The 56136-nt window shown below is 72.4% G+C and carries 49 protein-coding genes (1 of these 49 cut by a window edge); 31 read left to right on the top strand and 18 right to left on the bottom strand.

The window, feature by feature from the left end; translation table 11 throughout:
• Positions 1–10: 10 nt before the first annotated feature.
• From AB0C96_RS05680 to AB0C96_RS05655, 6 genes are all read left to right on the top strand, one after another.
• Positions 11–580, top strand: coding sequence for a hypothetical protein (locus AB0C96_RS05680; protein ID WP_362914015.1), 570 nt, complete (start codon positions 11–13; stop codon positions 578–580).
• 207 nt (positions 581–787) lie between these two features.
• Complete coding sequence (locus AB0C96_RS05675; protein WP_362914013.1) at positions 788–1279, top strand: hypothetical protein; 492 nt, start codon at positions 788–790, stop codon at positions 1277–1279.
• Positions 1276–2007: a hypothetical protein gene (locus AB0C96_RS05670; protein WP_362914011.1), complete on the top strand. Its 732-nt coding sequence runs from the start codon at positions 1276–1278 to the stop codon at positions 2005–2007. The genes AB0C96_RS05675 and AB0C96_RS05670 overlap by 4 nt, the downstream gene beginning before the upstream one ends.
• 229 nt (positions 2008–2236) lie before the next feature.
• The gene (locus AB0C96_RS05665; RefSeq protein ID WP_362914009.1) at positions 2237–3118 is read left to right on the top strand and encodes a transporter substrate-binding domain-containing protein; all 882 of its coding nucleotides are present in this window, start codon (positions 2237–2239) and stop codon (positions 3116–3118) included.
• A 147-nt stretch (positions 3119–3265) separates the two neighbouring features.
• On the top strand, positions 3266–4840 hold the full coding sequence (locus AB0C96_RS05660; RefSeq protein WP_362914007.1) for a S53 family peptidase: 1575 nt from the start codon (positions 3266–3268) through the stop codon (positions 4838–4840).
• A 63-nt stretch (positions 4841–4903) separates the two neighbouring features.
• Entirely contained in the window at positions 4904–5155 is a 252-nt protein-coding gene (locus AB0C96_RS05655; RefSeq protein ID WP_362914005.1) for a hypothetical protein, read from the top strand.
• A gap of 57 nt (positions 5156–5212) precedes the next feature.
• Here the strand turns inward: AB0C96_RS05655 and AB0C96_RS05650 are convergent, their stop codons facing one another.
• From AB0C96_RS05650 to AB0C96_RS05640, 3 genes are all read right to left on the bottom strand, one after another.
• The gene (locus AB0C96_RS05650; protein WP_362914131.1) at positions 5213–6226 is read right to left on the bottom strand and encodes a peptidase; all 1014 of its coding nucleotides are present in this window, start codon (positions 6224–6226) and stop codon (positions 5213–5215) included.
• 189 nt (positions 6227–6415) lie between these two features.
• A complete protein-coding gene (locus AB0C96_RS05645) occupies positions 6416–7351 on the bottom strand; it encodes an SDR family oxidoreductase (protein ID WP_362914003.1) in 936 nt (311 codons plus the stop codon).
• Positions 7352–7442: 91 nt separating this feature from the next.
• Positions 7443–8357: a DUF4429 domain-containing protein gene (locus AB0C96_RS05640; protein WP_362914001.1), complete on the bottom strand. Its 915-nt coding sequence runs from the start codon at positions 8355–8357 to the stop codon at positions 7443–7445.
• A gap of 174 nt (positions 8358–8531) precedes the next feature.
• On the opposite strand from AB0C96_RS05640, the gene AB0C96_RS05635 reads away from it, so the two are divergent.
• The 6 genes from AB0C96_RS05635 (at position 8532) to AB0C96_RS05610 (ending at position 15402) form a co-directional block, all read left to right on the top strand.
• Complete coding sequence (locus AB0C96_RS05635; RefSeq protein ID WP_362913999.1) at positions 8532–10211, top strand: alkaline phosphatase D family protein; 1680 nt, start codon at positions 8532–8534, stop codon at positions 10209–10211.
• Between the two features lie 124 nt (positions 10212–10335).
• A complete protein-coding gene (locus tag AB0C96_RS05630) occupies positions 10336–11667 on the top strand; it encodes a multidrug effflux MFS transporter (RefSeq protein WP_362913997.1) in 1332 nt (443 codons plus the stop codon).
• 56 nt (positions 11668–11723) lie between these two features.
• Positions 11724–12800, top strand: coding sequence for a serine hydrolase domain-containing protein (locus AB0C96_RS05625; protein WP_362913995.1), 1077 nt, complete (start codon positions 11724–11726; stop codon positions 12798–12800).
• A gap of 31 nt (positions 12801–12831) precedes the next feature.
• Positions 12832–13791, top strand: a complete 960-nt coding sequence (locus AB0C96_RS05620) for a small ribosomal subunit Rsm22 family protein (RefSeq protein ID WP_362913993.1) — start codon at positions 12832–12834, stop codon at positions 13789–13791.
• A gap of 96 nt (positions 13792–13887) precedes the next feature.
• Positions 13888–14487, top strand: coding sequence for a TetR/AcrR family transcriptional regulator (locus AB0C96_RS05615; protein WP_362913992.1), 600 nt, complete (start codon positions 13888–13890; stop codon positions 14485–14487).
• A 162-nt stretch (positions 14488–14649) separates the two neighbouring features.
• Positions 14650–15402 carry a bifunctional DNA primase/polymerase gene (locus AB0C96_RS05610; protein ID WP_362913990.1) on the top strand — a complete coding sequence of 251 codons (753 nt, stop codon included), beginning with the start codon at positions 14650–14652 and terminating at the stop codon, positions 15400–15402.
• Positions 15403–15554: 152 nt separating this feature from the next.
• On the opposite strand, the gene AB0C96_RS05605 is transcribed toward AB0C96_RS05610, so the two are convergent.
• From AB0C96_RS05605 to efeO, 4 genes are all read right to left on the bottom strand, one after another.
• On the bottom strand, positions 15555–16430 hold the full coding sequence (locus AB0C96_RS05605; protein WP_362913988.1) for a hypothetical protein: 876 nt from the start codon (positions 16428–16430) through the stop codon (positions 15555–15557).
• Positions 16417–17409, bottom strand: coding sequence for an iron uptake transporter permease EfeU (gene efeU / locus AB0C96_RS05600; RefSeq protein ID WP_362913986.1), 993 nt, complete (start codon positions 17407–17409; stop codon positions 16417–16419). The genes AB0C96_RS05605 and efeU overlap by 14 nt, the downstream gene beginning before the upstream one ends.
• Before the next feature lie 88 nt (positions 17410–17497).
• Positions 17498–18835: an iron uptake transporter deferrochelatase/peroxidase subunit gene (gene efeB / locus AB0C96_RS05595; RefSeq protein WP_362914129.1), complete on the bottom strand. Its 1338-nt coding sequence runs from the start codon at positions 18833–18835 to the stop codon at positions 17498–17500.
• A 24-nt stretch (positions 18836–18859) separates the two neighbouring features.
• The gene (efeO, locus tag AB0C96_RS05590; protein ID WP_362913984.1) at positions 18860–20011 is read right to left on the bottom strand and encodes an iron uptake system protein EfeO; all 1152 of its coding nucleotides are present in this window, start codon (positions 20009–20011) and stop codon (positions 18860–18862) included.
• A gap of 499 nt (positions 20012–20510) precedes the next feature.
• Between efeO and AB0C96_RS05585 the strand changes: the two genes are divergently transcribed.
• Positions 20511–21176, top strand: coding sequence for a PhzF family phenazine biosynthesis protein (locus AB0C96_RS05585; RefSeq protein ID WP_362913982.1), 666 nt, complete (start codon positions 20511–20513; stop codon positions 21174–21176).
• An 18-nt stretch (positions 21177–21194) separates the two neighbouring features.
• Here the strand turns inward: AB0C96_RS05585 and AB0C96_RS05580 are convergent, their stop codons facing one another.
• Positions 21195–21911, bottom strand: coding sequence for a biliverdin-producing heme oxygenase (locus tag AB0C96_RS05580; RefSeq protein WP_362913981.1), 717 nt, complete (start codon positions 21909–21911; stop codon positions 21195–21197).
• 199 nt (positions 21912–22110) lie between these two features.
• Entirely contained in the window at positions 22111–22968 is an 858-nt protein-coding gene (gene map, locus AB0C96_RS05575) for a type I methionyl aminopeptidase (RefSeq protein WP_362913980.1), read from the bottom strand.
• Positions 22969–23033: 65 nt separating this feature from the next.
• On the opposite strand from map, the gene AB0C96_RS05570 reads away from it, so the two are divergent.
• Entirely contained in the window at positions 23034–23264 is a 231-nt protein-coding gene (locus AB0C96_RS05570) for a hypothetical protein (protein ID WP_362913979.1), read from the top strand.
• Between the two features lie 65 nt (positions 23265–23329).
• Here AB0C96_RS05570 and AB0C96_RS05565 read toward each other — a convergent pair whose 3' ends face one another.
• From AB0C96_RS05565 to AB0C96_RS05555, 3 genes are all read right to left on the bottom strand, one after another.
• The gene (locus tag AB0C96_RS05565; RefSeq protein ID WP_362914127.1) at positions 23330–24688 is read right to left on the bottom strand and encodes an MFS transporter; all 1359 of its coding nucleotides are present in this window, start codon (positions 24686–24688) and stop codon (positions 23330–23332) included.
• 267 nt (positions 24689–24955) lie between these two features.
• Positions 24956–25585, bottom strand: a complete 630-nt coding sequence (locus AB0C96_RS05560; RefSeq protein WP_362913978.1) for a hypothetical protein — start codon at positions 25583–25585, stop codon at positions 24956–24958.
• Positions 25586–25686: 101 nt separating this feature from the next.
• Positions 25687–26646 (bottom strand): dihydrodipicolinate synthase family protein, encoded by a 960-nt coding sequence (locus AB0C96_RS05555; RefSeq protein WP_362913977.1) that lies wholly within the window; start codon positions 26644–26646, stop codon positions 25687–25689.
• A 183-nt stretch (positions 26647–26829) separates the two neighbouring features.
• On the opposite strand from AB0C96_RS05555, the gene AB0C96_RS05550 reads away from it, so the two are divergent.
• From AB0C96_RS05550 to AB0C96_RS05520, 7 genes are all read left to right on the top strand, one after another.
• The gene (locus AB0C96_RS05550) at positions 26830–27513 is read left to right on the top strand and encodes a FadR/GntR family transcriptional regulator (protein WP_362913976.1); all 684 of its coding nucleotides are present in this window, start codon (positions 26830–26832) and stop codon (positions 27511–27513) included.
• Positions 27514–27705: 192 nt separating this feature from the next.
• Positions 27706–28200: a sialidase family protein gene (locus AB0C96_RS05545; RefSeq protein WP_362913974.1), complete on the top strand. Its 495-nt coding sequence runs from the start codon at positions 27706–27708 to the stop codon at positions 28198–28200.
• Positions 28197–29537, top strand: coding sequence for a sugar ABC transporter substrate-binding protein (locus AB0C96_RS05540; RefSeq protein ID WP_362913972.1), 1341 nt, complete (start codon positions 28197–28199; stop codon positions 29535–29537). The genes AB0C96_RS05545 and AB0C96_RS05540 overlap by 4 nt, the downstream gene beginning before the upstream one ends.
• Positions 29538–29563: 26 nt before the next feature.
• Positions 29564–30532 carry a sugar ABC transporter permease gene (locus tag AB0C96_RS05535; RefSeq protein WP_362914125.1) on the top strand — a complete coding sequence of 323 codons (969 nt, stop codon included), beginning with the start codon at positions 29564–29566 and terminating at the stop codon, positions 30530–30532.
• Positions 30529–31425, top strand: coding sequence for a carbohydrate ABC transporter permease (locus tag AB0C96_RS05530; RefSeq protein ID WP_362913971.1), 897 nt, complete (start codon positions 30529–30531; stop codon positions 31423–31425). The genes AB0C96_RS05535 and AB0C96_RS05530 overlap by 4 nt, the downstream gene beginning before the upstream one ends.
• 29 nt (positions 31426–31454) lie before the next feature.
• Positions 31455–32159, top strand: a complete 705-nt coding sequence (gene npdG, locus AB0C96_RS05525; RefSeq protein WP_362913969.1) for an NADPH-dependent F420 reductase — start codon at positions 31455–31457, stop codon at positions 32157–32159.
• Positions 32160–32315: 156 nt separating this feature from the next.
• Complete coding sequence (locus AB0C96_RS05520; RefSeq protein ID WP_362913967.1) at positions 32316–32507, top strand: hypothetical protein; 192 nt, start codon at positions 32316–32318, stop codon at positions 32505–32507.
• A gap of 34 nt (positions 32508–32541) precedes the next feature.
• Here AB0C96_RS05520 and AB0C96_RS05515 read toward each other — a convergent pair whose 3' ends face one another.
• On the bottom strand, positions 32542–33318 hold the full coding sequence (locus AB0C96_RS05515; RefSeq protein WP_362913965.1) for a site-2 protease family protein: 777 nt from the start codon (positions 33316–33318) through the stop codon (positions 32542–32544).
• 339 nt (positions 33319–33657) lie between these two features.
• On the opposite strand from AB0C96_RS05515, the gene AB0C96_RS05510 reads away from it, so the two are divergent.
• Together AB0C96_RS05510 and AB0C96_RS05505 are read left to right on the top strand one after the other, a co-directional pair.
• Positions 33658–33987: a hypothetical protein gene (locus AB0C96_RS05510; protein WP_362913963.1), complete on the top strand. Its 330-nt coding sequence runs from the start codon at positions 33658–33660 to the stop codon at positions 33985–33987.
• 143 nt (positions 33988–34130) lie between these two features.
• Positions 34131–37448: a BTAD domain-containing putative transcriptional regulator gene (locus AB0C96_RS05505; RefSeq protein WP_362913961.1), complete on the top strand. Its 3318-nt coding sequence runs from the start codon at positions 34131–34133 to the stop codon at positions 37446–37448.
• A gap of 69 nt (positions 37449–37517) precedes the next feature.
• On the opposite strand, the gene AB0C96_RS05500 is transcribed toward AB0C96_RS05505, so the two are convergent.
• From AB0C96_RS05500 to panB, 3 genes are all read right to left on the bottom strand, one after another.
• On the bottom strand, positions 37518–38348 hold the full coding sequence (locus AB0C96_RS05500; protein ID WP_362913959.1) for an ABC transporter permease: 831 nt from the start codon (positions 38346–38348) through the stop codon (positions 37518–37520).
• Positions 38345–39382 carry an ATP-binding cassette domain-containing protein gene (locus AB0C96_RS05495; RefSeq protein ID WP_362913958.1) on the bottom strand — a complete coding sequence of 346 codons (1038 nt, stop codon included), beginning with the start codon at positions 39380–39382 and terminating at the stop codon, positions 38345–38347. Before AB0C96_RS05495 ends, AB0C96_RS05500 begins: the two co-directional genes overlap by 4 nt.
• Positions 39383–39975: 593 nt before the next feature.
• A complete protein-coding gene (gene panB / locus AB0C96_RS05490) occupies positions 39976–40836 on the bottom strand; it encodes a 3-methyl-2-oxobutanoate hydroxymethyltransferase (protein ID WP_362913956.1) in 861 nt (286 codons plus the stop codon).
• Between the two features lie 204 nt (positions 40837–41040).
• On the opposite strand from panB, the gene AB0C96_RS05485 reads away from it, so the two are divergent.
• The 4 genes from AB0C96_RS05485 to AB0C96_RS05470 all read left to right on the top strand — a co-directional run bounded on the left by AB0C96_RS05485 (position 41041) and on the right by AB0C96_RS05470 (position 46007).
• Complete coding sequence (locus AB0C96_RS05485; RefSeq protein ID WP_362913954.1) at positions 41041–42669, top strand: MFS transporter; 1629 nt, start codon at positions 41041–41043, stop codon at positions 42667–42669.
• Positions 42666–43328: a TetR/AcrR family transcriptional regulator gene (locus tag AB0C96_RS05480; protein WP_362913952.1), complete on the top strand. Its 663-nt coding sequence runs from the start codon at positions 42666–42668 to the stop codon at positions 43326–43328. The genes AB0C96_RS05485 and AB0C96_RS05480 overlap by 4 nt, the downstream gene beginning before the upstream one ends.
• 272 nt (positions 43329–43600) lie before the next feature.
• A complete protein-coding gene (locus AB0C96_RS05475) occupies positions 43601–44620 on the top strand; it encodes an endonuclease/exonuclease/phosphatase family protein (RefSeq protein ID WP_362913950.1) in 1020 nt (339 codons plus the stop codon).
• 151 nt (positions 44621–44771) lie between these two features.
• Complete coding sequence (locus AB0C96_RS05470; RefSeq protein ID WP_362913948.1) at positions 44772–46007, top strand: MFS transporter; 1236 nt, start codon at positions 44772–44774, stop codon at positions 46005–46007.
• On the opposite strand, the gene AB0C96_RS05465 is transcribed toward AB0C96_RS05470, so the two are convergent.
• Positions 45979–47733, bottom strand: coding sequence for an NAD+ synthase (locus AB0C96_RS05465; RefSeq protein WP_362913946.1), 1755 nt, complete (start codon positions 47731–47733; stop codon positions 45979–45981). The genes AB0C96_RS05470 and AB0C96_RS05465 overlap by 29 nt on opposite strands.
• Before the next feature lie 159 nt (positions 47734–47892).
• Positions 47893–49530 (bottom strand): multicopper oxidase family protein, encoded by a 1638-nt coding sequence (locus AB0C96_RS05460; RefSeq protein ID WP_362913944.1) that lies wholly within the window; start codon positions 49528–49530, stop codon positions 47893–47895.
• Between the two features lie 478 nt (positions 49531–50008).
• On the opposite strand from AB0C96_RS05460, the gene AB0C96_RS05455 reads away from it, so the two are divergent.
• The 4 genes from AB0C96_RS05455 to AB0C96_RS05440 form a co-directional block, all read left to right on the top strand.
• Positions 50009–50845 (top strand): DUF998 domain-containing protein, encoded by an 837-nt coding sequence (locus AB0C96_RS05455; RefSeq protein WP_362913942.1) that lies wholly within the window; start codon positions 50009–50011, stop codon positions 50843–50845.
• A complete protein-coding gene (locus tag AB0C96_RS05450; protein WP_362913940.1) occupies positions 50842–51735 on the top strand; it encodes an alpha/beta hydrolase in 894 nt (297 codons plus the stop codon). The genes AB0C96_RS05455 and AB0C96_RS05450 overlap by 4 nt, the downstream gene beginning before the upstream one ends.
• A 305-nt stretch (positions 51736–52040) precedes the next feature.
• Complete coding sequence (gene glnA, locus AB0C96_RS05445) at positions 52041–53402, top strand: type I glutamate--ammonia ligase (protein WP_362913938.1); 1362 nt, start codon at positions 52041–52043, stop codon at positions 53400–53402.
• Between the two features lie 27 nt (positions 53403–53429).
• On the top strand, positions 53430–56136 hold the 5' portion of the coding sequence (locus AB0C96_RS05440; RefSeq protein ID WP_362913936.1) for a bifunctional [glutamine synthetase] adenylyltransferase/[glutamine synthetase]-adenylyl-L-tyrosine phosphorylase. The gene runs 317 nt beyond the window's last position; the window shows 2707 of its 3024 coding nt (coding positions 1–2707); it begins with the start codon at positions 53430–53432; its stop codon lies beyond the right edge, outside the window.

The following is a 56136-nucleotide window of genomic DNA, read 5'->3' as shown; positions in this document are numbered from 1 at the left end:
AGGAGTTTTGATGCGACGAGTCCTTACGGCTGCCGCCGCCACCGCCGCTGCCGCCGTGACCCTGGGGTCGGCCGGTGCCGCCCAGGCTGTCGACCTGCCGAAGACCCCTGACCTGGGGAAGGTGAGCGGGGTCGACGCCGGTGGTCTGGGTGACGCGACGGGTGGGACCGCGCAGACGGTCGGCCAGGCGACGGACGGCGCCGTGCAGACGGTCGGCGGCCTGGTCGGTGGGGCGGCGCCCACGGTCGCGCAGACCACGGGTACCGCCACGGGTGCCCTGGGTGGTGCGGCGCAGGCGGCCGAAGGGGGCAAGGCGCTGCTCGGCGGCCTGCCGACGAAGGGCCTGCCGACGAAGGGCCTCCCGACCAAGGGCCTGCCGACGAAGGGCCTGCCGACGAAGGGCCTGCCGACCAAGGGCCTTTCGACCGATGCGCTGCCGACCAAGGGCCTTTCGACCGATGCGCTGCCGACCAAGGGTGTGTCGACCGATGCGCTGCCGACCAAGGGTGTGTCGACCGATGCGCTGCCCACCAAGGGGCTGTCGGACGTGGCGCAGCTTCCCGGTGGGGATCTGGTCTGATCTGGTGCATGCCGGCGGCCCTGTTCTGTCCCTCCTTGTGGGGGCGGAGCAGGGCCGTTGTGGTGTGCGGGTGCCTCAGCGGCCAAAACCGGCTCGAAACCCCTCATTGGTGTAGGTGTGGTTCACCCTCCACATGGGTAACACGCCTTTCCGGTAGGGGCGTTGCGGTGCTGTGGTGCCCGTGGCGCGAAGTGGGGGGAGAGTTGGATGTCCGACCTGGCGACCGTATCGGCCGAGATCGCTCCCTACCTCGCGCTGGCCGCGAACAGCCTGGGCACGTCGGTGATCACCGCCGCCCAGCAGCGGATCGCCGAACGCACCGTCACGGCCGGTGAGGGCTTCTTCCGCCGGCTGCTGCACCGCGGTGACAGCGCCGCCGGGGATTTCGGGGCGGGCACCGTCCAGCCGCTCGACGCCGACCGGGCGGACGCCCTCGACGCCCTGCTGGACACCCTCACCGACCAGGAACGCCACCTGCTGTCCGCCGCGGTGAGCAACTGGCTGCGGGCCCCCGCCGAGCGACGGGACGCCCCGCTGCTGCTGGAGCACGTCACCCGGCTCACCCTGTCCGCCGGTGGGCACACCGTCTACAACACGCCGACCGCGACCGGCCAAGGCTCCATCGCGGCCGTCGAGATCCACGGCGACATCCATATGGGAGGCAGCGGAGGCAGCGAGCGTCGCCAGGACGGCTCATGACCCGCCGGCCCGGGCAGCGCGGCGACGTCTACAACAGCCCCACGGCGCACGGTGACCACTCCATCGCCGCCAACGACATCAAGAACGTCATCATCAAGTGGGTGCTGCATCCCAGTGCCCGATGGCTGCCGCTGCTGCTGGCCTGCGCCGCGCTGGTGATCGCGGGCACCCGGTGGCCGGACGGGCCGGCGCGGCAGTACGTCCTGTGGGGCACGCTTGCCGGGCTGTCGCTGGTCACCGCCGCCGCCCGGGTCCTCAACCGCAGGCCCCGGGACGCCCGGGTGGTCGGCATCCTCTCGCTCGTCTCGGTCCTGGCCACCGTCGGCGGCTGGCTGGCGTTCGGAAACGTCCTGACGCACGGCGAGGTCGAGGTGACCGGGCGGGTGCGCACCGAGGGGACCCAGCCGCTGGACGACGGTACGCACCCCACCCTCACCCTGCGCCTCGACGTGTCCGCCCCGGAGGAGCAACGGAACGCCCTCCGGCTGACGCTGGGCATCGCCGACCACGATCCGGCCGGCCCGACCTGTCTGCCGGACACCCACGCCACGCTCTCGCTACTCACCTCGGGTGCCGCGGCCCAGTCGACGGACGTCCGCCCCGGTGGCACCGCCGACTTCTCGCTGGGCGCGGGCGCCGGGACGGTACGCATCGGCGTACGGCTGCACACCGCCCGCGGCTGCCGGATGACCGTCCAGGTGGCGGGGGCGGTGCTGCACGACAGGTAGCCGCACGAGGTGGCCCTACGGCAAGTAGCCGTACGAGGTGGCCCTGCGACGGACAGCCGCATGATGGGCAGCCGCATGATGGGCAGCCCTACGGCGGCCCCGGGTGCGGGACGGGGCGTATGAGGACGAGCGCGAGGACGAGCACAAGTGTGAGGACGAGGACGGGGGACGAGCGGTGTGGGCATGTGGGGGAGGACGGGGGAGACGGATGGGTAGGGGAGTTGGGGGAGTGGGCAGGGCCAGACGGGGGCGGCGGTGTCGTGTGGTCGGTGCCGCGGTGTTCCTCGTGGTCGGGGCGCTGGCCGCGAGCGCCTGCGGGAGTGCGGAGCCGCCCTCGCTCTTCGCGTCCGGCAAGGTCTCGGTCGGCGCGAAGAACGACCAGCCGGGCACCGGCGTGGTCCATACCTACAAGTTCTCCGGCTTCGACATCACCGTCGCCCAGCAGGTCCTCAAGGCGGTGGGCGTCGAGCCGGACTTCGGGATCGTGCCGTCCGAGGACCGCGGCGCGGTGCTCGTCGAGAAGAAGAAGGACCTGGTCGTGGCCACGTTCTCGATCACCGTCGACCGGATGAAGGAGCTGGACTTCGCGGGCCCGTACGCGTCCACGTACCAGGGGATCATGGTCCGGAAGAACGACCACCGGATCCGCCGGCCCGACGACCTCTTCGGCAAGCGCGTCTGCACCTGGCCCGGGACCACGTCCGCCACCACCCTTCAGGGGCCGGAGTACAGCCGGATCGCGGTCTACGAGCGGCCGGACGCGTCCAGTTGCATCGACGACCTCAAGGTCAAGAAGGTCGCCGACGCGGTCTCCACCGACCAGATGATCCTGTACGGCTTCACCCAGGAGAACCCGGATCTCCGGGTCGTCCCGGACATCACCTACGGGTCCGCCAACCACTACGGCATCGCGATGGCCAAGGGGCACCGCGCGGACTGTCTGAAGCTGCGCGACGCCCTGCGGGACTACGTCAGAAGCAACGACTGGAGCCATGACTTCGCCACGTCGCTGTGGTCCGTCCCGAAGGCCGATCCCCGGTGGGAGACCGACTACAAGCCGCGCGTGGAGACCATCGACGCCCTCTCCTGCCGGGATCAGCCCCGGACCTGACACCGGGGGCGAGGTCGGCACCGCCCAGCGCCGGGTCGCCGCCCGGCCGCGCGGTGCGCGCCCGCCGGGCGCCGCAGCAGGCCCTGCCCACCTCAGCGGTCCTGCTCGACGTGCGAGCCCACCGTAATCGGGTCGATACTTTGTGCTATGACTGAGCGATTTGTTCCCATACCTGGTAGTGAACGCACGGCCGCGCCCAAGGCGCGCGCCGCGGGGCCCCTCGACGGGGCGATGCCCATCGAGGCCACGGTCATGCTGCGGCGCCGGGCCTCGGTCCCCCGCGACCTGATCGTCGGCCCCGACACCATCTCGCAGCCCGAGCTCGCCCAGCGCTACGGCGCCGACCCGACCGACGTCGCCCTGGTGCGCGAGGTGCTGAGCCGCCACGGGCTGGAGGTGACCGACGTCGACATGGCGGCCCGGAGCGCCAAGGTGACCGGCAGCGTGGACGAGATGTCGGCGGCCTTCGGCACCCAGCTGACCCGGACCGCCAGCCCGGACCCGATCGGCGGCGCGCCCGTCGAGCACCGCCACCGCGAGGGGCCGCTGCATGTGCCCGCCGAGCTGGACGGCGTGGTCGTCGCGGTCCTCGGTCTGGACGACCGTCCGCAGGCCCGTCCCCACCTGCGGCACGCCCGTGCCCGTGGCCGGCAGATCTCCTACAAGCCCTCGGAGCTGGCCACGGTGTACCGCTTCCCGGAGGGGACCGACGGCACCGGCCAGACGCTGGCCATCATCGAACTCGGCGGCGGCTTCGCGCAGTCCGAACTCGACACGTACTTCCGGTCCCTCGATCTGCCGAAGATGCCCAAGGTGACGGCGGTGAAGGTCGGGACCGCCCACAACGTGCCGGGCGGCGACCCGGACGGCGCCGACGGCGAGGTGCTGCTCGACATCGAGGTGGCCGGCGCCCTGGCGCCCGGCGCCGAGCAGAAGGTCTACTTCGCGCACAACACCGACCGGGGCTTCGTCCAGGCGGTCAGCCAGGCCGTCCACGCCACCCCGACGCCGGCCGCGCTCAGCATCAGCTGGGGCGCGCCGGAGATCTTCTGGACCGAGCAGGCCCGTGCGGTGTTCGACGAGGCGCTCGCCGACGCCGCGGCGCTCGGCGTGACGGTGTGCGTCGCGGCCGGCGACAACGGCAGCGGCGACGGGGTCGACGACGGCAAGCCGCACACCGACTTCCCGGCCTCCAGCCCGCACGCACTGGCCTGCGGCGGCACCCGTCTGGACGCCGATCCGCGCACCGGCCGGATCCGCAGCGAACAGGTCTGGGGCGGCACCGACGGCGGCGCCACCGGTGGCGGGGTCAGCGAGGCCTTCCGCCTCCCGTCCTGGCAGGACGCCGCCGGCGTCCCGCACAACGGCGGCGGCCCCGGCCGCGGCGTCCCGGACGTCTCGGGCGTCGCCGACCCGGCCACCGGCTACGAGGTCCTGGTCGACGGCCGGCCCTCCGTCATCGGCGGCACCAGCGCGGTCGCCCCGCTCTGGGCGGCCCTGACCTGCCGGCTCGTCGAGGCGCTCGGCCGTCCGCTCGGCATGCTCCATCCGCTGCTCTACGCGGGCGCCACCCCGGGCCACACCTCGCCCGGTTTCCGTGAGATCACCACCGGGACGAACGGGGACTTCAGCGCCGCCCCGGGCTGGAACGCCTGCACCGGACTCGGCGTTCCGGTCGGCACCGAACTGCTCGCGTCCTTGCGGGAGTTGACGCCCCACTGAGACCGCGGCACCGGCGCTCCCCGGGCCGGACTCCGCCCCCGCCACCCAGTACCCTCATGACGGATGCGTTCGCATGGGCGTACGAGCGGGGGCGGCGTGCTCAAGCACTACTACCGGTTGGTGTACTGGAAGCGGCGGATCGGCCGGGCGCTGGGCGGTTCGGGCCGGGGTCCGCGACCCGGCCGCCGTCGGACGCGTCAACTGGCGTACGAGGCACGGCCGTTGCTGGTCTTCGCCGTCATCGTGGCGATCGTGGTCGCCGCGTCGGCGCTGGCCGGTGTGGGCTATGACGACGTCGGGTGGTACCAGCCGTGAGGAAGGTCGTGCGGCGGCAGCCGTAGCCTGCCGCCGCACGGTCCCCGCGGGCGGGTGTCAGGACGCCTGCGCCTTGTCGTAGAGGTTCTTGGCGTCGTCGCCGAAGTACGGGCCGAACATCGTGTTCGGCAGGAACTGGTAGCCGAAGCTGTTCACCGAGGACTGAAGGCCGGCGCCGGTCTTCTCGTCGAACGAGGTGAACCAGGGGCCGCCGCTGGAGCCCCCGGTCATGTTGCAGGACAGCCCGTGGTCGTTGGAGAACAGCGGGTCCTTGATGGTGTTGCCACTACAGTAGATCAGCTTGCTGCCGTCGTACGGGGCGGCCGCGGGGTAGCCGAAGGCGTACATCGCCTTGTTGTAGCCGGAGTTGAACGACAGGCCCTGGCCGCCGACGACATCGGTGAGCTTCCTGCCGTCGAGCGGGGCGACGACCGCCGCGCCGACGTCGTAGTTGATGTCCTCGCTCGCCGTCCACTGCGGGGTGGAGAGCGTCGTGGCGGCCGGCCACTTGCCGTACGGGGCCTGGCCGTCGTGGTAGCCGGGGACGAAGACCCAGTTGGTGTGCCAGGCGCCTTGCAGCTTCACGCAGTGCCCCGCGGTGACCACCGTGCTCTTGTTGCCGCCGGTCACCGCGTCGCCGGAGCACGAGGCGGTACGGCCCTGGTAGGTGAAGAACACCCGGCCGATGCTCTTGGTGACCGCGCCACCGCCGGTCCACGGCCCGCCGGCCTGGGGGAGGACCCCGGGCAGCAGCGACGGCAGGGCCGGCGCCTTCAGGAGCTTCGGTAGCGAGGGGAGGGTGGGCGGCACCGTCGCCGGGGCGCTGCGCGGGACCGCGGCGCCGGGCCGCTGCGCGGGGGTGCCGAGGTCCAGGGGAGTGGCGGAGCGCATCCGGCTCGCCGTCCAGAAGGCGTCGAGCGCGGCCTGTGGGGTGGTGGAGCGGTGGGAGTTCTGCGGGGTGGCGGCGGCGCCGGCCGAGCCGGTGGGGAGCAGCAGGGCGAGCAGCGTCCCGGCGGCCGTCAGGGCGCCCAGGGCGGCCCGGGACCGGCCCACGGGGCGCCGGCCCGATATGCCGTCAACTACCGCCGTACCACGTTCGGTTCGTCTCACGCGTGACTCCTTCTGCGGGGGCCGCGCGCGGCGGGCGCGCGCGGCCGCGGGGGGACGGGGCCGCGCGGCCGCGGCCCGGCAGACGAGTGGTGCGGATCCGAAGCCAGGGTGCCACTGGAAGCGGCGGGAGGGCAGGGGGCGTACCGGGATTCAACCCCGCCCGATGTACGGCATGTTCGTCGCCAGGACGGTGGCGAACTGGACGTTGGCGTCCAGCGGCAGCGCCGCCATATGGGCGACCGTGCGCGCCACGTCCGTCGCGTCCATCACCGGCTCGATCGCCATCTGGCCGTTGGCCTGGAGGATTCCGGTCTGCATCCGGCCGGTCATCTCGGTCGCCGCGTTGCCGATGTCGATCTGGCCGCAGGCGATCCGGTACGGACGGCCGTCCAGGGACAGCGACTTGGTCAGCCCGGTCATCGCGTGCTTGGTGGCGGTGTACGCGATGGAGTGCGGCCGGGGGGCGTGCGCCGAGACGGAGCCGTTGTTGATGATCCGTCCGCCCTGCGGGTCCTGGGCCCGCATCGCACGGAAGGCGGCCTGTGCGCACAGGAAGGCGCCGGTGAGGTTCACGTCCACGACCGCGCGCCAGTCGTCGTACGCCAACTCGTCCAGCGGTACTGCCTTGCCGAAGGTGCCGGCGTTGTTGAACAGCAGGTCGACCCGGCCGAAGCGGTCGCGTACCGCGGTGAAGAGGGCGTCGACCTGGTCGGGGCGGGTGACGTCGGTCGGCACCGTCGTCACCGCCGGGCTGTCGGGTTCGGTGAGGCCGACCAGACGGGCGGTCTCCGCCAGCGCCTCGGCGCGCCGCCCGGCCAGCACCACCGTCCAGTCGTCGTCGACCAGCGCCCGGGCGACCGCCCGACCGATACCGGAGCCGGCGCCGGTGACCACGGCCACCTTCCGGGGCGTGGCCCCGCCGTGCCGTGCTTCCTGTGGCGCCGGTGCCGTCTGCGAGCTCCGCCCGCCCCGTGAGGAGGGCGCCGGCAGCGTGGGCCGGGTCGGCGTCGCCACCCCGCCCACCTGCCCGGCCCGTGCCGTCGGCGTCACCTGTGCTGCCCGTGCCCGCTCTGTGTTCTGTGCCATGGCGGCAGCGTAAACGGCGTACCGGGAGCGAACCGGGCACCAGGCCCGGCCGCGCGGAACGGGGTTGGGACCGGGCCGGAGGCGCCGGGTGCTAGCCGCCGGTGTGGAAGCGCTGGAGGACCGCCGCCTTCGTGGCGGTGAACTCCTCCTCGGTCAGGACGCCGTCACGGCGCAGCTCGCCCAGTTCGCGCAGCCGGCGGAGCAGCGTGTCGTGGTCGTCTCCGGGGGCGGCCGCGGCGGTCGGCTCCGCGGCGGCCGGGGTGCGCGCCGCTGCCCCCGAGGGCAGGGGCTTTGCGCTGCCGGCCGACGGATGTGGCAGCCGCGCCGTCACCGCGGCCGCCAGCAGCGCCGTCGTCCCGCTCTCCTTCTTGAAGCCCCACAGCTCGATGGAGTTGGGGTCGTGCTCCGGCTTGACCGGCTCCGGCGCGCCGTGCGGGCGGAAGCGGAGGTAGCCGGACTCCAGGCCCATGGCGGGCCGCCACTCCACCGCCTCCAGGTCGGTCAGTGTGTAGTCCCTGGGGCCGCTGTGCCGCTTGGTCTCGCTGGTGTTCCAGCGCCAGTCGACGCGTACCCGCTCACCGTCGAAGCTCGCGATGCCGTCCACCCCGCCGGCCGACCGCGGCACGGACGGGCCGGGCAGCAGATAGCGGTCGCACGGCCCGTCCGGTATCTGCTCCAGCAGCAGGGCCTGCCGGACCGCGTCCACGAAGTACTCGGCGACATCGACCCGTCCGGCGTCCACGGCCATCTGATACGGGCTCGCGTCGTCCGGCAGCCCGCCGCCGGTGACCTGGAGCAGCGGGTCGGCTCCGTCGCGCAGCCGGATCCGCAGCCGGCCGCCCTTGCGGGACGGTTCGTGGGCGATGCCGGCGATCGCGGCCAGCGGAACCGCGAACTCGCCGAGATCCTGGCGGAGTTTGTGCACTCCGCGCTCGCGCCCCGGCACGATGCGGACCGCCTCGCCGTCGAAGCTCCAGGTGCCGTCACGCACCATCAGTTCTGCCATACCCGAATCCTACGGAACGGCACTGACAGCCGTCGTACGTCTCGAATGTCCGGGGGCGTCCGGTCCCGGACCAAGCATCATCCGGCTGTCATGCATGCGTCGTACACGGGTCAGCGCCGCGCCGTTCCGCGGCCGTCCAATGTCCAGGGACAACCGCCGCCAGGGGAGGGCCAGATGACGCACACCGCAGCCTACGAGCAGGAGGTCCGGGCCGCGGCCGCACTGCTCGCGCCCGCGACCGGGCCCGCGCCGTCGGGCACCGTCGCGCCCATCGGCCGCCGCCGCTTCCTCACCGCCACCGGGGCCGCCGCCGCACTCGCCTTCACGACCAACCTCCCGGGCGCGGGCGCCGCATACGCCGTCGAGGTCGATGCACGGAAGATCGCCGAGAACCCGTTCACCCTCGGCGTCGCCTCCGGTGACCCGCAGCCCGGCTCCGTCGTGCTGTGGACCCGCCTCGCCCCCCGCCCGTACGAGCCGGACGGGGGAGGCATGCCGAACGCCAGGGTCACCGTCCGCTGGGAAGTCGCCTACGACGAGCACTTCAAGCGGCTGGCGGGCCGTGGCCGCGCCGAGGCGCACCCGGAGTTCAACCACGCGGTGCACATCGAGCCCACCGGCCTCGCGCCCGACCGCGTCTACTACTACCGCTTCCGCGCCGGCAACTGGATCAGCCCCGTCGGCCGCACCCGCACCGCCCCCGCGCGGTCCGCCCGGATCTCCGCGCTCAAGCTCGCCGCGGTCTCCTGCCAGGCCTACCACGACGGCTACTTCACGGCCTACCGCCACCTCGCCCAGGAGGACCTCGACGTCGTCTTCCACCTCGGCGACTACCTCTACGAGTACCCGGTCGGCGCGACCGGCGGGGCCCGCAACTACACCGACCGCACGCTGCCCGGCCTCTTCAACCGCGAGACGGTCACCCTGGAGGACTACCGGCTGCGCTACGCGCTCTACAAGTCCGACCCGGACCTCCAGGCCGCCCACGCCGCGCACCCGTTCATCGTCACCTGGGACGACCACGAGGTGGAGAACAACTACGCCTCCGACATCAGCGAGGACGACCTCCCACCCGCCGAGTTCCTCGTCCGCCGGGCCGCCGCCTACCGCGCGTACTGGGAGAACCAGCCGCTGCGGCGCCCGCAGCGCCCCAAGGGCGCGGACGCCCGGCTCCACCGCCGTGTCCACTACGGGCAGCTCGCCCAGTTCGACATCCTCGACACCCGCCAGTACCGCTCCGACCAGGCCTACGGCGACGGCTGGCACGCGCCGGGCCCCGAGTCCGAGGACCCCGGGCGCACCCTGACCGGCGCCGCCCAGGAGCGCTGGCTGATCGACGGCTGGCGGCAGTCCACCGCCCGCTGGAACGTCCTGCCCCAGCAGGTCACCTTCTCCGAGCGGCGCAACGCCACCGGCCCCGACTACAAGGTCAGCATGGACGCCTGGGACGGGTACGCGGCCTCCCGCGGGCGGGTCCTGGCGGGTGCGGAGTCGGCCGGGGTGGAGAACCTCGTCGTGCTCACCGGCGATGTGCACGTCCACTACGCCTTCGACATCAAGCGGGACTTCGCCGACCCGAGCTCGCGCACCGCGGGCGTGGAGTTCGTCACCACCTCGATCGCCAGCGGCAAGGACGGCGCGGACAAGCCCGCCAACTGGGCCACGTACCTGGCCGCCAATCCGCACCTGAAGTTCTACAACGGCCGGCGCGGCTACGTCACCGTCACCCTGGACGGGGACACCGCACGCGGTGACTATCGGACGGTGTCCGCGGTCACCACCCCCGGCGCGCCGGTGAAGACGGCCGCCTCCTTCGTCTCCGAGGCCGGCAACCCGGGCCTCAAGCCGGCCTGACCGGGCCCTTCGTCCTAGGACCGGCCCAGGGCCGACCTAGGACGAAGGGACGGGCCCGCGCACGGCCGGAATCCGCCCCGTGCATGACACCATGGACCGACATCACCGACCCATGGAGACACTCATGACGGAGCCCGGCCCCAGCGCGGCCGAGACAGCGGACTCGCCCGCCATAGCCGAGCGGGACGCGGCAGCAGCGCCGGCAGCGCCGGCTGCGTCTTCCGCGCCGCGCCGCGCCGGCCTCCTCGTCACCCTCGTCCTCGGCGGGCTCACGGCCGTCCCGCCGCTCTCCATGGACATGTACCTGCCGGCCCTGCCGCAGGTCACCGCCGTCCTGCACAGTCCGGCCGCCACCGTCCAGCTCACCCTGACCACCTGCCTGGCCGGCATGGCGCTGGGCCAGATGATCGTCGGCCCGATGAGCGACAAGTGGGGACGCCGGCGCCCGCTGCTCGTCGGCATGGTGATCTACGTCCTGGCGACCGCCCTGTGCGCGGTCGCCACCACCACCGAACTGCTCATCGCCTTCCGCCTGTTGCAGGGCCTGGCGGGTGCCGCCGGCATCGTCATCGCGCGGGCCGTGGTGCGCGACCTCTACGACGGCGTCGCGATGGCCCGCTTCTTCTCCACCCTGATGTTGATCTCCGGGGTGGCGCCGGTCGTCGCGCCGCTCATCGGCGGCCAGATCCTCCAGATCACCGACTGGCGCGGCGTCTTCGTCGTCCTCACCGCCGTCGGCCTGGCCATGACCGTCCTCGTCTGGCGCACCCTGCCCGAAACCCTGCCGCCGGCGCGCCGGCACCCCGGCGGCCTCGGCCAGGCCCTGCGCACCATGCGCGATCTGCTCGCCGACCGGATCTTCTCCGGCTACCTCCTGGTCGGCGCCTTCGCCTTCGCCGCCCTCTTCGCCTACATCTCGGCCTCCCCGTTCGTCGTCCAGGAGATCTACGGTGCCTCCCCGCAGGTCTTCAGCCTGCTCTTCGGCGTCAACTCGATCGGCCTGGTCCTGGTCGGCCAGCTCAACGGCAAGGTGCTGGTCGGCCGGGTCCGCATGGAGACGGTGCTGGGCATCGGACTGGCGCTGATCGCGCTCGCCGCGACCGCCCTGCTGCTGATGTCTGCCGGCGTCCTCGGCCACGTCGGGCTGGCCCCGATGGCCGCCGGTCTCTTCGTCCTGATGGCCGCCATGGGCCTGGTCATGCCGAGCACCAGCACGCTGGCGCTGCTGCGCACCCCGCACGCGGCCGGCTCCGCGTCCGCGCTGCTGGGCACCTCGACCTTCCTCCTCGGCTCGGTGGCCTCGCCGCTGGTGGGCATCGCGGGCGAGCGGACCGCCGTACCGATGGCCCTCGTACAGCTCGGTTGCGCCGTATTGGCGCTCCTCGGCTTCCTGGGGATGTGCCGCCCGTGGCAGCGTAGGGAGGAGAGCACCACGGGCGAGAGGACCGGACTCTGAACGCATCCCGGCTCACCTACGGCACGCCGTCCCGGGCGGGACTGGACCCCGCCTGGGTGGAACGGCTGGTCCGTGGTGTGCAGGCGCTGCCCGAGGGCCGGCCGCCCTGGTGCCCCGGAGCCGTGGTGCTGGCCGGCCGCGGCCCGGTCGTGGTCGCGGAGGCCGCCGCCGGCTGGGCCCAGCGCTACCGCGCCTACGACCCCGCGCAGGACCGGGGCCTGGACCTGCCCCGCGACGAGTGGGAGCCGATGCGGGTCGGTACCGTCTTCGACCTCGCCTCGCTCACCAAGCTCTTCACCGCCATCACCGCGATCCAGCAGGTCGAGCGCGGCCGCCTGGTCCTCAACGACCACGTCAGGGTCCACCTGCCGGCCTTCGCCCCCGGCATCACCGTCCGGCAGCTGCTCACCCACACCTCCGGCCTCGCCCCCGAGCTGCCCTTCTATGCACACGAGGGGCGCACCGCGCAGCTGGAGCTGCTGTGGCACGAGGTGGCCGCGCCCACCGGCCGCCCCGACACCAGCTACCTCTACTCGGACCTCAATCTGATCTGTCTCCAGCTGATCCTGGAGCAGCTCACCGGGCGCCGCCTGGACGCCCTGGTCCACGAGGGCATCACCGGCCCGCTGGGCATGTCCAGCACCTGCTACGGCCCGCTGGCGCCGCACGGCGTCGCCGCCACCGAGGACCAGCGGCGCCCCTGGGCCAAGGCGGACCGGGGCATGCTCCGCGGTGAGGTGCACGACGAGAACGCCTGGGCGCTGGGCGGGGTGGCCGGCCACGCCGGCCTGTTCTCCACCGCCCAGGACCTGGCCGTGCTGTGCCGCACGCTGCTCAACGGCGGTGCCTACGGCAGCACCCGGATCCTCGGCGCCGGCGCGGTCGCCGCCCTGCTCGACCCGCCCGGCCTCGGCTTCGGCATCGACCAGCCGTACTTCATGGGCGAGTTGGCGGGCCGCGGCGCGGCCGGGCACACCGGCTTCACCGGCACCAGCCTGGTCCTCGACCGCGCCACCGACACCTTCCTGATCCTGCTGGCCAACACCGTCCACCCGCGCCGCCGCACCGGCGGCAGCGCCCCGCGCGCCGCGGCCGCCACCCGCCTGGCCCGCGCCGTGGTCCGCACCGTCTGAGGCCGCTCCGGCCCGCCGTAGAATTCCTCCAATGCACGACGAACTGCGCGCCGCACTGGCCGGCCTGCTCGACGGCCTGCCGCCCAAGCAGGCCGCGCAGGCGGTGGACCGCCTGATCGCCAACTACCGGGGGCGCACCCCGACCGACGCCCCGGTCCTGCGCGACCGCGCGGACGTGGCCGCGTACGCCGCCTACCGCATGCCGGCCACCTTCGAGGCGGTCCGCGCGGCACTGGCCGCCTTCGCCGCCCGCGTCCCCGACTGGTCCCCGGCCACCCACGTCGACATCGGCGGCGGCACCGGCGCCGCCACCTGGGCCACCGCCGCCACCTGGCGGGGCCACCACAGCACCGTCCTGGACTGGGCCGAGCCCGCGCTGGCGCTGGGCCGCGAGCTGGCCGGGGGGGTGCTGGACGACGTCGAGTGGCGCCGCCAGACGATCGGCGCGGGCCTGACCCTCCCCGACGGCACGGACCTGGTCACGATCTCGTACGTACTGGGCGAGCTGACCGAGGAGGACCGGCGGGCGGTGGTCGACCAGGCGGCCCGGGCGACCAGCGTCGTGGTGATCGAGCCGGGCACCCCGGCCGGCTATGCGCGCATCCGCGAGGCCCGCGACCAGCTGATCGCGGCCGGACTGCGGGTCGCGGCCCCCTGCCCGCACAGTGCGCGGTGCCCGATCGTCCCCGGGGAGGACTGGTGCCACTTCTCCGCCCGGGTGAGCCGCTCCTCCCTCCACCGTCAGGTCAAGGGCGGCTCCCTCCCGTACGAGGACGAGAAGTTCAGCTACGTGGCCGCCACCACCCTCGCCGCGCCCCCGGCCGCCGCCCGTATCGTCCGCAAGCCCCAACTCCGCAAGGGGCAGGTCCTGTTGGACCTCTGCACGGTCGACGACGGTCTGGCGCGGACGACGGTCACCAAGCGTCACGGCGCCCAGTACAAGGTCGCCCGCGACGCCGCGTGGGGCGACGCCTGGCCGGAGCAGGACTGACTCAGCGCACCTCGGCCGTCACGCACCCCATTTCGGCGAGACGTTCCGTCTCGTAAAGACGATACGTCTCGCCTCTTTCTCGCTACACTCCGTTCCATGGCCAACAAAGCAGCCCCCGACGCCTCCCGTCGCAGCGAACGCTCCCGTCGCGCGATCTTCGATGCCGCCCTCGCGCTCGTCGGCGAGGTCGGCTACGAGAAGCTCACGATCGAGGGCATCGCCGCGCGCGCCGGGGTCGGCAAGCAGACGATCTACCGCTGGTGGCCCTCCAAGGCCGCCGTCCTCCTGGACGCGTTCACCGCCGGCGTCGACGGGGACGTCGAGCAGGGCCTGCCGAACACCGGTGACCTGGCCGCGGACCTGAAGTTCGTGCTGCGGGCCACCGCGGACGAGTTCAACGACCCGGCGTTCCAGGCGCCCTACCGCGCCCTCGCGGTGGCCGGCGCCAACGACGAGGAGCTCTCCCGCACCTTCGTCGGCCGGATGGTGGAGCCCGGCATCCGGGTCTACGGCGAACGGCTGCGGGTGGCCCAGGAGGCCGGCGAGATCGCGGCCGGGGTCGATGTGCGGATCGCCGCCGAGATGGTGCTGAGTCCCTTCTCACAGCGCTGGCTGATGCGCACCGGCGAATTGACCTACGACTTCGTCGACACCCTTGTCGACCAGGTGCTGAGCGGTCTGCGTCCCCGCGACTGACCGCGCCGGGCGGCCGACGGGGACGGCCGGTGCATGTCGCCGATGAGGTGAATTGCCGGTATTCGGCCGCCCTTCGTTCACCCCGGATCCCCACACCGGTCACCCGAGGCGCAGGATGGTGGCAGCATTGATCCCAGACCACCGCTCGAAGTGAGGGGATAGATGGAACGCAAGAGCAGGTTCTCCCAGTGGCTGCGCCGGCCGAAGAGCGGATCGGACGGCGTCGATACGGACACGGGATCGGCCGCCGCGCGCGGCCGCGAGGACCTGCTGCTGGCCGCGGCCGAAGCGGGCTTCCCCATCGCCCCCGCGGCCCACCCCTCGGGCTACGGCTGTTCCTGTGAACGCATCGGCTGTCCCACCCCGGGCCGACATCCCGTCTCCTTCGGCTGGCAGACCGTCGCCACCACCGACCGCGACAAGGTCGCCGCCTGGGTCCGCACCCTCCCGCAGGCCAACTTCATCACCGCCACCGGCATCGCCCACGACGTCCTGGACGTCCCCGTCGAAGCGGGCCGCAGCGCCCTGGGACGGCTGGAGGCGGCCGGCGTCGACGTCGGCCCGATCACCCTCAGCGGCGCCGGCTTCGGCGACGGCCGGATGCTCTTCTTCACCGCGACCCGCGGCACCCCGGACGACGAGGACGAGTGGTGGCCCTGTGAGCTGGACTGCCACCCCGAGACCCTCGACGAGCACCCCGGCCTGCGCTGGCACTGCCGCGGCAGCTACGTCCTCCTGCCGCCCTCCACGCTCCCCGGTGAGCAGCCCGCGGTGACCTGGCTGCGCGGCCCCGAGCTGCCGCTGCCCGACCCGTTGACGCTGCTGGAGTCGCTCACCGACGCGTGCGCCGAGTTCAACGACCGCACCGACCGCGAGCCCTACCACGAGACGGCGGCCTGGCCGATCGGCCGCTGAGCCCGCCCGCTCGCCAGTACGCCCCCGCCGGTGGTCGCCGGTACGCCGAAGGGGCCGCCGGGATCACCCCGACGGCCCCTTCGGCGTGTGCTGCGTCCGTCGCGTTCGGCGCGTGCCGCCTCCGTCGCGGACGTCGCGGACGCACTCCGCGGCTACAGCGGCTTCACCTCGGTCTTGAACTCCCGCCGGTTCAGCACGGTGACCTTGTCGCCGGACCCCTTGGCCGGCACCGTGACCGTCTGCGCGGAGACGGTGGTGAAGGCCATCCGGTCGGTCTTCTTCTGCTGCCCCACGATGAGGCCCCGAAGGCCCGCCGGGACGGTGATCGTCGACCCCGCCGAGACCGTCTTCAGCTGGTGGTAGAGGGTCGAGAAGAACACCAGCGCACCGCCGTCCGCGGTCCGCAGCGCCACCGGCGGATAGTTCGCCGGACTGTCCTCCCACTGGATCCGCGCACCGGGCTGGTTGGCGTCCTTGGCCCGCCGGGCCCGCCAGCCGTCGGTGTCCGGCCCGGAGGCGAAGGCGCTGCCGTGGCCGGTGTTGAGGTAGTCGGCGTAAGCGCTGCTGAGCTTGTCGGGGGCGACCGCGAGCCCGGACTTCCCGCCGGCGGGCACCGCCTCGGCGTAGCCGTCCCCGTCCTTCTTCAGCTCCGGCGCCTTGTTGCCCGGGAACTCCGCCACGTACACCGCGCGCCACTTCTCGTTGATCGCGTTCCGGCTGAACACCAGGTACCAGCGGCTGAAGGAGCCGTCCGCGCCCTTGCGGTTGCTGAGCGCGTCGGCGAGGAAGTACTTCGGCCAGCCCGCCTGCTTGGGCACGGTGAAGCGCGCGCCCTTGAACGTCAGCTCCGGGAAGCCCGGGTTGCCCTGCGGCCGGAGCGCGTGCGCCGCCTTTATCCCCGCCTGGTCGATGGCGAGCAGCGCGCCGGCCTCGAAGGACGGGTTCAGCTTCGGATCGAGATCGCGGTTGGCCTTGTTGAAACCGTCGGTGAAGCGTTGGAGCGCCTTGGCGCCCTCAGCCTTCGACACCGCCGGCAGCATCTCCCTCTCGCCGTGCACCGTCATGCACCCGCTCAGTATCGCCAGCGCCGCCGCTGTCGACGTCAGTGTTGCGGGCACCCGGAACGGCGACCTGCGTGTCATGGGGCTCGGGCTCCTTCGGGGCGACCGGGGCGGACTGGGCGGCCGCCGGGGTGGCACGATTCGGCGCAACCCTACCGGGGGCGAAGAAGAACGACAGCGTGGGGACCAGATACAGAGCCCACACCGTGACCTGGAGGACGGTCGGGTCCGGCTGGAAGTTGAAGATGCCCTTGAGCAGCGTGCCGTACCAGCTGTCGGCCGGGATCTGCGCGCTGATGTCGAACGCCTGCGAGGTCAGCCCCGGCAGGATGTCCGCCTCCTGGAGGTCGTGGAAGCCGTACGCCAGCACGCCCGCCGCGACCACCACCAGCATCCCGCCGGTCCAGGTGAAGAACTTCGCCAGGTTGATCCGAACCGCACCGCGGTAGAACAGCCAGCCCAGCAGCACGGCCGTCAGCAGCCCCAACAGCGCCCCGACCAGCGGCCGTACGCCGTCGTTGGCGGACTGGGCGGCGGTCCAGATGAACAGCGCGGTCTCCAGGCCCTCCCGGCCCACCGACAGGAACGCGGTCACCACCAGCGCCACGGTGCCCATCTGGAGCGCCGCGTCGAGCCTGCCGTGCAGCTCCTTCTTCAGGTGCCGCGCGGTGCGCCGCATCCAGAAGACCATCCACGTCACCAGGCCCACGGCGATGACCGACAGCGAACCGCCGAGCGCCTCCTGGGCCTTGAACGTCAGGGTCTCCGACCCGAACTGGAGCGCCGCACCGAACGCGAACGACAGCACCACGGCGAGCGAGATCCCGAGCCAGACCGGACGCAGCGCCTCCCGCCGCCCGGTCTTGACCAGATAGGCGATCAGGATGCAGACGACCAGACTGGCTTCCAGGCCCTCGCGCAGGCCGATCAGGTAGTTGCCGAACACGTCGGTGCCACCCCTTCCTTCATACAGCGACATTCATGGGGGCGGCGGTCGTCACTCCGCCGCCGACGGTGATTCCGGACCGGAGGCGTCAGGCGAACAACTCCCGGCCCCACCAGTCGTCCCCGTTGCGGACGCCGGGCGGCACCGCGAAGACCGCCGAACCCACGTGCTGGATGTACTCGTTGAGCGCGTCGTTCGCCGACAGCCGCCGCTGGAGCGGCACGAAGCCCTGCCGGACGTCCCGCTGGTAGGCGAGGAAGAACAGCCCCGCGTCCAGCCGGCCCAGGCCGTCGGTACCGTCGGTGAAGGAGTAGCCGCGGCGCAGGATGCGGATGCCGTCGTTGGAGTCCGGGTGCGCGAGCCGTACGTGGGCGGTCGGCAGCATCGACTTCAGGTGCGGCTCGTCCCGCTCGTTCTTCCGGCCGACCGGGGCGCCCTCGCCCTTGTTCCGGCCGAAGATGTCCTCCTGCTCCTTGAGGGAGGTGCGGTCCCAGGTCTCGATGTGCATCCGGATGCGGCGCGCGACGAGGTAGGAACCGCCGGCCATCCAGCCGGCCTTGCCCTTCTCGTCCTTCTCGCCGACCCAGACGTGCCGGTCCAGCGCCGCGCGGTCGGTGCCCGCGATGTTCCGGGTGCCGTCCTTGAAGCCCATCATGTTGCGCGGTGTCTGGGCCTCCGGCGTCGTCGAGGACGTCTTGCCGAAGCCCAGCTGCGACCAGCGGATGGCGATCTTGCCGAAGCCGATCCGGGCGAGGTTGCGGATCGCGTGCACCGCGACCTGCGGGTCGTCCGCGCACGCCTGGACGCACAGATCGCCGCCGCTGCGGGTCTTGTCGAGGTTGTCGCCAGGGAACTGCGGCAGGTCGATCAGCGCCGCGGGCCGCCGGTCCTTGAGGCCGAACCGGTCCTTGCCGTCCTTCTCGAACAGCGTCGGGCCGACGCCGAAGGTGAGGGTGAGGCGGGACGGCGGCAGGCCGAGCGCCTCGCCGGTGTCGTCCGGCGGCGCCTCCGCCAGCCCGCCGACCGCGCCGTCGCCGACCGCGTCGCCGGCGGTCATCTTCGCCGCCGCCTTCGTCCAGTCCTTGAGCAGGGCTATCAGCTCGTCGCGGTCGTCGGTGGTGACGTCGAACGCGGCGAAGTGCAGCCGGTCCTGGACGGCGCTGGCGATCCCCGCCTGGTGCGCGCCGTGGAACGCCACCGCGGCTCCCGCGCTGGCGTCCGCGCCGGCCGGCTGGACGTCGCTGCCGGTGCGCAGCGCAGCCGCGGTACCGCCGGCCGCGACCGCGCCGAGCGCCAGCCCCGCGCCGCCCCAGCCGAGCAGCGAACGCCGGGACGGCGCCCGGCCGTTGCCGGCGTCGGTGGCGTCGGTGGCCGGCTCGCCCGCGGCCGGTGTGCCCTCGGTGGTCGTGCCCTCGTCGTGCGTCATCATGACCCCTTGCCTGGCGGCGGACTACTTGGTGGTGGCCACGGCGGCGGCCAGCTTGGACAGCGGCTCGGCCAGCGCGTTGACGCCGTCGGAGAGCTCCTTGCGCTCACCCTTGCCGACCGTGTCGTACGAGGCGAAGCCGTCCGCGGACTTGCTGTCGCGGTGCTTGTCGAGCTGCGCGTGGATCGCCTTGAACTGCTTGTCCAACTCCTTGGCCAGCGCCGGCTCGTTCTTGGCGGCGACCGGCTTGAGCAGCTCGTAGGCCTTCTCGGCGCCCTCGACGTTGCCCTGGAAGTCGATCAGGTCGGTGTGGCTGTAGCGCTCTTCCTCACCGGTGACCTTGCCGGTGGCCACCTCGTCGAGCAGCTCCTTGGCGCCGTTGGCCATGCTGGTCGGGGTGATCTCGGCGGTGGCGACCCGCTTCTGCCAGTCCTTGAGGTCCGTCATGAGCTGGTCGGCGAGCTTCTTGTCGTCCGCGGAGATCTTCTCCGTCTCCCACAGGGACTTCTCCAGCTTGTGCCAGCCGGTCCACTTCTGGCCCTTCTCCACGCCGTCCTCGCGCACGTCGACCTTGGGGTCGATGTCACCGAAGGACTCGGCGACCGGCTCGGTGCGCTCCCAGCCGACCCGGGAGACGGCGTAGGCCTCCTTCGCGGCCTCCAGGTCGCCGGCCTTGACCGCGTCGGCGAACTTCTGCGCCTTCGGGATGGTCTGGTCGGCCTGCTCCTGGGCGTACTTGCGGTATGCGGCGACCGCGGCGTCCAGCTTGGGGTCGCGCTTGGCGGCCGTCGCCTTGCCGGTGACCGTCACCTTCTGGCGGATGCCGTCGCCCTTCATGCCCGGCTTGCAGGCGATCTCGTACGAGCCGGCCTTGATCTCTGCGGTGATCTCCGCGTTGGTGCCGGGACCGATGTTCTCCCGCTCGGTCACGATCCGGTCGCCGGGCGCGTAGACATACACCTCGGTGACCTTGGAGCCCTTGTTCTGCACCGCGAAACGGACGTGCCCGGCCGGGAACTCCTTGGCGGACAGCTCACAGCTGGAGTCCGTGGCGGTCACGTCGACTGTGCCCTTCCCGCCACCTTTGCCGTCGTCCTTCGCGGCGCAGCCGGCGACGGCGGTGACGGCCGCGGCCGCGGCGATGGCGGCGACGGCGGAGGAGCGAAGGGCTCGCATACGGGGCTCCAAGCGGGCTCGGCTGTACGGATTCGACGTACCGGAACAATAGACAGCGGTCAGGGTCGCCACTAAGGCGGCCCTAACTTATCTGAGGCTTACCTACTTCTTCCCCGTCTGTCCAGTGATCCCGCTCTCATGGATAACGGGCCGATCGCGGATTGGGTGGAACTGGGTCACGGGATCGTCACGCGACGGTCAAGGTAAGGGTCACGACTTGCGACGACTCATGACCGGGGGAAATCCGGGCTCGCGGAGACCCTGTATCGCCATATGTGATCTAGTTAGGTTAGCCTTACCTAAGTAGCTATGAGGAAGGAGTGCTCCATGCTGCTGCACGGTCAGCACGGTCAGGGTGCGTTCCACGACTCCCTGCGCGACCGGTTCCGCCTCCGCGTCCGTGTGTGCTGTGCCGGACTGCGTCGCGGCCTGGTGCGGACGATCGCCCTCCCGGTCCGCCCGCGCAGCACCCCGCCCGCCCCTGCTGTTCAATACGGGGATGATCGACATCGATGTGCTGCGGGTGTTCTGCGGGCCGGACGGGGCCGGGGGTAACGCGCTGGCCGTGGTGCGCGACGGGGCGGCGATCCCGGGCCGTGCCGAGCGGGCCGCCCTCGCCGCCGAACTCGGCTTCAGCGAGACCGTGTTCCTCGACGACGCCGCACGCGGCACCGTCGACATCCACACCCCCAGCGTCCGACTCCCGTTCGCCGGGCACCCGTTGGTCGGTCTGGCCTGGCTGCTGCGGAGCCTCGGCCGGCCGCCGCGCATCCTGCGCCCGCCGGCCGGCGAGGTGGAGGTCCGCTTCGAGGGGGACGTCGCCTGGGTGCGGGGCCGCGCGGAGTGGGTGACCGCCCGCAGGACCGAGCGCTACGCCTCGGCGGCCGAGGTCGACGCGCTGCCCGCGCCGCCTCCGGGGGAGGGTTGGCTCTACGCCTGGGCCTGGCAGGACGAGCCCGCGGGCGTGGTCCGCGCGCGGGCCTTCCCGCGCCGCGGCGACGGTGTCGTCGAGGACGAGGCCACCGGCGCCGCCGCCCTGCTGCTGACCCATGAACGGGGCCGCGCCCTGGACGTCCGCCAGGGCGTCGGCTCGCAGATCCTCACCCGCACCTACCCGGACGGCACCATCGAGGTCGGCGGGCGGGTGCGCCGGGACGCTCCGTAGCGCGGCCCCCGGGCGGCGCTACGCGCTCAGCGGGAACTCCTCGCCCAGCTCCCGGAACACCGCGCCGTTCAGCCGGAACGCCTGCTTGCACTCGTCGACCACCCGCTGCTTCTCCAGGTCGTCCACCGGCAGTGCGTCCAGCAGTGACCGGTAAGTGCGTTTGAAGGCGGCGGGGTTGGCGATCTCCTCGAAGACGTAGAAGCGGACGCCGTCGCCCTTGCGGGCGAAGCCCCAGGCCTTCTCGGCGGTGCCGCGGATGATCTGGCCGCCGGAGAGGTCGCCCAGGTAGCGGGTGTAGTGGTGGGCGACGTAGCCGGCCGGCCAGTCGCGGGCGCAGGCCGCGATGCGCTCGGCGTAGGCCGCGGTGGCCGGGAGGGGGTGCAGCCCGTCGCGCCAGGACGGCCCGCCGAGGTGGGTCAGGTCGCGCTCCAGCGCGTCGGTGCGGGCCAGCTCCGCGCGGACGAAGGGGCCCGTGACCGGGTCCTCGGTGAGCGCCTCGGAGGGGTCCTCCAGTGCGCGGTAGACGAACCACAGCTGTTCGGTGTAGCGCCGGTACGCCGTGACGCCGAGCCGGCCGCCGAGGAGGTCGCTCATGAACGAGGAGTTCTCGGCCTCGGTGTGCTGCTCGTGGGACGCCGTGCGGATGAGCGTCGAGAAGGGCGTGGCGGGAGTCGCGGGAGCGGTGTCGCCGGGGAGATCGGACGGGGTCGGGCTGGTCGGGCTGGACGCTGCCAAGGCGGACCTCCGAGGACCGGGGGAGCGGACGGGAACAGGGGGCTCCGCTGAGCCGCTGGAACTCGGGCTCACCCAACTACTGAGGCTTGCCTGAGTCAACCCTGTTCCCGACGTCCTGTCGGTAACCAGCCTACCGCCGTTCCCGACAGCCTGTCGGTAAAAAGTCCCCCAGGACCGGCGGTACCCGCTCCGCTCCGGGTCAGGGGAGGGTGAGGATCTCCGCCCCGGTCTCCGTGACCACCAGGGTGTGCTCGAACTGGGCGGTCCGCTTGCGGTCCTTGGTCACCACGGTCCAGCCGTCCTCCCACATGTCGTACTCGTACGTGCCCAGCGTCAGCATCGGCTCGATGGTGAAGGTCATGCCGGGCTTGATGTCGGTGGTGTGGTGGGGGCTGTCGTAGTGCGGAACGATCAGGCCGGAGTGGAAGGACGAGTTGATGCCGTGGCCGGTGAAGTCACGGACCACGCCGTAGCCGAAGCGCTTGGCGTACGACTCGATGACCCGGCCGATGATGTTGATCTGCCGCCCCGGCTTGACCGCCTTGATCGCGCGGTTGAGCGCCTCCCGGGTCCGCTCCACCAGCAGCCTGGACTCCTCGTCCACCTCGCCGCACAGGTACGTGGCGTTGTTGTCGCCGTGCACGCCGTGGATGTACGCGGTGACGTCCAGGTTCACGATGTCGCCGTCCTTCAGGACGGTCGAGTCCGGGATGCCGTGGCAGATGACCTCGTTGAGCGAGGAGCACAGGGACTTGGGGAAGCCGCGGTAGCCGAGCGTGGACGGATAGGCGCCGTGGTCGCACATGAACTCGTGGGCCACCCGGTCCAGTTCATCGGTCGTCACACCGGGCTGGATGAGCTTGGCGGCCTCCGCCATCGCCTGGGCGGCGATCCGGCCGGCGATCCGCATCCGCTCGATCGTTTCGGCGTCCTGCACCTCGGGCCCCGTATAGGGCGTGGGCGCGTCCTTCCCGACGTACTCGGGGCGCGGGATCGAGGCGGGGACGGGGCGGGTGGGGGAGATCTCTCCCGGGACAAGAAGCGACTGGCCAGACATGCCAGCGAGTGTATCCGCGGGCCGTCGGGCAGGATGGTGGCACAGAAGACCCATGGGAGGCCGCGATGGCGCTGTTCAAGAGGCGGACGGTCGGGAAGCCGGGCGAGTGGTACTACTGCCTCAAGCACGGGACGGTCGAGGAGGGCCCCCAGTGCCGGGCCGCCGACCGCTTCGGCCCGTACGCCACCCGCGAGGAGGCCGCACACGCCATGGAGTCCGCGCGCGAGCGGAACCTGGAGTGGGAGACCGACCCGAAGTGGCACGACATGGGCAAGGGGGGCGCGCAGGACGAGTAGCCCGCCCGGAAGCCGAGCCGTGCGCCCCGTCCCGGAGGCCGGGCGGGGCCGGGGAGCGGTGGCGCTCAGCTCGTGACCGGGTCCGGGTCCGGGGCCGCGTCGGCGTCCTGGCCCGAGCGCCCCGGACCGGTCCCGGCGTCTCGCGCGCTCCCGGCGTCTCCCGCACTCGCGGCGGCCCGTCGCTCCCGCATCCGCCGGGCGTGCTCATCGGTCCGCGAGTCGTACGCCCTCAGCTTCGGCAGGCCCAGCGCCACCAGCGTCACCCCCGCGAAGCACAGCAGTCCGCCCACCGACACCGACGCCCGCACGCCCATCAGCGCCGCCATCCCGCCGGCCCGGACCTGGCCCAGCTGCGGGCCCGTGGCGTACGACAGCAACTCGATGCCGGCCAGCCGGCCGCGCAGCTCGTCGGGGATGGTCTGGTTCCACAGCGCCGAACGGAAGATCCCGCTGATCATGTCGCAGGAACCGGCCAGCGTCAGGCACAGCAGCACCAGCCAGACGTCGTGCAGCCGCCCGGCGGCGGTGATCGCCAGCCCCCACCCGGCGGCCGCCAGCGCGATGGCCCGTCCCTGGCGGTGGACCCGCGACGTCCAGCCACTGGTCAGGCTCACCAGGAGGGACCCGGCGGGCAGCGCCGCGTACATCAGCCCCACCGCCCACGGCGCGTGCAGATCGTCGGCGAGGAACGGGAAGACCGCCATCGGGAAGGCGAACAGCATCGCGGTCAGGTCGATGGCGTAGGTGCCCAGCAGCTCCTTGCGGCTCCAGGCGTAGCGTGCGCCCGCGGCGATCCCGCGCAGCGACGGCTTCTCGGCGTCGTGCGCGGCGGGCTGCGGCGCCAGTCGCCACGAGAGCAGGACGGAGACCGCGTAGGTGGCCGCGTCGAGGGCGTACGCCCAGGCCGTGCCGGTGTAGGCGAGCAGGCCGCCGGCCAGCGCGGGGCCCGCGATGGCACCGATCTGCCAGCGCAGCGAGTTGAGGGCGGCGGCCGCGGCGAGCTGGTCGTGCGGGACGATCCGCGGCACGACCGCGTCCAGGGCCGGCCGTTGCAGACCGGTCAGTGCGCTGGACGCCGCGGCGCTCGCGTACAGCGGCCATACCAGCGGGTGCGGCAGCAGGCTGTTCAGGAGCAGCAGCGCGGCGATCAGGCCGAGCGCGAGCTCCGACCCCACGATCAGCCGGCGCCGGTCCACGGCGTCCGCGAGCGCGCCCCCGTAGAGGCCGAACACGACCAGCGGGACCAGCTCCACCGCGCCCAGCGCGCCGACCGCGAGCGTGGAGCCGGTCAGCTCCTTGAGCTGAAGCGGTAGCGCCACGAAGGTCAGGAAGCTGCCGAAGACCGTGATCGCACCCGCGCACCACATCAGCTGGAAGTCGCGCGAGGAGCGCCAGGGGGCCGGGTCCGGCAGCAGCGCGGTCAGGCGCCTGCGGGCACCCGGCGCGCGGGAGGGGGGTGGGGGGACGTCCGATGTCACGAGGCCCCATCGTCCGCACGCGCGCGGGGCGGCGCAAAGGAATTACCGCCGTGCGCTTGCCGGAACGGCGTGGGCTGGCCAGAACCGCTGTGCGCTTGCCGGAACCGGCGTGGGCTTGCCGGAACCGGCGTGGGCTTGCCGGAACGGGCGTGGGCGCCTGCCGGAATCGGCGTGCTGGCGGCCCCGCCCGCCGGGTCCTTCGGTCGGCCGCTGCTACCAGCGGGGTGGCGGCGGGGCGGTCAGCTCGTCGGCGAGGCGGGCCAATCGGTCGCGGAAGCGACGGTGCCGGCGGGGCGCGGGCGGGCCGTTCTCGCCGGCGGCCGCGCTCACCAGGTGCTGGACCATGTCGAGGTCCAGGTCATGGGACGCCCCGGTCGCGCCCTCGGGCGGGGACGGGGGCGCGGCGAGCGCGTCATGGGCCAGGGCGTGCAGATCGCGGTCGCCGCCGTCCAGGGCGAGCACCGTCGCGCCGTTGCGACGGGCGTCGTGCACCCGCTCCAGCAGTCCGGCGCCCGGCTGCCCCGGCGCGACGACCAGCAGCGTCTCGCCCCGTCCGGCCGCCACCAACCGGCCGAGCCCGACCGACAGATGGGCCGGAGCGCCGCCGGGGACCCGGTGCCGCACCAGGGTCGGCGACAGCTCCGGCAGGCCCGACCAGGCGGCCTCGTCGTCCAGGTGGGCGGCCAGGTGCCAGGGCTCGTATGCGGCGCTGCCGACCAGCAGCAGACCGCCGCCGTGCGGCCCGACGGCGGACCGCAGCGACCCGGCGAACCGGCGGGTGGCCTGGATCCACTCGGTTCCGGCGAGGACCTCGCGCAGCAGCGCGACCCGTACGGCATCCATGGCCCGGCATCCTTCCGCAGCGCGGCGTCATCCGATCGCCGTTTCAACCGGTGTCACCCGTACGGGACTTGGGGCCCGAACGGAGGGGAAGGGCGGGTGGCTCAGCGCGGCGGCAGCAGCCCGGCCGTCGACAGCCGACGTCCCACCTCCCGCACCGACTCCTCGCTCAGCGGGAGCTGCGGGAACGCGGTGGTGCCCCGTTCGATCACGCCGAGCAGCTGGAGCGCCGCCTTGAAGGCGCCCAGTGCGGAGGAGCTGCGGCCCATTTCGGACTCCGGTCCGGCGTCGACCATCGAGAACAGCGCGACCAGGCGCTCCTGTTCGGCGGCGGCGCGCTCCCAGTCACCGGCCCGCGCGGCGGCGTAGAGGCGCACATAGCCCGCCGGGTCGACGTTGCCGAGTCCCGGGACGACCCCGTCGGCGCCCGCCAACAGGGCCGCGTCCACGGTGAGTTCGGAACCGGTGAGCACCGCGAAGCCGGGGGCGGGGCCGGTGCGGCGGGCGGTGCGGCCGCCGAGGGCCACCAGCAGCCGGCGCAGCGCTCCCTCGTCGCCGCTGCTGTCCTTGACCCCGGCGAGCGTGCCCTCCTCGGCCAGCTCGCGCACCAGGGGCGGCGGCAGCTTGCTGTGCACGGCCATCGGGATGTCGTAGGCGACCAGCGGGAGGTCCACACTCGACCGCAGGCGGCGGAAGTGCGCGGCGATCTCGCGGGGGTGGGTGCGGGTGTAGAAGGGCGCGGTGGCGACCAGGGCGTCGGCGCCGAGGCCGGCGGCGGTGCGGGCGTGGTCGAGGACCCGCGGGGTGGTGGTGTCGATGACGCCGGCGAGCACCGGTACCCGGCCGTCCGCGGCCTTGACGACGGTCTCCAGCGCGGTGGCGCGCTGGGCGTCGGTCAGGTACGCGACCTCGCTGCTGGAGCCGAGCGCGAACAGCCCGTGGACGCCGCCGTCGACGAGGTGGCCGACCAGGCGGGCGAGGGAGCCGGTGTCGACCTCGCCCCGCAGGTCGAGCGGGGTGCAGACCGGTGGGATGACGCCGTGCAGGGGGGTGGGCAGTGCCATGAGGGGCTCCGTCTCCGATCGCACGTGATATCGCACATCGGACATGGGACGTGGGATGTCCCATGTCAGAGCACAATAGACCTGTTCACAGGCGGTCGGTCAAGGACGTGCGGCCCTGGTGCGGGGGCGGGTCGCGGGGCGGGCCGACGGCTCGGCAGACGCGGGTGCGGAGAGGGAGATCCCATGGCGCGAGGGACGATGTCCGAGGATGTGCAGGCGCAGATCAAGCAGTTGATCCTCAAGGGCCGGCTGGTGCCGGGCGACCCGTTGCCCACCGAGGCCGAGCTGGTCGCGCTGCTCGACGTCAGCCGGAACTCGGTGCGCGAGGCGCTCAAGGCCCTCCAGGCGATGCGGATCGTCGAGATCCGGCACGGCTTCGGCACCTACGTCGGCCCGCTCACCCTGGAGCCGTTCGTCGAGGGCGTCGCCTTCCGCGCGGCGGTCCGGCACCATCAGGGCGAGCCCAGCCTGTACGAGCTGATGGAGGTGCGCGAGGCGCTGGAGGCGGGGCTGATCGGCACCGTCGCGCGCACCCTGCCGGTCGCGGACCTCACCGTGCTCAAGGGGCTGGTGCAGCGGATGGCGGAGGAGGCGCGCGGCGGGATGGTGCAGAGCGCCACCGACCGGGCCTTCCACCTGGCGCTCTACCGCTCGCTCGGCAACCACCTCCTCAGCGAGGTGCTGGACGCGTTCTGGGCGGCGCTGCGCCGGGTGCGCGAGGACCTCTCCGACGCCCGTCCCGACCCGGAGGTGACCTACCGTCAGCACGCTGAGATCGTGGCCGCGCTGGAGGCCCGTGACGCGGACCGCGCCGTGGAGGCGATACACCGGCACTTCGACGGCATCCGGCGCCGGCTGGCCGAGTAGCGGTTGCCGCGGGCGCCGTTGCGGGGGAGCACTGACTCATTGATCCCGTTCACCGGGATTTCACCCCATGGCGGCGGTGCAGTTGCCGACACGAAGTGCGCCATGTGCGGTGCCTTGACGGTCAGTTGGGCACTCCCTATGGTCACCGCAGGACGAGGGACATCCTACGTCCCTGCCCATTGGGGGTGACCCATGGCGTACGAGAGCTCAGTGCCGTACCGGGCCGGGACCGAGGGGTACACGAGCTTCCGGATCCCCGCCGTGGTCCGGGCGCGCTCCGGGGCCGTGCCGGCCTTCGCCGAGGGCCGGGTCGCCTCGGCCGCCGACCGGGGCGACATCGATCTCGTGCTCAAGCGGTCCCTGGACGGCGGCCGCACCTGGGGCCCGCTCCAGGTCGTCGCCCGCAACGGCCCCGGCACCGCGGGCAACCCCGCACCGGTCGTCCTCGCCGACGGCCGGGTGCTGCTCCTCCGGGTCCACAGCGCGGCCGACGCCACCGAGGAGCGCACCAGCCGCGACGGCGGCCTGACCTGGCGCCCCGCGCACACCGCCGGCGGACTCCCGGCCGGCTACTCCGACCTCGTACGCCTCGACCGCGACAGCGTCGGACTGCTCTACGAGACGGGCGACTTCAGCGCGTACTCGACGATCACCTTCCGCCGCATCCCCGTGGAGGAGCCGAGATGACCAGCATCCCCAGCACGCCTCCCACGCGTAGAACGGTCCTGGGCGGGGCCGCCGCCCTCGCCGCCGGCTTCGCGCTCGCCGGCTGCGGCGACAGCGGCGACGACCGCGACGCCGCGCCCAGGGAACGCAAGAAGGGACAGAAGATCGACCTGACCTTCTGGTCCTGGGTACCGGGCATCGACAAGCCCGTCGACCTGTGGAACCGCAAGAACCCCGAGGTCCAGGTCAAGGTCGAGAAGGTGTCGGCGGTCAACGGCGAGCAGTACGCGAAGATGCACGCCGCCATCAAGGCCGGCAACCCGCCCGACCTCGGCCAGATCGAGTTCCCGGTCGTCCCCAGCTTCCTGCTCGACGACGGGCTGCTGGACCTCGCCCCGCTCGGCGCCGCCCGCCACAAGGACAAGTTCTTCGGCTGGCAGTGGCAGCAGTCCGTCTTCGGCAAGGGCATCTACGCCATCCCGCAGGCCTCCGGGCCGATGGGCCTGTTCCTCCGTCAGGACCTCTTCGACCGGTGGGGAGTGAAGGCCCCCGGGACCTGGGACGAGTACGAGGCCGCCGCCAGGACCCTCCGCAAGAAGGGCGCCTGGATCGAGACCTTCGCCCCCACCAACGGCAACCGCTTCGCCGGCCTGGCCTGGCAGGCCGGCGCGAAGTGGTACGCCACCCACGGCGACACCTGGATCGTCTCCGTCGACGACGAACCCACCCGCAAGGTCGCCGACTACTGGGAGTCCCTCGTCCGGCGGAAGCTCGTCAAGACCATCCCGGACCGCCAGAACGCCTGGTACAAGGACCTCCAGACCGGCGCCATCGCGGCCTGGGTGGGCGCCAGTTGGGGCGACGCCCTGCTCGTCGGCAACGCACCGGGCACCAAGGGGAAGTGGCGGGCCGCGCCGCTGCCCCAGTGGAAGGCCGGCGGCCAGGCCTTCGCCAACTGGGGCGGCTCCACCACCGCGGTCTTCGCCAAGGCCGGCTACCCCAAGGACGCCCTGGACTTCGCGGTCTGGCTCAACACCGACCCCGAGTCGATCGCGCTGCTGATCGAGGGCGGCTACGGCTTCCCCAGCGCCAAGAAGGGCTACGCCACCACCGACCTCGACGTCGACAAGGCCTTCTTCGGCGGCCAGGCGTACAGCACGGTCTTCGCGAATGCCGGTGCGCATGTGGACACCAGCTGGCAGTGGGGGCCCGGCGTGGACACCCTCTACCAGCGGCTCGGTGACGCCTTCACCGACGCCCTCGCCGACGGCAGCTCGTTCCGCTCGGTCCTGACGAAGGTGCAGGGTCAGACCCTCTCCGACCTCAAGGGCAAGGGATTGAAGGTGGAGAGCGGGTGAACCGGGAGGTGCTGAGCCGGGACACCCTGAGCCGGCCGGAACCGGTCACCGGGGGGCGGCCCGCCCCGCCGCGACGCCGCTGGCGACGCCTCTCGCGCACCGAGGCCCGCAACGCCCGCGCCGCGGCCGGCTTCGTGCTGCCCTTCCTCGCCGTCTTCGCGCTCTGCTTCCTCGCCCCGATCGGCTACGCCGTGTACCAGAGCCTGCACCGGACCGAACGCACCGGCCCGCTCGGGCTCGGCGGCCGGGAGCACGAGGCGTTCGCCGGGCTCGACAACTACGCCCAGGCGCTCTCCGACGACCGGTTCCTCACCGGTTTCGGCCGGGTGCTGCTCTTCGGCGCCGTCCAGATCCCGCTGATGATCGTGCTCGCCACCGCCCTCGCCCTGCTGCTGGAGAGCGCCAGTGCCCGCGGTGTGCCCTTCTTCCGCAGCGCCTTCTTCCTGCCGTACGGCGTGCCCGGAGTGATCGCCTCGATCCTCTGGGGCTTCCTCTACGTACCCGGGATCAGCCCTCTGATGAAGATCGCCGACGCCGTGGGCTGGCAGGTGGACTTCCTCTCCCGCGGCACCGTCCTGTGGTCCATCGCCAACATCGTCACCTGGCAGTTCACCGGCTACAACATGCTGGTGCTGATCGCCCAGCTCAAGGCCGTCCCCGGCGAGCTGTACGAGGCGGCGCGGATCGACGGCGCCAACGCCTGGCAGGTGGCCCGGCACATCAAGATCCCGCTGATCCGGCCGGCCCTCGTCCTCACCACCGTGTTCAGCATGATCGGCACCCTCCAGCTGTTCGCCGAGCCGATGGTGCTGCGCCCGCTGGCCTCCTCCATCGACTCCGGCTTCACCCCCAACCTGCACGCCTACAGCGAGGCGTTCGTCGGCAACAACCAGCACGCGGCGGCGGCCGAGGCGGTGCTGCTCGCGCTCGTGGCGTGCGTGTTGTCCTTCGGCTTCCTGCGGCTGGTCGGCGGGCGCGCGAAGGAGCGCCGATGACCCTGCTGCGAGCGCGTACCCCCCGCCCCCCGGCCCGTGCCCGGACCGCCCGGCCCCCGGTCCGCCACCGGATCATCACCGCCTCGCTGCTGACCGTCGCCGCGCTCTACTTCCTGCTGCCCGTCTACTGGCTGGTCGTCTCCGCCACCAAGAACAGCGCCGACCTCTTCGGCACCTTCGGCTTCTGGTTCGCGGACCACCCGAACCTCTTCGGCCACCTCGCCGACGTCCTCGCCTACGACCACGGCATCTACGCCCGCTGGTTCGCCAACTCCCTGCTCTACGCCGGGGTCGGCGCGGTCTGTGCCACCCTGCTGTCCGCGGCGGCCGGCTACGCCCTGGCCAAGTTCCCGTTCCCCGGCCGCGAGGCGCTCTTCAACGTGGTCCTCGCCGGCGTCCTGATCCCCGGCACGGCCCTCGCCCTCCCGCTCTACTTCCTCTTCAGCGCGATGGGCCTGGCCAACACCTTCTGGGCGGTGCTCATCCCCAGCACGGTCAGCCCCTTCGGCGTCTACCTCTGCCGGATCTACGCGGCCGCCGCGGTCCCCGACTCGCTGCTGGAGGCGGCCCGGATCGACGGCGCGGGGGAGGCGCGGATCTTCGGCGGGTTGGGCCTGCGGCTGATGACGCCCGCGCTGGTCACCGTCTTCCTCTTCCAGTTCGTCCACATTTGGAATAACTACTTCTTGCCGCTGGTGATGCTCTCGGACTCCGAGCTCTACCCGATCCAGTTGGGGCTCACCAGCTGGACGGGGTACGCGGACCGGCAACCGGTGCTCTACCAGTACACGGTGGGCGGGGCGTTCCTGTCGGTGGTGCCGCTGATGGTGCTGATGACGGTGCTCCAGCGGTACTGGCGCACCGGGCTGACCGAGGGCAGCGTCAAGGCGTGACCGGCTCGCGGCGTGACAGTATCGCTGTCATGACTACTCCTGACGATGTGAAGAAGCCGACGGCGAAGGACCCCTGGGACCTCCCGGACGTCTCCGGCCTGGTGGTCGGCGTCCTCGGCGGGACCGGCGACCAGGGCCGCGGTCTGGCCTACCGGCTCGCCAAGGCCGGCCAGAAGGTGATCATCGGCTCCCGGGTGGCCGAGCGGGCACGGACCGCCGCCGACGAGCTCGGCCTGGGCATCGAGGGCGCGGAGAACGCCGAATGCGCCCGGCGCAGCGACGTCGTGATCGTGGCGGTGCCCTGGGAAGGTCACGCCAAGACCCTTCAGGCGCTGCGCGAGCCGCTGGCCGGCAAGCTCGTCGTCGACTGCGTCAACCCGCTCGGCTTCGACAAGAAGGGTGCCTACGCGCTCAAGCCGGAGGAGGGCAGCGCCGCCGAGCAGGCCGCCGCCCTGCTGCCCGAGTCCCGGGTGGCCGCGGCGTTCCACCACCTCTCCGCGGTGCTGCTCCAGGATCCGGAGGTCGAGCGGATCGACACCGATGTGATGGTGCTCGGCGAGTCCCGCGCGGACACCGACCTGGTGCAGGCGCTGGCCGCCCGCATCCCCGGGATGCGCGGGGTCTTCGCCGGCCGGCTGCGCAACGCCCACCAGGTCGAGTCCCTGGTCGCCAACCTGATCTCGGTCAACCGCCGCTACAAGGCGCACGCGGGGCTGCGCGTCACCGACGTCTGACCCTCCGCCGCACGGGGCGTCCCCCCACGGTGCCGGCCGTCCCACCGGCGGGGTTTTCCGCCGCCCCGCCCGCGGAGGGCGGGGGCGTGCCGGCGTCGCTGGGGCATGGGGGACACTGGGAGGGATTGTCCGATCCCCCGTACAGGAGCCGACCCCATGCCCCGACTCGCCCTCATGGCCCTCGCCGTCTGCGTCCTCGCCGTCGTCGCGGCCGTCGTCTCCTTCGCGGCAGGCAGCTTCGTCGGCATCGTCTGGATCCTGCTGGCCGGTGTCTCCAGCAACATGGCGTGGTTCTACCTGCGCCGGGCGAAGCTGGAGCGGGAACAGCGGGCCGAGGTGACCGGCTGAGCCGGGGCAACCACCAGGGCCCGCGGACGGCCTCCTACTGCCAGAAGCGGAAGAGGCTGTCCCCGATGGCGGCCAACTCCGGAGGCGTCCCGAGGGCGCGGATCAGGCCGTAGATCACGTCGAAGAACACGCGGTTGACCTCCGGCACCCACAGCAGCCCGAAGACCGCGAGCAGCCCGAACGGCGCGAACGGCGCCACCTGCCGCCGCAGACCGGGCGGCAGCCAGGGCTCCACGATGCCGTAGCCGTCCAGGCCGGGCACCGGCAGCAGATTGAGCAGCGTCGCGGTCACCTCCAGGAAGCCGAGGAACGCGAGTGCGGCCTGGAATTCGACCGGCGCCGTGTCGAGCCAGCCGAGCCCCAGGGGGAGCAACAGCCCCACTACGCACACCAGGTTCACCAGCGGACCGGCGGCCGAGATCAGGCTGTGCCGCCAGCGGCCCCGGATGCGATGCCGCTCGATGAAGACGGCGCCGCCCGGCAGGCCGATACCGCCCATGATCACGAAGAGTACCGGCAGCACGATGCTGAGCAGGGCGTGGCTGTAGGCGAGCGGATTGAGCTGGAGGTACCCCTTCGCCTCCACCGTCAGGTCGCCGCTGTGCAGCGCGGTGCGGGCGTGCGCGTACTCGTGCAGGCAGAGTGACACCACCCAGCCGGACACCACGAACAGGAAGACGGCGAACCCGGTGTTCGCCGCCAGCGTCCGGCTCCACACGGCCCACCCCGACACCAGCATGATCGCCACGAAGGCGAGGAACAGGGGGCTGATCCCCCGCTTTTCGGATCGGGCCGTCGTCGTCGCAGTCACCAGGCTGCCCCTTCCCTCCCATGCGCGGGTCGAACCAGCCCCATAATCACACGCCCCGACAACGGTGCGTTCCGATGTCCGTGCCGCGCGTTCGCCGGTCCCGGGCCCGGTCGTTGGGGCCGGGCCCGGACCGGGCGCCGGCGGCCGGCGCGGTCGGCCGGCGCCTTCGTGGTGCCGCAACCCGCTCGGGGCGCAGGGCCTCCGGAGTGGCGTCCGTCGGCGGCTGTCGGGGAATGCGGCGCGTCGCTTAGAACTGCGCGATATATCCGTATTAGCCTTCCATCACTGTACGAAGTCGATCAGTTACTGATCGCATCGGCTCAACTTACCGGAGAAGAAATGCGCAAGCTTCGCAAGGCTGCTGTTGTACTCGCGGCCCTCGGCACGGTCGGTCTCTTCGGCGCCGGCGCCGCTCACGCCGACGGCGTGGAGGGCAAGATGGAGGGCAAGAGGGGCGGCGATTCATGGATGATCAAGTCGGGCAGCTCCTGCCGCTCGCACGACCTGAACGTGGACGTCCTCGGTGAGGTCGGGATCCTCAACGGCGTGCTGGGCAACGCGCTCGGCGGCGAGGGCGCGCCGGGTGCCCAGTCGACCAAGATGGGCTCGTCCATGGGCTGCAACAACAGCGTTGCCGACGGCCACGGCCACGGCGACGACGAGAGGTAAAAGGAACGGGCCCCGGTACCGAGCCACGGGCTCGGTACCGGGGCCCCTTTCTGCCCGCACGCCGGCGGCCGTCCCCGGCCCCGCCGCCCGCGCGGACGGAACTCGGTGGCGGAACGACTCCCGCCCTGGACGACAATGGGCCGGTGCGCTACGGAATTCTCGGCACCACCCAGGCCGACCGAACCGACGGCACCGCCGTCGCCCTCGGCGGTGCGCGCCTGCGTGCGCTGCTCACCGCCCTCGCGCTGCGCCCGGGGCGCACACTCCCCCCGGACGTGCTGATCGCCGACGTATGGGGCATGGACCCGCCCGCGGACGCCGCCGGCGCGCTCCAGGCGCTGGTCGGCAGGCTGCGCCGGGCCCTGGGCCATGCCGCCGTCGCCTCGGTCGACGGCGGCTACCGCCTGTGCGCCGAGCCCGACGCCGTCGATCTGCACCGCTTCGAACGGCTCGCCACGGACGGCGGCCGGGCGCTCGCCGCGGCGGACCCGGCCCGCGCCGCCGAACTGCTCGACGAGGCGCTGACGCTGTGGCGCGGCCCCGCCCTCGTCGACCTCCCGGACGCCGGAGTGGAGGCGGCCCGAGCCGAGAGCCGTCGGCTGGACGCCCAACGCCTCCGGCTCGCCGCCGACCTCGCACTCGGCCGGGCCGACCGGGCGCTGCCGACCCTCGCGGCGCTGTGCCAGGACCACCCCCTCGACGAGCCGTTGCAGGCACTGCGGCTGCGCGCACTGCGCGCGGCGGGTCGTACCGCGGAGGCGCTGGCGGCCTACGAGGAGATACGCACCGGCCTCGTCGACCGGCTCGGCGCAGATCCGGGGCCGGAGCTGCGCGCCCTGCACGCCGAGCTGCTCGCCCCGGCAACCGAACCGGTCCGGCCCCCGGCCGCCGCGCCCGCGCCCACCCGGGCCCGCCCCGGCAACCTCCGCGCCCGGTTGACCTCCTTCGTGGGCCGGGACATCGATCTCGCGGCGATACGGTCCGATCTGGCCGAGCACCGGCTGGTGACGCTGCTCGGTCCCGGCGGCGCCGGCAAGACCCGGCTGTCGCAGGAGGCCGCCGAGTCGGCCGCCGCCGCGCTGCCGGACGCCTGGCAGCACGGCGTCTGGCTGGCCGAGCTGGCGCCGGTCGACGATCCGCAGACCGTGCCCGAGGCGGTGCTCACCGCACTCGGCGCCCGCGAGACCGTCGTCCGCGGCAGCACCGCCGAAGGGCTGCGGGCCGCCACCGACCCGACCGCGCTGGACCCGCTGGGCCGGCTCGCCGAGCACTGCGCGGGGCGCCGGATGCTGCTGCTCCTCGACAACTGCGAGCATGTGATCGGCGCCGCCGCCGAACTCGCCGAGCGGCTGCTGGCCGACTGCCCCGGCGTGACGGTGCTGGCCACCAGCCGCGAGCCGCTGGCCGTGCCGGGCGAGATGCTGCGACCGGTCGAGCCGCTGCCCGACCCGGTCGCGGTGCGGCTGCTCGCCGACCGCGGGGCCGCCGCCCGCCCCGGCTTCCGCGTCGAGGCCGACGACGAGACGCAGGCGGCCTGCGCCGAGATCTGCCGCCGGCTGGACGGACTGCCGCTGGCCATCGAACTCGCCGCCGCCCGGCTCCGGTTGATGACCCCGCGTCAGCTCGCCGACCGGCTCGACAACCGTTTCCGGCTGCTGACCAACGGCAGCCGCACCGTGCTGCCCCGGCAGCAGACGCTGCGCGCGGTGGTGGACTGGTCCTGGGACCTGACCGACGCGCCCGAACGGGCGGTGCTGCGCCGGCTGTCCGTCTTCGCCGGCGGCTGCGACCTGGCCGCCGCGGAGGCGGTGTGCGCGGGCGACGGCGTCGCGAGCTACGAGGTGGCCGGGCTGCTCGGCTCGCTGATCGACAAATCGCTGGTGGTGGCGGTGCCGGCACCGGAGCAGATGCGCTACCGGCTGCTGGAGACGGTGGCGGAGTACGCCGCGGAGCGGCTGGACGAGGCGGGGGAGCGGGCCGACACCGAGCGCCGTCACCTCGTCGCCTACCGCGAACTGGCCCGGACCACCGACCCGTTGCTGCGCGGCCCCGCCCAGCGCCCCGGCATGGAGCGGCTGGAGCTGGAGCACGACAACCTGCGCACCGCGCTGCGCCGCGCCGTCGCCGCCGGTGACGAGCACGAGGCGCTGTGCCTGGTGCTGTCCCTCCAGTGGTTCTGGTCGCTGCGCGACCACCGCAGCGACGCCCGCCACTGGGCCGCCGCGGTCTCCGAGCTCGGCCCCAACCCCTTCCTGAAACCGGTCGAACCGGCCCCCGCGCTGTCCGAGCGGCCCATCGACAGACCGCCGCCGATGGCCCCCGAGCAGTTGATGGAGGCCCGCCGCGAGGCCCGCCTGGTCGCGCTCTCCAGCTTGGACAGCGACATCGCGGCGCTGGGCGACCCCGCGATGCAGGAGGAGCTCGCCGGCATCCTCGCCGCCTACCGCATCGGCCTGCCGCAGACCTGCAAGGTCCCCGGGGTGATGTGGCACTACGCGGTGCTGCTCACCGGGCGGTTCGACGACCTGGCGGAGCTGATCGACGGCGCGGTACGGGCCTGCCGCGACCTCGGCTACGACTGGGAGCTCGCCTACGTCCTGCAACTGCGCTCCAAGGTCTTCAACGACCGTCCCGGCGGGCTGCCGCAGGCGGCCCACGACGCCGACGAGGCGCTGCGGATCTTCCTGCGGGTCGGCGACGCCTGGGGCGCGGCCGAGGCGCTGTCGGGGCGCGGTGAGAGCCATGAGAAGCGCGGTGCTTACGAGTTGGCGGCCGAGGACTACCGGGCGGCGATGGTGCACGCCGAGGAGCTGGGCGCGCACGGCCAGACCCTGCTGCTGCGCTGCCGGCTGGGCGGCGTGCTGATCGAGGACGGGCAGGGGGAGGCCGGTGAACGGATGTTGCGGGAGGTGCTGGCCGAGGCCGCGAAGGGCAACAGCGGCCGGGACACCGAGCCGTTCGCCCGGCTGACCCTCGCCATGCGACTGGGGATGACCGGCCGGCGGGCCGAGGCCCGGGTGCACCTGGAAGCGGTGCGGGAGGTGTTCGCCCCGCGCGCCCCGGACCTCTTCGTCGGCATCCTGGAGACCTCGCTGATCTCGCTGGACCTGGACGACGGGCACCGCGACGAAGGGCTGCTGGCACGCTACCGGGCGGCCCTCGCGATGATGCGGGACCCGCTGGCCGAGATGGTCGCCCCGGACCTGCCGGTGCTCCAACTCCTCACCGGTGCCCGGACGTTGATGGCGGTGCGGGGCGAGGGGGCGGCCGCCGACGCGGCCCGCCTGGTCGGGGCGTACGACGCCCTGCGGGCCACCAGCCACGTCCCGGCGCTGATCATCCGCGACGACCGGGTCCGTACGGAGGCGGTGGTGCGGGCGGTGCTGGGCGATGCGGCGTACGCCCGCGCGTACACCGAAGGCGGTGGCCTCACCCTCGACGAGGCCACCGCCCTCATCTGACGCGAGTCTGACGCGAGCCGGGCGAAGGACCGTCCCACGGGAAGCCCCCGTGGGACGTGCGTCAGTCCGTCAGGTCTTCTTGCGGAACCGCGACACCGCGAGCGGCATCGTGATCGCCGTGATGGCGACCGCCCAGCCGAGGGTGACCAGCGTCGGGTGCGCCACCGCACCGTGGCCGTTGATCAGCGCCCGGGCCGCGTCCGCCAGGTTGGACAGCGGATTGACCTTGGTGAAGCCCTCCAGCCAGCCGGGCATCGACGTCGTCGGCGCGAAGATCGACGAGCCGAACTGGAGCGGCATCAGCACCAGCATCGCGATGCCCTGCACGGCCTGCGGGGTCTTCACCGACAGGCCCAGCAGGATGAAGATCCACATCAACGCGGCCCCGAAGGCCGTGGAGAGCACGATCGCCGCGAGGAACTCCAGCACGCTGCCGCGGACTTCGAGGCCGAGCAGGAAGCCCATGCCGAGCAGGATCGCGGTGGCGATCAGCATCCGGCCGACCTCCACGACGATCTTGGCTATCAGGACCGAGGACCGGGCGATCGGCATCGTCCGGAAGCGGTCCATCACGCCCTTGCGGAAGTCCTCGTTGACGCCGGTGCCCACCGCCATGGCGATGTTCATGCCCATCATCGCCATCATGCCGGGCACCAGGCGCTGGACGTACTCGTGCTGGTTGCCCTTGCCGGCGATCGCGCCGCCGAAGACGTAGGTGAACAGCAGGATGAAGACGATCGGCATCAGCAGGGCGTCGAACATCGACTCCGGGTCCTGCTTGATCTGGAGCGCGTTCCGGCGCACCAGGGCGCCGATGTGCCGCAGGTTGGCGCGGAGGCCGATCCGTCCCTCGTCGGCGCCGGGCTTCACCGTCGGCGCCGTCATCGTCGCCGTACTCATGCCGACACCTCCGCATAACGCTCGTCCTCGACCCCGTCGGCCCGCACCGCGTCCGCGGCGTCGGAGGCCTTCTGGCCTGTGATGGCCAGGAACACCTCGTCCAGGCTGGGCAGATGGGTGGATATCCCGGCGAGCGCGAAGCCCCGCTGGCCGAGCATCCCGACCACCGCGGTCAGCTGCTCGTCGCTGATGATCGGTACGTTGACCACACCCCCGTCGTGGTCAGCGGTGGCGCCCGCGATGCCGTCCAGACCGGCCTGCGCGATGGCGCCGACCATCCGGTCCAGTTCGCCCGGGTCCGTCGGCCGGATCTGTAGCGTCCGTCCGCCGACCTTGGCCTTCAGCTCGTCGACCCGGCCCTCGGCGATCACCCGGCCGCGGTCGATGACCGTCAGCTCGTTCGCCAACTGCTCGGCCTCTTCCATGTACTGGGTGGTCAGCAGCACCGTCGCGCCCTCGCGCACCATCCGCTGGACCTCCTCCCACACCTCGTTGCGGGTGCGCGGGTCCAGGCCCGTGGTCGGCTCGTCCAGGTAGAGCACGGCCGGACGGCCGATCATCGAGGCGGCGAGGTCCAGCCGGCGGCGCATGCCACCGGAGTACTTGGCCGCGGGGCGCTTGGCGGCCTCGGTCAGCGAGAACCGCTCCAGCATCTCGTCCGCGCGCCGGCGGGCCTCCTTGCGGGACAGATCGAGCAGCCGCCCGATCATGTAGAGGTTCTCCCAGCCGGAGAGCTTCTCGTCCACCGAGGCGTACTGCCCCGTGAGGCCGATCGTGCGGCGCAGTGCCCGGGGCTGGCGCACCACGTCGAAGCCGGCCACCACGGCGCGTCCGGCGTCCGGCACCAGGAGGGTGGACAGGCAGCGTACGAGCGTCGTCTTGCCGGCGCCGTTGGGGCCGAGCACGCCCAGCACAGTGCCTTCCTTCACGTCCAGGTCCACCCCGTCGACGGCCTTGACCTCTCCGAAGTGCTTGACCAGACCGCGCACCTCCACGGCGTTCCCGCCCCTGGCGGTCATCGTCTGTCGCGTCATGCCCCCAAGGTGCCAGCCGCCACCGACAGCGCGCCGACATCCCACCGACAAATCGCTGCGCTTGGCTTGACCCGCACGTTTTTGGCTTTCCCGCCGTGGCCTGGCGGCCGGCGCTGTTCCCACGTTGTCGACTTTCCCGCCGTGGTGGTTGGTCGGCGTTGCGCCTGCGGCGGGCGTGGGTTGTTGGGTGCGGTGACGGGCCTGCGGGGCAGGGTGTCCGGACTGCTTCGCTTTACGTCCGGACACCCTGCCCCTCCGGCCCGTCCCCTCCCGTGAGTGGGTGGTGAGAGGCCGGTGGGGGCGGGCCCTGTCAGTTCACTGCGAATGGGGGACCACTCGTGCGAGCCCCCACCGGCCTTCTTCCCTCCCACCCACGGGAGGGTGGGGGCCGGAGGGGTAGGGGTGTGGGACGTAAAGCGAAGCAGTCCCACACCCCTACCCCGGAGGACCGCACCCGTAGCGAACAGCCCCGCGCAGCGGCACAGCCCGCCGCAGGCGCCACGGCGGGAAAGCCAACTACGTGGGGGCGAGCGCCGGCCGCCAGGCCACGGCGGGCCAGCCGACAACGTGGGGAGAACGCCGGCCGCCAAGGCCTAGTGAAAGGTGTGCTCCGCCGAGGGGAACGTTCCGCCCACGACCTCCTCCGCGAACGCCTTCGCGGCGCCGCCGAGCAGCTCGCGCATTTCGAGGTACTGCTTGACGAACTTCGGTACCCGGCCCGCGGTCATGCCGGCCATGTCCGTCCACACCAGGACCTGGGCGTCGCACTCCAGGCCGGCGCCGATGCCGACGGTCGGGATGTGCAGCGATCGGGTGACCTCGGCGGCCAGCTCGGCGGGTACGGCCTCCAGGACCACCGAGAAGGCGCCCGCGTCCTGCACCGCCTTGGCGTCCCGCAGCAGCTGCTGGGCGGCCTCCTCGCCGCGTCCCTGGACGGGGTAGCCGCCGAAGGCGTTGACCGACTGCGGGGTCAGTCCGACGTGTGCCATGACCGGAATGCCGGACGAGACCAGCAGCTCGACCTGGTCGGCGGAGCGCTCGCCGCCCTCCAGCTTGACGGCGCCGACCCCGGCCTCCTTCACCAGCCGGGTGGCGCTGCGCAGTGCCTGGACCGCGCCCTCCTGGTACGTGCCGAACGGCAGGTCGCCGATGACGAGGGCGCGCTTGGTGCCCCGGACGACCGCCGCGGAGAGCATGGTGATCTCGTCCAGGGTGACCGGCACGGTGGATTCGTAGCCGAGGTGGCAGTTGCCCATCGAGTCGCCGACGAGGAGTACGGGGATGCCGGCCTCGTCGAAGACGGAGGCGGTCATCGCGTCGTACGCGGTGAGCATCGGCCACTTCTCGCCGCGCTCCTTGGCGGCGGCGATGTCCCGGACGGTGATCCGGCGTGAACTCGTGCCCCCGTACAGCGACTTGGGGACCGGCTTCTGGGCAGGCGAAAGCTGCGTCATGGTGACGGCTCCTGTTCGTCATCTCGAGGCACCCTGACGGTGTCCCCGGACTCCCCACCATGCTGGCATGGCCCGCACACAAAGGAAAAGGGGAGGGCTCCAGGAGCTTCCCGAGCGCTCCCGATGTCCGGCTGGTTCCGTATCGTGTCGGCAAAGTTCCGATACGGAACGGGTCCGTATCGATAAAGCGCGTATGGTGTCGACATGGCCACCTCACCCATCCCCTCCGCCGCTCCGGGCGGACCACCGGCGCGGCAGGTCCCCGAACGCATCCACCGCCGCCGCTGGGCGATCCTGTCCACGCTCATGCTCAGCCTGCTGATCGTGGTGCTGGACAACTCGATCCTCAACGTCGCCATGAAGACGATCGCCACCCCGGCCCCCCACGGCCTCGGGGCCACCCAGAGTGAGCTGGAGTGGGCGATCAACGCCTACACGCTGGTCTTCGCCGGCCTGCTGTTCACCTCCGGACTGCTCGGCGACCGCCTCGGCCGCAAGAAGGTGCTGCTCTTCGGGCTGGCGGTGTTCGGCACCGGCTCGGTGCTCGCCGCGTTCGCCGGATCGCCCACCCAGCTGGTCGCCTTCCGCGCCGTGATGGGCCTGGGCGGCGCTTTCGTCATGCCGGCCACCCTCGCCATCCTGATGAACGTCTTCGAGCGCGACGAGCAGCCCCGGGCGATCGGCATCTGGGCCGGCGGGGTGGGGCTGGCCATCGCGATCGGCCCGATCGCCGGCGGTCTGCTGCTCGACGCCTACTGGTGGGGCTCGGTCTTCCTGGTCAACGTCCCGATCGTGCTGATCGCGCTGACCGCGATGCTGATCCTGGTGCCCGACTCCAAGGACCCCAGCCCCGGCCGGCTGGACCCGGTCGGGGTGCTGTTGTCCGTCATAGGGCTGGTCCTGCTGGTCTACGGGATCATCAAGGGCGGCCAGCTCGCCGACTTCACCGACCCGCGGGTGCTCGGCACCATCGCCGGCGGCTTGGCGGTGCTCGCCGGGTTCGTGGTGCACCAGAAGCGCAGCGACCACCCGTCGATCGACATCGGTTACTTCCGCAAGCCCGCGTTCTCCGCCGCCATCGCCGCCATCGCGCTGGTCTTCTTCTCGCTGATGGGCGTCACGTTCTTCATCGTCTTCTACGTGCAGAGCGTGCGCGGCTACACCCCGCTCCAGGCCGGCCTGCTGATCCTGCCGCTGGCCGCCGCCCAGATGATCTTCGCGCCGCGGGCCCGGCTCGCCGTGGACCGCTTCGGCGCCCGCGCGGTGTGCACCGTGAGCATGCTGGTGGTGGCCGCCACCATGACCGGGATGCTGCTGCTGGACATCGACACCCCGATCTGGGTCATGGAGGTGCTGTTCTTCCTCCAGGGTGCCGGGATGGCGCACATCATGCCGCCGGTCACCGTCACGATCATGCAGTCGCTGCCGCGGGAGAAGGCCGGCTCCGGCTCGGCGCTCAACAACGTCTTCCGGCAGGTCGGCGGCACCCTCGGGGTCGCCGTCCTGGGCTCGCTGCTGTCCACGACCTACCGCGACGGCATCCAGCCCAGGCTCGACGGGCTGCCCGGCGTGCCCACCGCGGCCCAGCAGGCGGCCGGCGAGTCCATCGAGGCCACCCTCGGCCTCGCGGACCGGATGGGCGTCGCGGGCCGGTCACTGATCGGCTCCGCCGACCGCGCCTTCGTCCACGCCATGCACGTCACCGCCCTCGGCTCGGCCGCCGTCTCGGTGCTCGGGGCCCTGGTCGTGCTGGCATTCCTGCCGGGCAAAATGGGACCGGCGCCGCAGTCGGCGGAGCCGTACGACGAACGGAAGGCGGGCGCAGCACGATGAGCCGGGCGGCGGAGCACCCCGAGGCGTCGGAGGTCGTGGCGCGGCCGGGACCGGTGACCGCCGAACGCCGCGGTCGGCCGCGCAGCGCCGCCGCCGACTCCGCCATCATCGAGGCCGTGCTGTGCCTGATCGAGGACGGGGTCTCCATAGGTGAGCTGTCCATGGAGCGGATCGCCCGCGAGGCCGGTGTGGGCAAGGCCACGGTCTACCGTCGCTGGTCCGGGAAGAACGCCCTGATGCTCGACGTCATGCGGTCGCTGGACGACCAGAGCCCGCAGCTGGACGGCGACTCGGTGCGCGACGACCTGGTCTCGCTGCTGGAGTTCCTGCGCCGCCGGGGGCTGGCCAAGCGCAGCTCCGCGCTGCTGCGCACGGTCGTCAGCCACGTCCAGGCCCAGCCCGAACTGTGGGCCGAGTACCACGACGCGGTCGTACGGGCCCGCCACGAGGCGCTCCTGGCGGTGCTGCGGCGCGGTGTGGCCAACGGTGAGATCCGTACCGACCGCGACCTGGAGACCATCGCCGACCTCTTCGTCGGCCCGATGCTGGCCCACGCCATCCTCCACGAGTGGAGGGAAATGCCCGAGGGGCTCGCGGAGGACATCGTCGACACCGTCCTGGAAGGCGTACGGCCCCGGCCGCAGGCCGCCGCGGGCTGAGCCCGCGGGCCGAACGCGCCCACCGCGCCGGTGAGTTGGCCCGGCAGCGGCCCGCCCCCGTCGACTCCCCGGACACTGGGTCATATGACCGGACCATGCCCGTTCTGTCACAGCGGCCGTCACGAACCCGCCGACCGGAACCCCGACCCGCCGCCGCGCCGTCCTCACATCCGAGAAGGCGCACTTCGGATCTAAGAAAGTGCATTACGGCCATCGCCTAGGGTCGTGGACCACAGGCGAGGCGCACCGGAGCAGGCAGTGAGGACAGCTACATGGCGCAGGCATATATGACGGAGCCGGGACAGGGACAGGGGTCCGAGTGGGCCGGTTCCCGGGCCGAACGCCTGCGGAACTGGTGGCGCCCGGAAGGGATGTGGCGGCGCGGCATCGTGCTCGCGGTGCTCGCCGTGCTCCTCGGGCTGATGATGATCCTGCACGCCAGGATCCCCAACACCGTGGGAAACCTGGGCAGTCTGCTGGAGACCTTCCTGCCGTGGCTCGGCCTGTGCCTCCCCCTGTTGTTCCTCGCCGCGGTGCTGCGCCGCTCCACCACCGCGCTGGTCGCCCTCGTCCTGCCGGTCTTCGCCTGGTTCAACCTCTTTGCCGGACAGCTCACCGACAAGGCGGGTACCGGTGGGAACCTCACCGTCGTCACCCACAACGTCGACGCCGGCAACCCCGACCCGGCGGCCACCGCCAGGGACGTCGTGGCGTCCGGCGCCGATGTGGTGGCCCTGGAGGAGCTGACCGGCGAGGCGCTGCCCACCTATCGCCAGGGTCTGGCGAAGGCGTACCCGTACCACACCGTGCAGGGCACCGTCGGCCTGTGGAGCAAGCGTCCGCTGACCGACGCCGGGCCGGTGGACATCAAGATGGGCTGGACCCGCGCGCTGCGCGCCACCGTCACCGCCGCCGACGGCCAGCAGTTCGCCGTCTACGTCGCGCACCTGCCGTCGGTACGGGTCAAGGTCGAGGCGGGCTTCACCGCCAACCAGCGTGACGGCAGCGCCGCGGCGTTGGGCGAGGCGATCGCCGCCGACCCGGTCAAGAAGGTCATGCTGCTCGGCGACCTCAACGGCACCATGAACGACCGCTCGCTGGCGCCGGTCACCTCCCAGATGCGCTCCGCCCAGGGTGCCGCGGGCGACGGCTTCGGCTTCAGCTGGCCGGCGTCGTTCCCGATGGCCCGGATCGACCAGATCATGATGAAGGGCATGGACCCGGTCAAGGCCTGGGTGATGTCGTCGACCGGCAGTGACCACCTGCCCGTCGCGGCCACCGTCAAGATCTGACGAGCCGCGCCCGGACCGGAGACGGCGGGAACGGACGCGTGCGCGTAACGCCCCGTTCCCGCGGCGGAACACTGGGCCTGCCAGACTTTGTTTCGTAAGAGAACTTAGCGCATGCTCCTTTACGGAACGTCCTGAAAGGACCCGGTCTTCCATGCCCTTGGCTCTGCTCGCGCTCGCGATCTCGGCCTTCGGTATCGGCACCACGGAATTCGTGATGATGGGCCTGCTGCCCAACGTCGCGGACGACCTGGGCACGTCCGTGCCCACCGCCGGCTACCTCGTCTCCGCCTACGCCCTCGGCGTCGTCATCGGCGCCCCGCTCCTGACCGCCCTGGGATCCCGCATCCCCCGCAGGCGCATGCTCGTCCTGCTCATGGCGGTCTTCACGGTCGGCAACCTCGCCTCCGCCCTGGCCCCCGGCTTCGGCCTGCTGATCGCCGGCCGGCTGCTGGCCGGCCTGCCGCACGGCGCGTTCTTCGGCGTCGGCGCGGTGGTCGCCGCCCGGCTGGTGCGCGAGGGCCGTCAGGCCCGTGCGGTGGCCACCATGTTCCTCGGCCTGACCATCGCCAACATCATCGGCGTCCCCGCCGCGACCCTGCTGGGCCAGCAGCTCGGCTGGCGCGCCACCTTCCTGATCGTGGCCGCCATCGGCCTGGTCGCCATGGCCGCCCTGGCGCGGCTGATCCCGCCGCTGCCTGCCGAGGAGCACATCGGCCTCCGCCGCGAGGTGCGCGCCCTCGCCGACGGCCAGGTGCTGCTCGGCCTGCTCACCACCGTCTTCGGCTTCGCCGGCATCTTCGCCGTCTACAGCTACCTTGCGTCGATGATGACCGAGGTCACCGGCTTCGCGGAGGGCTCGGTGCCGCTGGTCCTCGCCCTCTTCGGCATCGGCATGACCCTCGGCACGCTGGCCGCCGGCCCCCTCACGGACCGCGCCCTGCGCCCCACCCTCTACGGCTCGCTGGCCGCCCTCGCCCTGGTCCTCGCCGTCTTCCACTTCACCGCCCAGGTGAAGTGGGCCGCGCTGGTCACCGTCGTCCTGGTCGGCGCGGTCGGCTTCCTGACCACCACCCCCCTCCAGATGCTGGTCATGAACAAGGCCCAGCAGGCCCCCACCCTGGCCGCCGCCTCCAACCAGTCCGCCTTCAACCTCGCCAACGCGGGCGGCGCCTGGGCCGGCGGCCTCGCGCTCGCCGCCGGCTGGGGCTGGACGTCGCCGACCCTGGTGGGCGCGGTGCTGGCGGCGCTCGGCCTGGCCGTCGCGGTGGTGGCCGGGCTGCTGGACCGGGGCGCGCAGGACGGCTCCCGCATCGTGGCGCGCAGCGCAGAGGCCGACGCGGCCGCGGGGGCGGACGGGGTCAGCTCCCCTCGCGCCAGTGGTTCGTGATCGGCAGACGGCGGTCCTTGCCGAAGCCCTTGGCGGAGATCTTGGTGCCCGGGGGGTACTGCCGGCGCTTGTACTCGGCGTGGTCGACCATCCGCAGCACCCGGGTCACCAGGGGCTCGTCGAAGCCCTGGGCGACGATCTCCTCCCGGCCGCGGTCCTGGTCGACGTAGAGCGCAAGGATGCGGTCGAGGACGTCGTAGTCGGGGAGCGAATCGGTGTCGACCTGGCCGGGACGGAGCTCGGCGCTCGGGGGCTTGGTGAGGGTGTGCTCCGGGATCGGCGGGGTTTGGCCCCGGTCGGCGGCGGCCTGGTTGCGCCAGTGGGCGAGCTGGTAGACGACCGACTTGTAGACGTCCTTGATGGGGCCGTAGCCGCCCACCGAGTCGCCGTAGAGCGTCGAATAGCCGCAGGCCAGCTCGGACTTGTTGCCCGGCGCGAGGACCAGGTGGCCCTCCTGGTTGGAGATCGCCATGAGCGTCGTACCGCGCAGCCGGGACTGGAGGTTCTCCTCGGCGAGCCCGGTGAGCGCGAGGGACTCCATGTAGGCGTCGAACATCGGGCCGATCGGCACCGTGCGGAAGGACAGGCCGGTGCGGCGGGCGAGTTCGGCGGCGTCGGAGAGGGAGTGGTCGGAGGAGTAGCGCGACGGCATGGCCACCGCGTGCACCTGGCCGGCGCCCAGCGCATCGCAGGCGAGGGCGGCCACCAGGGCGGAGTCGATCCCGCCGGAGAGGCCCAGCACCACACTGCGGAAGCCGTTCTTGGCGACGTACGCGCGCAGGCCGACGACCAGCGCGGTGTAGATCTCCTCGATGTCGTCGAGGCGTTCGGCCTCGCCGCCGAGGGTTTCGGGGGCGTACCGCGGCAGCGGGTCGGCGGAGAGGGTGCGGTGGTCGACGCGCAGACCGTCGTCCAGGACGCCGGACGGCGGTTCGGGCGCCGCTGCCGGCAGGTCGAGGTCGACCAGCACGCAGCCCTCCGCGAACTGCGGTGCCCTCGCGATCACCCCGCCGGCCGCGTCCACGACGATCGAGTCGCCGTCGAAGACCAGCTCGTCCTGGCCGCCGATCATCGCGAGGTAGGCGGTCGTGCAGCCGGCCTCCTGGGCCCGCTTGCGGACCAGCTCCAGACGGGTGTCGTCCTTGTCGCGCTCGTACGGGGAGGCGTTGACCGACAGCAGCAGCCCGGCGCCGGCCGAACGGGCCGCGGGCACCCGCCCGCCCTCCTGCCACAGGTCCTCGCAGATGGCGAGCGCGATGTCGACGCCGTGGAGCCGGATGACGGGGAGGGTGTCGCCGGGGATGAAGTAGCGGAACTCGTCGAAGACGCCGTAGTTGGGGAGGTGGTGCTTGGCGAAGGACAGCGCCACCTCGCCGCGGTGGAGGACGGCCGCGGCGTTCTGCGGGGCGCCGGCGGGGCGTCCGTAGCGCGGTGCGGCCTGCTCGCCGCGGTCGAGGTAGCCGACGACCACCGGGAGCTCGCCCAGGCCCTCGGCGGCCAGCCGCGCGGCCAGCGTCCGCAGCGCGGTGCGGCTCGCCTCGACGAACGACGGGCGCAGCGCGAGGTCCTCGACGGGGTAGCCGGTCAGCGCCATCTCGGGGAACGCCACGAGGTGGGCGCCCTGGTCGGCGGCGTGCCGGGTCCAGTGCACGATCGTCTCGGCGTTCTGGGCGAGATCGCCGACGCAGGAGTCGATCTGATTGAGGGCGAGACGAAGTTGAGGCACCCCGCCAGTGTAATCGTCTTTCTGACGCAATGGGGGTCGGAGTCGTGTCGGCGGTGCTGCGGAAGCGAGCAGGGTCCCCGCCTGCTCCGCGAGAGTTCGGGGGGTGGCCCGCGGGATCGCTCGCGGGCCACCCGCCGGGAGGCGGTGCGGCGCCTCGGGTCACTTCGACGACTTCGGTGACCGGTAGCCGACGACCGTCATCATCCCCGACTCCGAGTGGTAGATGTTGTGGCAGTGCAGCATCCACAGGCCGGGGTTGACGGCGTCGAAGTCGACGGAGAGCTTCTTGCCTGGCAGGACGATCGTGGTGTCCTTACGGGGGCCGCCGTCGGGCATCCCGAAGGTGTGCCCGTGCAGATGCATCGGGTGCCACATCGTGGTCGTGTTCTCGAAGGTCATCCGCACCCGCTCCCCCTCCCTCACGGGGTAGCGCTGCGACGGCGTGTACGGCTTGCCGTTGATCGCCCAGTCCCACTTGTCCATGGTGCCGGTGAGCTCCATCTTGATCTCGCGGTCGGGGCTGCGGTCTTCGAGCAGCACCGATTCGTCGGCCTTGAGCTTGTCGGCGCTCAACCCCCCGCTGCGCAGCTCCTTGGGGCGGGTCTTCGGGTCGGGTGCCTCGCCGCCGCCGGTCCGCAGGAGGGCCTGCGCGGTGAGGTTGGGCTTGCCCGCGGAGAGCGCGGTGAGCGGGAAGACGCCGTCCTTGGCCGTGACCAGGACGTCGAAGCGCTCGGCCATGCCGATCAGCAGGCTGTCGGTCTCGCGGTGCTCCACCGGGAAGCCGTCGGTGTGCGTCACGATCATCTTGTGGCCGCCGAGCGCGACCCGGTAGGCGGTGTCGGCGGCGGCGTTGATGATCCGGATCCGGATGCGGTCACCGGGCTTGGCGCGGAAGGTCTCGCGGTCCCTCGACGTCCGGCCGTTGATCAGGTGGAACGGATGCTCCACATTGATCTCGTAGCGGTCGTCGTCGGAGTCGTCGGCCCGCTTCTTCGTGGTGTGCCGGTGCAGCAGGGCCGCGGCGGCCGCGGACCCGTGACCCGTGCGGCGCTTGCGACCCAGCTGCATGCTGCCGTGGCCCATGGCCCCGCCGGGCTTGTCCTTGTTCAGCTCGTCCAGGACGTCGTCCGGGGTCACACCGTCGACTCCGTCGAGCCAGTCGTCGATCAGGACGATCCACTCCTTGTCGTACGACAGCGGCTCATCGGGGTCGTCGACGATCAGTGGTGCGTACAGCGCGCGGTCCAGCTGCACTCCGACGTGCGGATGGATCCAGTGGGTACCGGGCGTGCTGGCCGTGAAGCGGTAGTCGAAGTAGTTGCCGGGCTTGACGGCCCGTTGGGTGACGTCGGGGACGCCGTCCATGTCGTTGCGCAGTTGCAGCCCGTGCCAGTGGACGGTGGTGTCCTGCGGGAGGCGGTTGTGCAGGGTCAGGGCGATCTGGTCGCCCGCGGTGACCCGGATCTCCTTGCCGGGCAGCCGGTCACCGTACGCCCAGGTGTTGACGGTCAGGCCGCCCAGGTCGAGCTCGGTCTCGGCGGCGGTCAGCGAGAAGCGTCGTACGGAGCCCCCTCTCCGGTTGCGCTCGCAGTCGACGACCTCCGGGCCGTCGGGGGTGACGTAGCCGGCCGGAACGTCGTCGTGGCGCGGGCCGTGCGAACCGGGTGAGCCGTGGGAGGGGTGCCCGCCGTACCTGTCGTTCGGGTCGGCGGATGCGGGGGAACGGGAGGACAGCAGCCCGCTTCCGGCGGCGGCGAGACCCGCGCCGAGCACGGCGCGGCGGGAGTGCGTACGCATAGGGAAAGCACCTCTTGGCGATGTCGATGGGGCGGTGTGGTCGGTGAGGGGGCACTGCCGCGCACTCCAGGGCGTCGGCGGAGGGGCGCTCCTGCACGCGCAGCACCGACAGTCGGGAGGAGAACTAGGGACGCGGCGGCGTGGATATTGGCCACAGGCCGCGCAGCAGCCGGGTGCGAGGAGCCGCTGTACCGGGGGGCGTGACGAGGCCGCCGACCGGCGCGGTGAACGGCAGCGGCCGGCCGCACCGGGCGGCGGCCTTGGCCTGTTCACGCATCGCGTACCTCTCGACGGAACGACGTGCTGGCGGGCGCCCTGAGGGCGCTGCCGTGGGAACACTACCCCCGAGGGGTATCAGCCTCCCGCACCGTCCGCCGAACGGAGTGATGCCTGCCTATCCTGGGCCTTCCGCGTCTCCGGCGCGCCGGGGTCCCGGCACGCCGGAGGAGCCCGGATCGGCCGGTCCCCGAGCGCTTGGATGTCCGTGACCCGTACCCGCCGTACCGTCTCCCGCGTCGCCCCCGGCCGGGCGGCCGCCGCCCTGCTGCTGCTCGGCGCGGTCGCGTACACCGCATGGGTGCTGGAGCTGGTGCTCGCCACCGGCCTGGACCCCGTCCGGGCGTACGTCAGCGAGCTGGCCGCCGCCGACCAGCCGCTCGGCGGCCTCTTCCGCGCCACCGACCTGGTCGCCGGACTGCTGGTGCTGGCCGGTGCGGTGACCGCGCTGCTGACGACGGAGCGCAGGCCCTGGGCGACGGCCGGCTGGGCCGCGCTGGCGCTCTTCGGCGCGGCCACCGCGGTCGACTCCCGGCTGCCGCTGAGCTGCGCACCGACCAGCGATCCGGTCTGCGCCGCCCGGGAGACCGCCGGGCTGGTGCCGGCCACCCACACCGCGCACGCGGTCAGCAGCTCCGCCGCGATGGTCGGCGCCCTCGCCGCGCTGGTCCTGCTGACCTTCGCCGCCCGGCGCCACGACCGCTGGCCGGCGCTGGGCCGCTTCGGGCCGCCGCTGGTGCTCGCCGAACTCGCGGCCACGACCTGGACGCTGGCCTCCGTCGCGGCCTTCACCGCAGGCCAGGGCAGCTGGGCCCTCGGCGCCGGGCAACGCCTCCAGGTCCTGCTGGTCGCCGCCTACGTCGCCGTGCTCGCCGGCTGTGTGGCGCGCTCGGGGCCACCCCGGCGCCGGAAGCGGGCCGGGGGCGGAGCCGCCGGGGACGATGCCGGAGCACCACAAACTGGAGCACCACAAGCCGGTGCACCACAAACCGGAGCACCACAAGCCGGAACCGCCGGAGAAGGAGAAGGAGACCGATGAGCCGAGACCTCCCCCCGCTCCCCGCCCCCGGCCGTTTCCTGCGCGTCGACGGGGTGCCGCTGCACGTCGTGACCGAGGGGAGCGGCCCGGTCTGTGTGCTCAGCGGCGGCCTCGGGATGGCGTGGTTCGACTGGGACGCGGTCGCCGCGCTGCTCGCCCCGTACCGCACCGTCGTCCGCTTCGACCGCCCCGGCCTCGGCCTGAGCGCCCCGACGCCGGAGCCCCCGACGCTCACCGCCGAGGCGGACCGGATCGCGCGCCTCCTCGACGCGCTGGGCCACGCCGGCCCGGCCACCGTCGTCGGCCACTCGCTCGCCGGATTCCACGCCGAGGCGTTCGCCCGGCTGCACCCGGACCGCTGCGCCGGTCTCGTCCTCGTCGACGGCAGCATCGAGGAGGACCCGCGGCCCCGGCTGCCCCGCACGGTGCGGACGGCCTGGGCCGGCGGGCTGGCCGGCGCCCTGTCCGCCGCCGGCCTGCCGCGCGTCCTGGGACCCGCCGCCCGCCGCCTGATAGGCCGTGCCTCGACCGTCGGCAACCATCCCCCGCACCCGTGGGAGCGGGCCGGCTACCGCACCAGCCGGGTCGTGCGCGCCTGTGTCCTGGAGAACGCGACCTACCCCTACCAGGCCGCCGAGCTCGTCGCGCTGCGCCCGGAGCGCCCGATGCCCCAGGTCCCGGTGACGGTCCTGGCGGCGTACGACGGCAGCGAGACGGCCGGGCAACTGCGCTGGCTGGAGCGGCAGCGGGCGCTCGCCGCCGAGCTGGGCGGCCGGTTCGCGGTCGCCGCACCGGCCGGCCATCTGGTGATGGCCGACGTGCCGGAGTCGGTGGTGCAGGCGGTGCTGGACCTGTCGGGGACGGGGCGGGGCGCGGCGGTGATTCCCTGAACCGGTGCCGGGCCGTTCACGGTCCGGCACCACCCCGGGAACGGCAAGGAACGATCCCTTCAACACCGGGTCAACGACCCCTCAGGGCCCCTTCAAGACTGGGCCAAGCCCCCTGATTGTCGGCGCCCGCCGCGCTGAGCTGGCTCGCCGCGGGAAAACATCTGTGGCGAGGGTTACGGGACGGCGGTTCTGATTCAGGCCAAGGGTGCGTAATGTGACGGTAACCCCCTCACGTGATACTGGTGTGCCACGCACGCGATCAACGTGCGTGGACAGGCCGATTGACCTGCAAGGATTGGTGACCCATGGACAAGCAGCAGGAGTTTGTGCTCCGCACGCTGGAGGAGCGCGACATCCGTTTCGTACGGCTGTGGTTCACCGACGTACTCGGGTTCCTCAAGTCCGTGGCGGTGGCCCCCGCCGAGCTTGAACAGGCCTTCGACGAGGGCATCGGGTTCGACGGCTCGGCCATCGAGGGATTCGCCCGTGTGTACGAATCGGACATGATCGCCAAGCCGGACCCCGGCACGTTCCAGATCCTGCCCTGGCGCGCCGAGGCGCCCGGCACCGCCCGGATGTTCTGCGACATCCTGATGCCGGACGGCTCGCCCTCCTACGCCGACCCGCGCTACGTCCTCAAGCGCATCCTGGCGAAGACCTCCGACCTGGGGTTCACCTTCTACACCCACCCGGAGATCGAGTTCTTCCTGCTCAAGGACAAGCCCGTGGACGGCTCGCGGCCGCGCCCGGCCGACTCGTCCGGCTACTTCGACCACACCCCGCAGAACGTCGGCATGGACTTCCGCCGGCAGGCGATCACGATGCTGGAGTCGATGGGGATCTCGGTGGAGTTCAGCCACCACGAGGGCGCCCCGGGCCAGCAGGAGATCGACCTGCGGTACGCCGACGCGCTCTCCACCGCGGACAACATCATGACGTTCCGGCTGGTCATGAAGCAGGTGGCGCTGGAGCAGGGCGTCCAGGCGACGTTCATGCCGAAGCCGTTCAGCGAGCACCCCGGCTCCGGTATGCACACCCACCTCTCGCTCTTCGAGGGCGACCGGAACGCCTTCCACGAGTCCGGCTCGGAGTACCAACTCTCCAAGGTGGGCCGGTCGTTCATCGCCGGACTGCTCAAGCACGCGGGGGAGATCTCCGCCGTGACCAACCAGTGGGTCAACTCCTACAAGCGCATCTGGGGCGGGGCCAACCGCACCGCGGGCGCCGGCGGCGAGGCACCCTCGTACATCTGCTGGGGCCACAACAACCGCTCCGCGCTGATCCGCGTCCCGATGTACAAGCCGGGGAAGATGGGCTCGACCCGGGTCGAGGTGCGCTCGATCGACTCCGGCGCGAACCCCTACCTGACCTACGCCGTGCTGCTCGCGGCCGGTCTCAAGGGCATCGAGGAGGGCTACGAGCTGCCGGCCGGCGCCGACGACGACGTCTGGGCGCTGTCCGACTCGGAGCGCCGGGCGATGGGCATCGCGCCGCTGCCGCAGAACCTCGGTGAGGCCATCGAGCTGATGGAGCGCAGCGAGCTGGTCGCCGAGACCCTCGGCGAGCACGTCTTCGACTTCTTCCTGCGCAACAAGAAGCAGGAGTGGGAGGAGTACCGCTCCGAGGTCACCGCCTTCGAGCTGCGCAAGATGCTGCCCGTGCTCTGAGCCACCGCGCCACCGAGAGGCTGGACCATGGCACTACCCGCTCCGCAGGGACGGCGGAGCAGCACCTTCACCCGGCTGCTGAGGCACGGTTTCACCGACCCCTCGGCAGCCGCGGGGCTGCTCGACACCCCCGAACTCGCCCCCGTGCGCGAGGACTCGGCGCTGCTGGAGGCGCTCGGCGTCACCGCGGACCCGGACCTGGCGCTGCACGGCCTGGTCCGGCTGGTGGACGCGCTGCCGCCGGACGAGCCGCAGACCCTGCTGAGCACCGTCGTCGCGGCCAAACCGCTGCGTGACCGGCTGCTGGGGGTGCTGGGCGCTTCCGAGGCGCTCGCCGACCACCTTGCTCGGCACCCGGCGGACTGGCAGTCGCTGGTCACCTACGAGTCGGTCGACCTGCATCCCACCACGCCCGAGTTCGAGCAGGCCCTCGCCGACGGCATCTGGGGTGAGCGGGGCGCCGGCCGGCCGCGTGCGGACGCGCTGCGCGCCGCCTACCGCCGGGCCCTGCTGGGCATCGCCGCCCGCGATGTGTGCGGCACGACCGACGTCGCCGAGGCCGCCGCGGAGCTCGCCGACCTGGCCACCGCCACGATCCGGGCCGCCCTGGAGATCTGCTACGAGGAGGCGCCCGGCGACGCCGCGGTGTGCCGGCTGGCGGTCATCGGCATGGGCAAGTGCGGCGGCCGGGAGCTGAACTACGTCTCGGACGTCGACGTGATCTTCGTCGCCGAGGCCAAGGACGGCGTCGACGAGGCGAAGGCGCTCCAGGCCGCGACCCGGCTCGCCGCCCGGATGATGCAGGTGTGCTCGGACAGCACGCCCGAGGGCACGATCTGGCCGGTGGACGCCAACCTGCGCCCCGAGGGCCGCAACGGCCCGCTGGTGCGCACCCTCAGCAGCCACCTCGCCTACTACCAGCGCTGGGCCAAGACCTGGGAGTTCCAGGCGCTGCTGAAGGCCCGCCCGATGGCCGGCGACCTGGGCCTGGGGCAGGAGTACGTCGACGCGCTGGCGCCGATGGTGTGGGAGGTCGCCGAGCGGGAGAACTTCGTCACCGACGTGCGCCAGATGCGCCGCCGGGTCGTCGAGAACATCCCCGCCGCGCAGATCGAGCGGGAGCTCAAGCTCGGCCCCGGCGGGCTGCGCGACGTCGAATTCGCCGTCCAGCTGCTCCAGTTGGTGCACGGCCGCAGCGACGCCACGCTGCGCAGCGCCACGACCCTGGACGCGCTGGCGGCGCTGGCGGCCGGCGGCTACGTCGGACGGCAGGACGCCGCCGCCCTGGACGCCGCCTACCGCTTTCTGCGCACTCTGGAGCACCGTATCCAGCTCTTCCGGCTGCGCCGGACCCACCTCATGCCCGAAGATGAGGGTGAACTCCGGCGCCTGGCACGGTCGTTGGGATTGCGGACCGAGCCGGTCGACACCCTCCGCAAGGAGTGGAAGTGGCACGCCAGGGAGGTGCGACGGCTGCACGAGAAGCTCTTCTACCGTCCGCTGCTCGATGCCGTCGCCCATCTGGAGACCGGCCAGGCCCGGCTCTCCGCCAAGGCCGCCGGCCACCGCCTCGAAGCGCTCGGCTACGCCGACCCGGTCGCCGCGCTGCGCCACCTGGAGGCGCTGGCGTCCGGTGTGACCCGTAAGGCCGCCATCCAGCGGACCCTGCTGCCGGTGCTGCTGGCCTGGTTCGCGGACTCCGCCGACCCGGACGCCGGACTGCTCAACTTCCGCAAGGTCTCCGACGCCCTCGGCAAGACCCCCTGGTACCTGCGGCTGCTGCGGGACGAGGGCGCCGCCGCCGAGAACCTCGCCCGGGTGCTCTCGGCCGGCCGACTCGCCCCGGACCTGCTGCTGCGCGCCCCCGAAGCGGTGGCCCTGCTGGGCGCCCCCGACGGGCTCCAGTCGCGCAGTCGCGCCGCCCTGGAGCAGGAGGTGCTGGCCGCGGTGGGCCGTGCGGACGGGGCGGAGACGGCGGTCGCGGTGGCCCGCGGGGTGCGCCGCCGGGAGCTGTTCCGTACGGCCGCGGCGGATGTGATCGGCGCGTACGGCACGGAGTCCAACCCGGCCGACACCGACCACGGCCACTCGGTCGACGCGGTCGGCTCCGCGCTCTCCGACCTCAACGCCGCCACCCTCGCCGGTGCGCTGCGCGCCGCGGTCCGCGAGCAGTGGGGCGACACCCTGCCCACCCGCTTCGCAGTGATCGGGATGGGCCGGTTCGGCGGTAATGAGCTCGGCTACGGGTCGGACGCCGATGTGCTCTTCGTGCACGAACCGCGCGAGGGCGCCGACGAGCACGAGGCCGCCAAGGCCGCCCACGCGGTCGCCAACGAGATGCGCCGGCTGCTCGAACTCCCCTCCTCCGACCCGCCGTTGGTCGTCGACGCGGACCTCCGCCCGGAGGGCCGGTCGGGCCCGCTGGTGCGCACCCTCGCCTCGTACGCCGCCTACTACCGACGGTGGTCGCTGGTGTGGGAGGCGCAGGCCCTGCTGCGCGCCGAACCGGTCGCCGGCGACGTGGAGTTGGGGCAGCGGTTCGTCGAGCTGATCGATCCGCTGCGCTATCCGGTCGAGGGCCTGGGCGACGACGCGGTGCGCGAGATCCGCAAGCTCAAGGCCCGGATGGAGGCCGAGCGGATGCCCCGCGGCGCGGACCCCACCACCCACGCCAAGCTGGGCCGGGGCGGTCTGAGCGATGTCGAGTGGACGGTGCAGCTGCTACAGATGCAGC

It is taken from the genome of Streptomyces sp. NPDC048506 (assembly GCF_040651315.1).
Classification (GTDB): Bacteria; Actinomycetota; Actinomycetes; order Streptomycetales; family Streptomycetaceae; genus Streptomyces.
Note: the sequence above shows the minus strand (reverse complement) of the source record. Positions and strands in the feature narration are given on the sequence as shown.

Bases quoted from the DNA above. Each gene is read 5' to 3' on its own strand.
- AB0C96_RS05620 (WP_362913993.1), top strand. From the start codon at position 12,832: ATGCACGACGAACTGCGCGCCGCACTGGCCGGCCTGCTCGACGGCCTG.
- efeB (WP_362914129.1), bottom strand. From the start codon at position 18,835: ATGACGCACGACGAGGGCACGACCACCGAGGGCACACCGGCCGCGGGC.
- AB0C96_RS05500 (WP_362913959.1), bottom strand. From the start codon at position 38,348: ATGAGTACGGCGACGATGACGGCGCCGACGGTGAAGCCCGGCGCCGAC.
- AB0C96_RS05475 (WP_362913950.1), top strand. From the start codon at position 43,601: ATGGCGCAGGCATATATGACGGAGCCGGGACAGGGACAGGGGTCCGAG.
- map (WP_362913980.1), bottom strand. From the start codon at position 22,968: ATGTCTGGCCAGTCGCTTCTTGTCCCGGGAGAGATCTCCCCCACCCGC.
- AB0C96_RS05675 (WP_362914013.1), top strand. From the start codon at position 788: ATGTCCGACCTGGCGACCGTATCGGCCGAGATCGCTCCCTACCTCGCG.
- AB0C96_RS05550 (WP_362913976.1), top strand. From the start codon at position 26,830: ATGGCGCGAGGGACGATGTCCGAGGATGTGCAGGCGCAGATCAAGCAG.
- AB0C96_RS05495 (WP_362913958.1), bottom strand. From the start codon at position 39,382: ATGACGCGACAGACGATGACCGCCAGGGGCGGGAACGCCGTGGAGGTG.
- AB0C96_RS05460 (WP_362913944.1), bottom strand. From the start codon at position 49,530: ATGCGTACGCACTCCCGCCGCGCCGTGCTCGGCGCGGGTCTCGCCGCC.
- AB0C96_RS05585 (WP_362913982.1), top strand. From the start codon at position 20,511: ATGATCGACATCGATGTGCTGCGGGTGTTCTGCGGGCCGGACGGGGCC.
- AB0C96_RS05560 (WP_362913978.1), bottom strand. From the start codon at position 25,585: ATGGATGCCGTACGGGTCGCGCTGCTGCGCGAGGTCCTCGCCGGAACC.
- AB0C96_RS05570 (WP_362913979.1), top strand. From the start codon at position 23,034: ATGGCGCTGTTCAAGAGGCGGACGGTCGGGAAGCCGGGCGAGTGGTAC.
- AB0C96_RS05480 (WP_362913952.1), top strand. From the start codon at position 42,666: ATGAGCCGGGCGGCGGAGCACCCCGAGGCGTCGGAGGTCGTGGCGCGG.
- AB0C96_RS05450 (WP_362913940.1), top strand. From the start codon at position 50,842: ATGAGCCGAGACCTCCCCCCGCTCCCCGCCCCCGGCCGTTTCCTGCGC.
- AB0C96_RS05660 (WP_362914007.1), top strand. From the start codon at position 3,266: ATGACTGAGCGATTTGTTCCCATACCTGGTAGTGAACGCACGGCCGCG.
- AB0C96_RS05545 (WP_362913974.1), top strand. From the start codon at position 27,706: ATGGCGTACGAGAGCTCAGTGCCGTACCGGGCCGGGACCGAGGGGTAC.
- AB0C96_RS05470 (WP_362913948.1), top strand. From the start codon at position 44,772: ATGCCCTTGGCTCTGCTCGCGCTCGCGATCTCGGCCTTCGGTATCGGC.
- npdG (WP_362913969.1), top strand. From the start codon at position 31,455: ATGACTACTCCTGACGATGTGAAGAAGCCGACGGCGAAGGACCCCTGG.
- AB0C96_RS05520 (WP_362913967.1), top strand. From the start codon at position 32,316: ATGCCCCGACTCGCCCTCATGGCCCTCGCCGTCTGCGTCCTCGCCGTC.
- panB (WP_362913956.1), bottom strand. From the start codon at position 40,836: ATGACGCAGCTTTCGCCTGCCCAGAAGCCGGTCCCCAAGTCGCTGTAC.
- efeO (WP_362913984.1), bottom strand. From the start codon at position 20,011: ATGCGAGCCCTTCGCTCCTCCGCCGTCGCCGCCATCGCCGCGGCCGCG.
- AB0C96_RS05530 (WP_362913971.1), top strand. From the start codon at position 30,529: ATGACCCTGCTGCGAGCGCGTACCCCCCGCCCCCCGGCCCGTGCCCGG.
- AB0C96_RS05510 (WP_362913963.1), top strand. From the start codon at position 33,658: ATGCGCAAGCTTCGCAAGGCTGCTGTTGTACTCGCGGCCCTCGGCACG.
- AB0C96_RS05645 (WP_362914003.1), bottom strand. From the start codon at position 7,351: ATGGCACAGAACACAGAGCGGGCACGGGCAGCACAGGTGACGCCGACG.
- AB0C96_RS05615 (WP_362913992.1), top strand. From the start codon at position 13,888: ATGGCCAACAAAGCAGCCCCCGACGCCTCCCGTCGCAGCGAACGCTCC.
- AB0C96_RS05635 (WP_362913999.1), top strand. From the start codon at position 8,532: ATGACGCACACCGCAGCCTACGAGCAGGAGGTCCGGGCCGCGGCCGCA.
- AB0C96_RS05555 (WP_362913977.1), bottom strand. From the start codon at position 26,646: ATGGCACTGCCCACCCCCCTGCACGGCGTCATCCCACCGGTCTGCACC.
- AB0C96_RS05610 (WP_362913990.1), top strand. From the start codon at position 14,650: ATGGAACGCAAGAGCAGGTTCTCCCAGTGGCTGCGCCGGCCGAAGAGC.
- AB0C96_RS05670 (WP_362914011.1), top strand. From the start codon at position 1,276: ATGACCCGCCGGCCCGGGCAGCGCGGCGACGTCTACAACAGCCCCACG.
- AB0C96_RS05630 (WP_362913997.1), top strand. From the start codon at position 10,336: ATGACGGAGCCCGGCCCCAGCGCGGCCGAGACAGCGGACTCGCCCGCC.
- glnA (WP_362913938.1), top strand. From the start codon at position 52,041: ATGGACAAGCAGCAGGAGTTTGTGCTCCGCACGCTGGAGGAGCGCGAC.
- AB0C96_RS05655 (WP_362914005.1), top strand. From the start codon at position 4,904: ATGCGTTCGCATGGGCGTACGAGCGGGGGCGGCGTGCTCAAGCACTAC.
- AB0C96_RS05680 (WP_362914015.1), top strand. From the start codon at position 11: ATGCGACGAGTCCTTACGGCTGCCGCCGCCACCGCCGCTGCCGCCGTG.
- AB0C96_RS05455 (WP_362913942.1), top strand. From the start codon at position 50,009: ATGTCCGTGACCCGTACCCGCCGTACCGTCTCCCGCGTCGCCCCCGGC.
- AB0C96_RS05540 (WP_362913972.1), top strand. From the start codon at position 28,197: ATGACCAGCATCCCCAGCACGCCTCCCACGCGTAGAACGGTCCTGGGC.
- AB0C96_RS05485 (WP_362913954.1), top strand. From the start codon at position 41,041: ATGGCCACCTCACCCATCCCCTCCGCCGCTCCGGGCGGACCACCGGCG.
- AB0C96_RS05640 (WP_362914001.1), bottom strand. From the start codon at position 8,357: ATGGCAGAACTGATGGTGCGTGACGGCACCTGGAGCTTCGACGGCGAG.